A 55,114-nucleotide genomic window follows, 5' to 3' on the forward strand; every position below is an offset into this window, starting at 1 on the left:
CGACAACGTCAAGCCCGCGCTGGAGGTCCGCAGCCGCCGCGTCGGTGGTGCGACCTACCAGGTGCCCGTCGAGGTGCGTCCGGACCGGTCCACCACGCTGGCGCTGCGCTGGCTTGTCAGCTTCTCCCGGCAGCGCCGCGAGAAGACCATGATCGAGCGGCTGGCAAATGAGCTCCTCGATGCCAGCAACGGCCTCGGGGCCTCCGTCAAGCGGCGTGAGGACACCCACAAGATGGCCGAGGCAAACCGCGCCTTCGCGCACTATCGCTGGTGAGCACGCCGGCATCGTCGCCGGCGTAAACACGACAGCAAACCGAGCAATCGAAAGAGTGGGAAGACTTCTGTGGCACAGAAGGACGTGCTGACCGACCTGACCAAGGTCCGCAACATCGGCATCATGGCGCACATCGACGCCGGCAAGACGACGACGACGGAGCGCATCCTCTACTACACCGGCATCAGCTACAAGATCGGTGAGGTCCATGACGGCGCCGCCACCATGGACTGGATGGAGCAGGAACAGGAGCGGGGTATCACCATCACCTCCGCGGCCACCACCTGCTTCTGGAACGACAACCAGATCAACATCATCGACACCCCCGGCCACGTCGACTTCACCGTCGAGGTCGAGCGCAGCCTGCGCGTGCTCGACGGCGCAGTGGCCGTGTTCGACGGCAAGGAGGGCGTCGAGCCGCAGTCCGAGCAGGTCTGGCGGCAGGCCGACAAATACGACGTCCCGCGGATCTGCTTCGTCAACAAGATGGACAAGATCGGTGCCGACTTCTACTTCTCGGTCCGCACCATGGAGGAGCGCCTCGGCGCCAACGTCATCCCGATTCAGTTGCCCGTCGGCTCCGAGGGTGACTTCGAGGGCGTCGTCGACCTGGTCGAGATGAAGGCCAAGGTGTGGAGCGCCGAAGCCAAGCTCGGCGAGAAGTACGACGTGGTCGACATTCCCGCCGACCTGCAGGAGAAGGCCGACGAGTACCGCACCAAGCTGCTCGAGGCCGTCGCCGAGACCGACGAGGCGCTGCTGGACAAGTACCTGGGCGGCGAGGAGCTCACCGTCGCGGAGATCAAGGGCGCCATCCGCAAGCTGACCATCAGCTCGGAGGCCTACCCGGTGCTGTGCGGCAGCGCGTTCAAGAACAAGGGCGTGCAGCCGATGCTGGACGCGGTCATCGACTACCTGCCCTCGCCGCTGGACGTGCCGCCGGCCATCGGCCACGCGCCGGGCAAGGAGGACGTCGAGGTCGTGCGCAAGCCGTCGACCGACGAGCCGTTCGCCGCCCTGGCGTTCAAGGTCGCCACGCACCCGTTCTTCGGCAAGCTGACCTACGTCCGGGTGTACTCGGGCAAGGTCGACTCCGGCAGCCAGGTCATCAACTCCACCAAGGGCAAGAAGGAGCGGCTGGGCAAGCTGTTCCAGATGCACTCCAACAAGGAGAACCCGGTGGACACGGCGTCGGCGGGTCACATCTACGCGGTGATCGGCCTGAAGGACACCACCACCGGCGACACCCTGTGCGACCCGAACGACCAGGTCGTCCTCGAATCGATGACCTTCCCCGACCCGGTCATCGAGGTGGCCATCGAGCCCAAGACCAAGAGCGACCAGGAGAAGCTGAGCCTGTCGATCCAGAAGCTCGCCGAGGAGGACCCGACGTTCAAGGTGCACCTGGACCAGGAGACCGGCCAGACCGTGATCGGCGGGATGGGCGAGCTGCACCTGGACATCCTGGTGGACCGCATGCGTCGCGAGTTCAAGGTCGAGGCCAACGTCGGCAAGCCGCAGGTGGCCTACAAGGAGACCATCAGGCGGATCGCGCAGAACGTGGAGTTCACCCACAAGAAGCAGACGGGTGGCTCGGGTCAGTTCGCGAAGGTGATCATCAACCTCGAGCCGTTCACCGGCGAAGACGGTGCGACCTACGAGTTCGAGAACAAGGTCACCGGTGGCCGCATCCCGCGGGAATACATCCCGTCGGTGGACGCCGGTGCGCAGGACGCGATGCAGTACGGCGTGCTGGCGGGTTACCCGCTGGTGAACCTCAAAGTCACCCTGCTCGACGGCGCCTTCCACGAGGTCGACTCCTCGGAGATGGCGTTCAAGATCGCCGGTTCGCAGGTGCTGAAAAAGGCTGCCGCGCAAGCACAACCGGTGATCCTGGAACCGATCATGGCCGTCGAGGTCACCACGCCCGAGGATTACATGGGCGACGTGATCGGCGACCTGAACTCCCGCCGTGGCCAGATTCAGGCCATGGAGGAGCGGAGCGGTGCACGCGTGGTCAAGGCGCACGTGCCGCTGTCGGAGATGTTCGGCTACGTCGGCGACCTGCGGTCCAAGACTCAAGGCCGGGCGAACTACTCCATGGTGTTCGACTCGTACGCCGAAGTGCCGGCGAACGTGTCGAAGGAGATCATCGCGAAGGCGACGGGCCAGTGAGGATCTGGTCGGAGTAACCTTGCCGGGTCACTAACCGCGGCACAACTAAAAACATCAACACTGCTTAACAAGCACCAACAAGTCGGAGGACACAACAGTGGCGAAGGCGAAGTTCCAGCGGACCAAGCCCCACGTCAACATCGGGACCATCGGTCACGTTGACCACGGCAAGACCACCCTGACCGCGGCTATCACCAAGGTCCTGCATGACAAGTTTCCGGACCTGAACGAGTCCAAGGCGTTCGACCAGATCGACAACGCCCCCGAGGAGCGTCAGCGCGGTATCACCATCAACATCGCGCACGTCGAGTACCAGACCGATAAGCGGCACTACGCCCACGTCGACGCGCCCGGTCACGCGGACTACATCAAGAACATGATCACCGGCGCCGCCCAGATGGACGGCGCGATCCTGGTGGTCGCCGCGACCGACGGCCCGATGCCGCAGACGCGCGAACACGTGCTGCTGGCCCGCCAGGTCGGCGTGCCCTACATCCTGGTCGCCCTGAACAAGGCCGACGCCGTCGACGACGAGGAGCTGCTCGAGCTCGTCGAGATGGAGGTCCGCGAGCTGCTGGCCGCCCAGGAGTTCGACGAGGACGCCCCGGTGGTGCGGGTCTCGGCGCTGAAGGCGCTCGAGGGCGACGCCAAGTGGGTCGAGTCCGTCGAGGAGCTGATGAACGCCGTCGACGAGTCGATCCCGGACCCGGTCCGCGAGACCGACAAGCCGTTCCTGATGCCCGTTGAGGACGTCTTCACGATCACCGGCCGTGGCACCGTGGTCACCGGTCGTGTGGAGCGCGGCGTGATCAACGTCAACGAGGAAGTCGAGATCGTCGGCATCCGCCCGTCCACCACCAAGACCACCGTCACCGGTGTGGAGATGTTCCGCAAGCTGCTCGACCAGGGGCAGGCCGGCGACAACGTCGGGCTGCTGCTGCGCGGCATCAAGCGTGAGGATGTCGAGCGCGGCCAGGTCGTCACCAAGCCGGGCACCACGACGCCGCACACCGAGTTCGAGGGCCAGGTCTACATCCTGTCCAAGGACGAGGGCGGCCGGCACACGCCGTTCTTCAACAACTACCGCCCGCAGTTCTACTTCCGCACCACGGACGTGACCGGTGTGGTGACGCTGCCGGAGGGCACCGAGATGGTGATGCCGGGTGACAACACCAACATCACGGTGAAGCTGATCCAGCCGGTGGCCATGGACGAGGGCCTGCGGTTCGCCATCCGCGAGGGTGGCCGCACCGTCGGCGCCGGCCGGGTCGTCAAGATCATCAAGTAGGTCTGGTTCGATACGAAGCCCGGGCTGCCGATGGGCCGCCCGGGCTTCGTGCATTCCCGGTCCGCGCAATTGGCGAAACCCGGCGGGGACCGTGAAGGTTACGATAGATTTACGGCTATTGCGTCCGTGTCTAATGACCGGACGATCGCTTTGTCACTCGTGGCCCGCCCGGGAGGTTGGGATGTCGTTCGTGTTCGCGACGCCGGAGTACCTGGCCGCGGCGGCGTCCGACCTGGCGAATATCGGCTCGTCGCTCAGCTCGGCCAACGCGGCGGCGTTGGGCCCGACGTCGGGGGTGCTGGCCGCGGGCGCCGATGAGGTGTCGGCCACCATCGCGAGCCTGTTCGGCGCGCACGCCCAGGTCTACCAGGCGCTCAGCGCCCAGGCCGCGTATTTCCATCAGCAGTTTGTCGAGCTCATGAGCGGCGGCGCGGCGCAATACGCCCTCACCGAGGCCGCTAACGCATCCCCACTGCAGACGGTGGAGCAGGCGGCGCTGGGCGCGGTCGGCGCGCCGGGCCAGGCGTCGGCGGCGGCCGTCCCGACCGGCAACGCGGTCAGCCTCGCACCGGCGATGCCGCCGGGCGCGGGGCCGGGCGTGTTCGGCCCCGGCGGCACCGGTGCGACGGCCCGGCTGCTGGGCAGTGTGGGCCCCGCCGCCGCGGCCGCAGGCAGCGGCGAATCGTTCGGCATGGGCGGAGCCGGGTTCACCGGCAGCCTGGTCGCGGGCCAGAACTTCGGCGCCGTCCCCGCTGCCGCCGCCGCAAGCGTCGGCCCGGCCGGGTCCTCCGGCGTCATGGGCGCCTCGGAGGGCGTCGCGGCCGCCGAGGAGACCGGGCTCGGAGGGTACGCCGGGACACCGCTGCCCGCGGCGATGCCGGCCGCGGCGCCCGCCGGCTCGTCGGCGGCGGTGCGTCCCGCGACGCCGGCTTACTCTCCGGCGTCGGCCGCCGCGGCCGAGCCCTCCGAGTCTTCAGGGGAGTGATCGGGCCTTCACGAACGGTTTGCGCGCACAGGTATCGCGACGGCCGGTGGGGCGCTAATCTGACACGGACTTCCCAGCGAGACTAGGAGAGACACGTGTTGGCGCGCTACCTGAAGGCACAGCTGATCGTTTTGCTGTGCGGCGGCCTGGTGGGGCCGATTTTTCTGGTCGTCTACTTCACCCTCGGGTTCGGCAACCTGTTGCAGTGGATGCTCTACGTCGGCCTGCTGATCACGGTGGCCGACGTGGTGATCGCTCTCGCGCTGGCCAACTACGGGGCCAAGTCCTCCGCCAAGAACGCGGAACTCGAGCAGCACGGCGTGCTGGCGCTGGCCCAGATCACCGGGATCAGCGAGACCGGTACGTGGATCAACAACCAGCAGGTGGTCAAGGTGCACCTGCACATCGCCGGGCCCGGGCTTCTGCCGTTCGACAGCGAGGACCGGGTGATCGCCAGCGTGACCCGGCTCGGCAACCTCAACGCCCGCAAGGTTGTGGTGCTGGTCAACCCCACCACCGGCGAATACCGCATCGACTGGGAACGCAGCGCGTTGGTCAACGGGCTGGTGCCGGCGCAGTTCACGGTGGCCGAAGACAACAGGACCTACGATCTCAGCGGGCAGGCCGGCCCGCTGATGGAGATCCTGCAGATCCTCAAGGCCAACCACGTTCCGCTCGATCGGATGGTCGACATCCGGTCCAATCCCGCGCTGCGCCAGCAGGTCCAGGCCGTGGTGCGACGGGCGGCCGAGCAGCAGGCGCCCGCGCCGCAGCCGGCGCCCCAGCCGGCCACGGCCGGCGGCCCGGCACCGGTCGCCACGCCGCCGCAACCGTCGATCGCCCAGCGGCTTCAGGAGCTGGAGACGCTGCGCGCCAGCGGTGCGCTGAGCGACCAGGAGTACAGCAGCCGGCGGGCCCAGATCATCTCCGAAATCTGAACCAGCGGGTTAGTTAGAACACGTTCCAGTTCCGCTGCTAGCCTTGCTGCGTGGCTGGAGCACTGCAGGGACGGGTGGCATTCATCACCGGCGCGGCCCGGGCGCAGGGGCGGTCGCACGCGGTGCGGCTTGCGCGCGAGGGCGCCGACATCATCGCGCTCGACATCTGCGCGCGGGCGTCCGACACCCTGACCTACACGCCGGCCACGCCCGAGGATCTCAACGAGACCGTCCGGCTGGTCGAGGCCGAGGGCCGCAAAGTGCTGGCCCGCGAGGTCGACATCCGCGACGACGCCGCGCTGCGGCAACTGGTGGCCGACGGCGTCGAACAATTCGGCCGGCTCGACATCCTGGTCGCCAACGCCGGGGTGCTGGGCTGGGGCCGGGTCTGGGAGCTCACCGACGAGCAGTGGGACACCGTGATCGGGATCAACCTGACCGGCACCTGGCGCACCCTGCGCGCGGCGATCCCCGCGATGATCGAGGCCGGAAACGGCGGGTCGATCGTCGTCGTCAGCTCGTCGGCGGGCCTGAAGGCGACGCCGGGCAACGGCCACTACGCGGCCAGCAAGTTCGGGCTCACCGCGCTGACCAACACGCTGGCCATCGAACTCGGCGAATACGGCATCCGGGTCAACTCCATCCATCCCTACTCGGTGGACACCCCGATGATCGAGCCGGAGGCGATGATGGAGATCTTTGCCAAGCACCCGCGGTACGTGCACAGCTTCCCGCCAATGCCGATGCAGTACAAGGGTTTTATGGCGGCCGACGAGGTCTCCGACGTCGTCGTGTGGTTGGCCGGCGACGGCTCGGGCACGCTGTCGGGCACCCAGGTCCCGGTGGACAAGGGCGCCTTGAAGTACTGATTCGCGATCGTGTATGAACACCACGTGACCGAAAACGGCTTCGAAAAGGGGGTTGTGATCGTGGGCGGCGGGCTCGCCGGGGCCCGCACCGCCGAGCAACTGCGCCGGTCGGGATACACCGGCCGCATCACGATCGTCAGCGATGAGGTCCACCTGCCCTACGACCGCCCGCCGCTGTCCAAGGAGGTGCTGCGCAAAGAGGTCGACGATGTGGCCCTCAAGCCGCGCGAATGGTACGACGAGCAGGACATCACCCTGCGGCTCGGCGCGGCGGCCACCGGTCTGGACACCGCAGGGCAGACGGTCACGCTGGCCGACGGAACCGCGCTCGGCTACGACGAGCTGGTGGTCGCCACCGGCCTGGTGCCGCGGCGAATTCCGGCGTTCCCCGACCTGGAGGGCATCCGGGTGCTGCGCTCTTTCGACGAGAGCCTGGCGTTGCGCGAGCATGCGTCCGCGGCTCAGCGCGCCGTCGTCGTCGGCGCCGGTTTCATCGGCTGCGAGGTGGCGGCCAGCATGCGCAGCCTCGGGGTGGAGGTGGTGCTGGTCGAGCCGCAGCCGACGCCGCTGGCCGCGGTGCTCGGCGAGCAGATCGGCGGGTTGGTGGCCCGGCTGCATCGCGACGAAGGCGTCGACGTCCGCCTGGGTGTCAGCGTTGCCGAGGTGCGCGGCCGGGGCCACGTCGAGACGGTGGTGCTGACCGACGGCACGGAACTGGCCGCCGACCTCGTCGTGGTCGGCATTGGATCCCGCCCGGCGACCGAGTGGCTGGAGGGCAGCGGTGTCGAGGTGGATAACGGGGTCGTCTGCGACGAGGCCGGCCGCACCAGCGCGCCCAACGTGTGGGCGCTGGGCGACGTGGCCTCGTGGCGCGACGCGACGGGACACCAAGTGCGCGTGGAACATTGGAGCAACGTCGCCGACCAGGCCCGCGTGGTGGTGCCCGCGATGCTCGGGCAGGACGTCCCCGCCAACGTGGTGGTCCCCTATTTCTGGAGCGACCAGTACGACGTCAAGATCCAGTGCCTCGGCGAGCCGGAGGCCACCGACACCGTCCACGTCGTGGAGGACGACGGGCGCAAGTTCCTGGCGTACTACGAGCGCGACGGGGTGCTGGTCGGTGTCGTCGGTGGTGGAATGCCGGGCAAGGTGATGAAGGTCCGCGCCAAGATCGCCGCCGCCACCCCCATATCCGAGGTGCTGGGCTGACGATTCCCAAGGTGGCGGTACTCGATGACTACGCCGGCCTGGCGCTCGACCTCGCCGACTGGTCGCCGGTGCAATCCCGGGCCGAGCTAGCCGTTTTCAACCGTCACCTCTCCGAGCCGGAAGCGGCGCAGGCGCTGCGGCCCTTCGACGTGATCTGCACGATGCGCGAGCGGATGGCCCTGCCGCGCACGCTGATCGAGCGGCTGCCGAACCTCAAATTGATCACGATCGTCGGCCGCAGCCTGCCGAACCTGGACGTGGCCGCGGCCGGCGAGCGCGGCGTGCTGGTCGCCCACTCGGACTTCGCCAATCCGCGCTTCGCCTCGGTCCGCGACGCCACCCCGGAATTGGCCTGGGGGTTGCTGATCGCGACGGTGCGCAACCTGGCCGAAGAGCATAGGAGCATGCGCGCCGGGGGATGGCAGACCACCGCCGGTATGACGTTGTCCGGCAAGACGATCGGGCTGCTCGGCCTGGGCAGGACGGGCAAGCGCATGGCCGAATACGCGAAAGTGTTTGGCATGCAAGTCCTTGCGTGGAGCCAGCACCTCACCGAGGAGGCCGCCGCGGCGGCCGGCGCCCGCCGCGTCGAGAAGGCGGCGCTGTTCGCCGAATCCGATGTGGTCTCGATCCACCTGGTGCTCTCCGAACGGACCCGGGGCCTGGTCGGCGCCTCCGAGCTGGCCCTGATGCGGCCGCACGCGTACCTGATCAACACCTCCCGCGGGCCGATCGTGGACGAGGCGGCGCTGCTCGACGCGCTGCGGACCGGGCGCATCGCCGGGGCGGGGCTCGACGTCTACGACGCCGAACCGCCCCCGCCCGACCACCCGCTGCGCGGCCTGGCGAACGTCACGCTGTCCCCGCATCTGGGCTACGTCACCCGCGAGATGCTCGGCGCCTTCTACGAAGACACCATCGAGGCCGTGGTCGCGTGGCTGGACGGCGCGCCGGTCCGCATTGCCAACGCCTAGAACTCGCCGAGGTAGAAGCGGCCGCCCTGATCGTCGGCGCATTCCGCGGTCACGCCGTACGGCTGCCGGGCCGGCTCGGACAGCACCGTGCCGCCGGCCTCGCGGATGCGGGCGACGGCCGCGCCGATGTCTGCCACGGTCCACATGGGCACCGTCGTCGGGGTGGTGCTGCCGCCGGCGGCGCCGGCCATCGGATGGGTTCCCACCACCTGCCAGCCGTCGGCCACCCGGCCGGGCTCGAAGGTCCAGCCCAGCACCCGGGCGTAGAAATCGCGGAAGGCCGACGAATCCGGCACCTGGTAGGTGACGTAGGACAGCTCGCCGGGCCCGGACCCGTTGAGTTCCGGGCGCTTTCGTCCGGCCCGCGGCTGAAACACCGCGAACGCCACGCCGTGCGGGTCGGTGGCGTCGAGCCGGAGCCCGTACTCGGTGTCGCGCGTTTCACCCGGGACACCGCCCGCCTCGATTATCGCCGTGCGTGCGGCGCCGACATCGTCAACGGCGTAGCAGCAGAACAGCGTGGGCCGCCCCGGGCCGGCCCAAATGCCGGTCGGCAGATCGGTGTTGGTGACCCGGTGCGACGCCGGATCGTAGGCCCAGCCCAGGACGTGGCCGTAGAAGGCGGCCGCGCGATCGGCGTCGGCGGTCCACACCGAGACGTAGCCGATGTCGCCGTGCCGGATGCCGGGCACCGCGGTGGGGCCGGACAGCATCCACCGGTGGCCGAACGGGTCGATGATGGTGGCGTTGCGACTGCCGTAGCTTTCATATGTCTCGCGCTCGACGGCCGCGCCGCGCTCCCGCGCCTTTCGCAGCGCGGCGTCGGCGTCGGCGACATGCAGCATCAAGCTCACCGAAACACGCGCCGGCGCAGGCGCTTTCAAGCCGAGCTCGGGGTGCTCGTCGGCCAGGTACAACACGCCATCGCCGATCGCGATCTCCGCATGCCCGATCCGGCCGTCGTCCATCACGATCGGTTCACCGACGATGGCGGCGCCGAACGCGTCGGCGTACCAGGCGATCGCCGCACGCGCGTCCGCCACGCTGAGGTAGGGCAGCGCGGCCGGGCGCGGGGCGTCGGGGGCTGTGCCCGGTTCGGTCAGTTCGGAAATGGCGGTTGCGGTGCCGCTCATGACAACTCCTTCCGGGAGGGTTAATGCGGATTCCAATCGCCGGCGCAGCCGCGCGGCGAAGTCCGGATCGGGTTCCACCGGAAGGTCTTCCGTGTGCAGCACGCGCAGCGGGTCCGAGCTGTCTCGTCGACTCATCACGCGCCTCCTTCCGGATACTGCTGTTTGAAGGCCCGGCGGGCCCGGACCAGGAGCGCCTCGGTGGCGTGCACCGTCCGGCCGATCAGCTCGGCGCATTCGCCTACCGAGCAGTCGTCCATGTAGCGCAGCACCAGCACGGCGCGGTGCGGTTCGGCCAGCCGGGCCAGCACCGATTCGGCGACCATGCGGTCCAGCTCGGCGTCCCAGACGTCGGCGGCCCCCCTGGCTTCGAACACCGGCTCCGGCGGATCGGCGACCGGCACGGTCAGCCGGTGCTGCCCGCGCCGATAGTGGTCGGCCAGCTTGTGGCGTGCCACGCCGAGCAGCCAGCGGATCGAGATCGGCGGCGGATCGCCCCTGCGCGCGGCGTCCATCGCCGCGAGGAACGTCTCCGACGTCAGGTCCTCGGCCGTGGCGGCCTCCCCGCAGCGGCGGGCGAAATACCCGTACACCACGGGCAACGCCTCGTCGTACAGCGCGAGCAGCGCGCGTCGAGCGTCGGATGGGTGCTCCGCTTCGGCGCTCACACCCCTATCGTCGCCGCGGCGGCCCGAACTCCGACGGCTTGGCGGCAGAAAATTATCGCCAGTTCACCGGCGGGCCGTGCGGATGGCATTCGCCGAGCACCGCGCGCCGGCCACCCGGCCAGCTGCGCGCCCGCACCAAAAACCTGATCGGCCCGCCGGGCGCGTCCCGCGCCGGCTCCAGCGTGAGGTGGGCGAACGGCGACCGGGCGCCGGCCCGCGCGCCCAGCGCCTCGACCCCGTCGCGGACCGAGGCGCGTTCGTCGTCGGACAGGTACTGCCAGGTGATCGAATGCCACAGCACGGTCAGCGTGCCGTCGGCGAGGGTCAGGCCGGCCACCGCATCGGCCGCCGTCCGTCGCTCGAGCCGCGCCGGGACGTCCCGGGCGACCGCGATGGCGCCGCGCAGCCGCTCCAGCCGGTCGTGCTGGTCGGGCCAGACGTAGCTCAGCACGGTCATCTCCCCGTCGGCGCCGGTGACGTCGATGGGTGCGATGTCGTAGCCGCTGCGCTCGACGATCGAGACGTCGCCGTCGGGCGGCAGGGTGCCGCGCCACGCGTCGTCGATGCTCACCGGCGAGCCGGCCGGCCCCCACCGGCCGCCGTCATACCGATAGTGGTAGTGGTCGGCCCGCATGTTCAGTCCCGCGCTCGAGCCGATCTCGAAAAGCCTTATCGGCAAGCCGAATCCGCGGTTGATGCGCAGCAGCCCACCGATCAGCGCGGCGGACCGGCCCACCTCGTTGGTCTGTGGCGGTCGCCCCAGCGCCGCGCGCAGCAGGTCGGCGTGGCGGCCGGCGGTGCTCAGGATCTCGGGCCAGGCTTCCTGCGCGTCCCACGCGCCGCCGGTGCTGGGATACCAGCGCCGCAGGGCCGGTGCCCGGCCGTCGAGCACCAACCGGTGCAGCCCGCCGAGTAGCCGAAGCGGCACCGCGAGGCGCGAGGGGTCGTCCTCGTGGCCGGACAGGATGGCCGCGAAGACGCCGTCCGCCTCGACGTCGGACGCCACCAACTCGAAGAGCTCCCCGTACATCGGGGAGCCGGAGCCCGCGCAGAACCGTCCCTGCGAGCGCAGCATGTGTAGCAGGTGCTCGACGCCGGCGCTCATCGGCCCAGGCTTCCCAGCCCGGCGCCGACGACGTCGAACGCGTCGCCGAGCGCGACGGGCAGCGGGACTGACTCGTCGGACAGCCAGTGCTCGTAGGCGCTCAGCGCCACCCCCAGCATCGTCCACGCGACCGTCCGGGGCAGCGGGTCGGTTGTCTTGAGGCCCAACCGGTGGGCCACGAAGCCGGCCATCACCTCGCGCCAGCCGGCGTACATCGTCATCGAATAGGCCTGCAACTCCGCGGTTTCCAGGATGACCCGCATGCGTTGGCGGTGCCGGACGGTCTCGCACTCGTCAAAGGTGTTGAACGCCAACAGCGCCGCGCGCAGCGCGTCGCCCAGCGGCACCCGCGGGTCGACGGTGTCGAGCAGCTCTTGCAGGTGGGCGAGGTGGGCGTCGAAATCGCCCCACAGGATGGCGTTCTTCGACGCGTAATAGCGGAAGAGGGTGCGCCGGGCGATGCCGGCGGCCTGGGCGACGTCGTCGACGCTCACGTCGGCGAACCCGCGGGCGGCGAACAGTTCGAGGGCGACGTCGGTGATGTGCCCGGGTGTCGTCGAGCGGCGCCGGCCCACCCGCGACTGCGGCATCATCAGACCCGCCCTTCCATTGCGGCACTCGATGCCATATTGTGGCCAGAACGATCCGTCGTTGTCGAGCCCCACCGGGAGGATATCCACATGGACCAGGAAACCGAGACCGCGACCGAACTCGTCACCGAGACCCTGGTGGAAGAGGTGTCGATCGACGGGATGTGCGGGGTCTACTGACCCGCGTGTTCGATCCCGATCGCGGCTGGCGGTTGCACCCGCAGGTGGCGGTTCGCCCCGAGCCGTTCGGCGCGCTGCTCTACCACTTCGGCACCCGCAAGCTGTCCTTCCTGAAGAACCGCACCATCCTGGCGGTGGTGCGGTCGCTGGCCGACCACCCCGACGTCCGGTCGGCCTGCCGCGCCGCGGGCGTGGACGACCCGGGGCAGGGGCCCTACCTGCACGCGCTGGGCGTGCTGGCCGAATCGAAGATGTTGGTACCCCAGGAGGCTCCCACATGACGGTCATGGTTCCGCGGCTCATCGAGCAGTTCGAGCGCGGGCTGGACGCGCCCATCTGCCTGACGTGGGAGCTGACGTACGCCTGCAATCTGGCTTGCGTGCACTGCCTTTCGTCGTCGGGCAAGCGCGACCCGCGGGAATTGTCCACGCGCCAGTGCATGGACATCATCGACGAGCTGGAACGCATGCAGGTGTTCTACGTCAACATCGGCGGCGGTGAGCCCACGGTCCGCCCGGACTTCTGGGAGCTGGTCGACTACGCCACCGCGCACCACGTCGGCGTGAAGTTCTCCACCAACGGCGTCCGGATCACGCCGGAGGTAGCCGCGCGGCTGGCCGCCAGCGACTACGTCGACGTCCAGATCTCCCTCGACGGCGCCACGGCCGAGGTCAACGACGCCGTCCGCGGCGCCGGTTCGTTCGCGATGGCGGTGCGCGCGCTGGAGAACCTGGCCGGTGCGGGCTTCAAGGACGCGAAGATCTCCGTCGTCGTGACCCGGCGCAACGTCGACCAGCTCGACGAGTTCGCAACGCTGGCAAGCCGGTACGGTGCCACGCTGCGAATCACCCGGCTGCGCCCCTCCGGTCGGGGCGCCGACGTGTGGGAAGACCTGCACCCCACCGCCGCCCAGCAGGTTCAGCTCTACGACTGGCTGGTCGCCAAGGGCGAGCGGGTGCTCACCGGCGACTCCTTCTTCCACCTGGCGCCGCTCGGCTCCTCCGGCGCCCTTGCCGGCCTGAACATGTGCGGGGCCGGCCGGGTGGTGTGCCTGATCGACCCGGTGGGCGACGTGTACGCCTGCCCGTTCGCCATCCACGACCGATTCCTGGCCGGAAACATCCTGTCGGACAAGGGATTCGACAACGTCTGGAAGAACGCCCCGCTGTTTCGCGAGCTGCGCGAACCGCAGTCGGCCGGCGCCTGCGGCAGCTGCGGGCACTACGACGCCTGCCGGGGCGGCTGCATGGCGGCCAAATTCTTCACCGGCCTGCCGATGGACGGCCCGGATCCCGAATGCGTCCAGGGGCACGGAGAGCCCGCGCTGGCCTTACAGCGACAGAAGCCGCGGCCGCGCGCCGACCACTCACGCAAGGCCGGGCCGATCCCCCTGACGCTGTCGCGACCGCCGGCGCGCCTCTGCAACGAAAGCCCGGTGTAACCGTGGCCGGCCAATGGTTCGAAACGGTGGCCATCGCCCAGCAGCGCGCGAAGCGGCGGCTCCCGAAATCCGTCTACTCGGCGCTGGTCGCGGGCAGCGAAAAGGGGATCACCGTCGCCAACAACGTCGAGGCGTTCAGCGAACTGGGATTTGCGCCGCACGTCGTCGGCGCGCCGGAGAAGCGGGACCAATCGACCACCGTTATGGGGCAAGACATTTCCATGCCCGTGCTGATCTCGCCGACCGGCGTGCAGGCGGTCGATCCGGACGGTGAGGTGGCGGTAGCGCGGGCCGCGGCGGCGCGGGGAACCGCGATGGGCCTGTCGTCCTTCGCCAGCAAGCCCATCGAGGAGGTCATCGCCGCAAACCCGAAAGTGTTCTTTCAGGTGTACTGGCTGGGTGGGCGCGACGCGATTGCCGAGCGGGTGGAGCGGGCGCGGCAGGCCGGCGCGGTCGGTCTCATCGTCACCACCGACTGGTCGTTCTCCCACGGGCGCGATTGGGGCAGCCCGAAGATCCCCGAGCAGATGAACCTGCGGACCGTTCTGCGGCAGTCCCCGGAGGCGGTCTTCAAGCCCCGCTGGTTGTGGAAGTACGGCAAGACGCTGCGCCCGCCGGACCTGCGGGTGCCCAACCAGGGCCGCCGCGGCGAACCCGGGCCGCCCTTCTTCGCCGCCTACGGCGAGTGGATGGGGACGCCGCCGCCGACCTGGGAGGACATCGCCTGGCTGCGCGAGCTGTGGGGCGGACCCTTCATGCTCAAGGGCGTGATGCGCGTCGATGACGCCAAAAGGGCGGTGGACGCCGGGGTTTCGGCGATCTCGGTATCCAACCACGGTGGCAACAACCTGGACGGCACCCCGGCGTCGATCCGCGCCCTGCCCGCGGTCGCGGCGGCGGTCGGCGATCAGGTCGAGGTGCTGCTCGACGGCGGCATCCGGCGCGGGAGCGACGTCGTCAAGGCCATCGCGCTGGGCGCGCGCGCGGTGATGATCGGCCGGGCATACCTGTGGGGCCTGGCCGCGGCCGGGCAGGCGGGGGTGGAGAACGTCCTCGACATCTTGCGCGGCGGCATCGACTCGGCGCTGATGGGTCTGGGGCGCTCGTCGGTTCACGACCTCGGCCCGGACGACATCCTGGTGCCGGCGGGTTTCACGCGGACGCTCGGCGTGCCGCCCGCCTAAATTCGGGCACGTTGGGCACTTTAGCCGGGATTTGAGCTGAGCCGTTTTCAGTTGGCCTTCGGAAAGCCCTTTTAGCCTCATTCGACAGCGGCAACAATTGTGGTGCTCGCGAGGTAACCGTGACGGACGAGCCGTCGAATTCGACCGCCAGGTGAACAAGCCAGAAAAAAAATATTTTGGAGGGTCAACAATTGGTGCACGCCAGGTGAATTCGTCCTACCATCAGCCAGTGCCCGTACTCGGCGAATTAGCAACGGCGACGTCAAGCCAGCTATTAAGCACCTCGCCGTCGATAATTGTCCCGCTGGGATCGACCGAACAACATGGTCCGCACCTGCCGTTGGACACCGACACCCGTATCGCGGCCGCCGTCGCCCGTGGGGCCCGGGCCCGCCTCGGCGAACCCTGGCTGGTGGCGCCGGCCATCGCCTACGGCGCGAGTGGCGAGCACCAGGACTTCGCCGGCACGATCTCCATCGGCACCGATGCCCTGGCGTCGCTCCTGGTGGAGTACGGCAGGTCAGCCGCCTGCTGGGCCCCGCGGCTGCTCTTCGTCAACGGCCACGGCGGCAACGCCGCCGCGCTGAGCGGTGCGGTCGCGCGGCTGCGCGGCGAAGGCCGGGACGCCGGGTGGTGCCCGTGCGTCGCCGCCGGCGGGGACGCCCACGCCGGCCATACCGAAACATCCGTATTGCTGCATATCTCGCCGACCGAGGTGCTGACCGACCGGTGGCTCGCCGGCAACCGGGCGCCCCTGGCCGACTTGCTGCCCTCGATGCGTCGCGGGGGAGTCGCGGCGGTCAGCCCGGTCGGGGTCTTGGGGGACCCGACGACGGCGACCGCCGCGGAGGGCAAGCGCATCTTCGCCGAGATGGTCGACGACTGCGTCCGCCGGGTCGCCCGGTGGTCGCCCGGGCGCGACGGGATGCTGACATGACCGCGCCGGCGACGCGGCTGCCCGACGGGTTCGCCGTCCAGGTCGATCGCCGCGTGCGGGTGCTCGGCGACGGTTCGGCACTGCTGGGCGGCTCGCCGACGCGTCTGCTGAAGTTGGCCCCGGCCGCCCAGAGCATGCTGTCCGACGGCCGGCTGAAGGTCCGCGACGACGTCAGCGCGCAGCTGGCGCGCACCCTGCTCGACGCCACCGTGGCCCACCCCCGGCCCGCGGGCGGGCCGTCGCACCGCGACGTGACCGTGGTAATCCCGGTGCGCGACAACGTTTCCGGCGTTCGGCGCCTGGTGAGCTCGTTGCGCGGGCTGCGGGTCGTGGTGGTCGACGACGGCTCGTTCCCGCCCATCGAACCCGAAGACTTCCTCGGCGCACACTGCGACGTCGAGGTGCTGCGCCACTCGTACAGCAAGGGCCCGGCCGCGGCGCGCAACACCGGGCTGGCCGCCTGCGCGACCGACTTCGTCGCGTTCCTGGACTCCGACGTGACGCCGCGCCGGGGATGGCTGGAGGCCCTGCTCGGTCACTTCTGTGATCCCACCGTCGCCCTGGTGGCGCCGCGCATCGTCGGTTTGTCGCACAGCGAGAACGTGGTGGCGCGCTACGAGGCGGTGCACTCGTCGCTGGACCTGGGGGAGCGCGAGGCGCCGGTGCTGCCGCACAGCACGGTGTCCTACGTCCCCAGCGCGGCCATCATCTGTCGCCGCTCGGCCATCCGCGACGTGGGCGGGTTCGACGAGACGATGCAGTCCGGGGAGGACGTCGACTTGTGCTGGCGGCTCATCGAGGCGGGCAACCGCCTGCGCTACGAGCCGATCGCGCAGGTCGCGCACGACCACCGCACCGAATTGCGGGACTGGCTTGCGCGCAAGGCATTCTATGGCGGCTCGGCCGCCCCGCTGTCGGTGCGTCACCCGGACAAGACCGCGCCGGTGGTGATCTCCGGCTGGGCGCTGATGGCCTGGACCCTGATGGCGCTGGGCACCAGCCTCAGCCAGCTCGCCTCGATCGTCGTCGCCCTGGTAACGGGCCGGCGGATCGCCAGGGCGATGCGCAGCGCCGAGACCTCGCTGTGGGACGTGGCCGCGATCGCGACCCGCGGCCTGTGGGCGGCGGCGCTGCAGCTGGCGTCGGCCGTCTGCCGGCACTACTGGCCGGTGGCGCTCGTCGCGGCCGTCCTGTCGCGGCACTGCAGACGGGTGGTGCTGGTCGCCGCCGTGATGGACGGCGTGGTGGACTGGCTGCGCCGCCGCGATGCCACCGGCGACGAGGCCGAACCGATCGGGCTGCTGACCTACCTGCTGCTCAAGCGCATCGACGACCTGGCCTACGGCCTCGGGCTGTGGTGGGGCGTCGCGCGCGAACGCAACGCGCGGGCGCTCAAGCCACAGATCCGCACATAACGGTTTTGAAGACGCCTTGACCGCGGCCGTCCCGCGCAGCGACGTGCTGATCGTCGGCGCCGGGAGCGCCGGATCGGTTGTCGCCGAACGGCTTTCCAGCGATCCACGCCGTACCGTGACCGTCCTCGAGGCGGGCCCCGGTCTCGCCGATCCGGACCTGCTGGCGTTGACCGCCAACGGTTCGCAGCTGCCGATCGGGGTCGGCAGCCCGGTGGCCGAGCGGTACCTGACCCACCTCACCGATCGGCATGACCTGAAGCTTCCGATCGTGCGCGGGAAGACGGTGGGTGGGTCGGGCGCCGTCAACGGCGGCTATTTCTGCCGGGCGCTCGCCAGTGACTTCGACCGGGCAGCGCTGCCCGGTTGGGCATGGTCGGACGTGCTCGAGCACTTCCGGGCCATCGAGACCGACCTCGATTTCAACGGCCCCGCCCACGGCAGGACCGGCCCGATCGCGGTGCGCCGGACCCTCGAAATGACCGGTAGCACAGAAACTTTCATCGCGGCCGCCGGGCGGGCCGGATTTCGCTGGATCGAGGACCTCAACGACTCCGGGCCCGAACCGATTTCGGGGCTGGGCGCGGTTCCGCTGAACATCGTCGATGGCGTCCGCACCGGACCCGGCGCCGCCTATCTCCTGCCGGCGCTCGCGCGGCCCAACCTGACCCTGCTGGAGCGCACCCGGGCGGTCCGGCTGCGTTTCTCCGGCACCCGCGCGGTCGGCGTCGACGCGATCGGCCCGCACGGCCCGATGGAGTTGTCCGCGGACCGGATAGTCCTGTCCGCCGGGGCGATTCAGTCCGCGCACCTGCTGATGTTGTCCGGGGTCGGCGACGAGGCCACGCTGCGCGCGGCCGGCGTGCCGGTGCTGGCGCCGCTGCCGGTGGGCACGTCGTGCAGCGACCACCCCGAGTGGGTGTTGCCGACCAATTGGACGGTGGCCCCCGGCCGGCCCGTGCTCGAGGTCGTGCTCGGCACCGCCGACGCCCTCGAGGTCAGGCCGTACACCGGCGGCTTCGTCGCGATGACGGGTGACGGCACCGCCGGACATCCCGACTGGCCGCACATCGGGGTGGCCCTGATGCGCCCGCGGTCGCGCGGACGCGTCACGCTGGTCTCGGCCGATCCCGCCGTGCCGCCACGGATCGAGCACCGCTACGACAGCGAGCCCGACGACGTCGCCGCGCTGCGGGAGGGCAGTGAACTCGCCCGCGAATTAGCCGGTGCCGCAGCGTCCGTCGGGCCGCCCGTGTGGTCGACGTCCCAACACCTGTGCGGCACCGCGCCGATGGGCGCCGTGGTTGACCCGCGCTGTCGGGTCTATGGCCTCGAAAACCTTTGGGTCATAGACGGTTCCATCCTGCCGGCGATCACCAGCCGCGGACCGCACGCGACCATCGTGATGCTTGGGCACAGGGCCGCGGAATTCGTCGACTGAGTGCCGCCGAAGCCCGAATCAGGCTTGGTAAGGCTGCATCTCGATCGGCACGCCCGTCGCCGCCGGTTGCTCCTCGTGGGATCCCGCCGCCGCCGGGGAGTAGGCCGGCGTCGCCGGAGAATAGTTCGGCGTCGCCGCGGGCGCGGTGTTGAGCGGCGTGGTGATCGGCAGCGCCTGCGCCGCGGTGGCGGGGGAGAACACCGGTGCTTCGGCCTCGACGGCCGCCACCGGAGCCGCGGTTGACACCGGCGCCAGGGGAGAAACCTCCGCCACCGGCGAAGCCGCCGACATCGCGGCCGCGGGCGCGGCGGCCGGGGCCAACGGCGTCGATGCCATCGGCGCGGCGAGCGGCGCCGCCGCCAGCGGCGTAGCCGTCGGTGCCAGCGCGACGGGAGTCACCGGAGCCGGCGTGACCGCCGCCGCGGGGACCGCGTGGGCCGGCGCGGCGCCACCGGCCAGGCCGGCCATGGACGCCGGCACCCCCGCGGCCGCCGAACCCGCCGAGGCCGCGGTGCCCATCAGCGGCTGCGCGGTCGACAGCGCCTGGCCGGGGGTATTGCCGGTCACCATGCTCTCGACGGTTTGCAGGGGACTTGCGTTGGCGGCCTCGGTCAGGGCGTACTGCTCGGCGCCCGCGCTCATCAGCTGGACGAATTGCGTGTGGAACGCCTGCGCCGCGGCGCTGAGCGCCTGGTACACCTGGGCGTGCGCGTCGAACAGGCTGGCGATGCTGGCCGACACCTCGTCGGCGCCTGCGGGCAGCACGCTCGACACGGGCCCCAGCGCGGCGGAGTTGGCGTCGCTGACCATGGATGCGATGTTCGCCAGATCGACTGCGGCGGCCGCCACGTACTGCGGCGCTGCGATCACATAGGACATTCCGCTCCCCCGGGTAGCCTCGACGGCGTCCGCACCCCCATAACGGACTCCGCTTCTGCGGATGCTAGCGCCCTTCGCGAGGCGGCCGAGGCGTTTTCAGGTGAACTTTGGGCTCACGCGGCCAATCTGGATTTACTCCGGCTTAGCGGCTCCGCGCGAACCCCCGGCGGTCGCGATCCGGCGCACCAGCCTCAGCTGTCGCCCGTCGGGCCCCGGAGCCCACAATCCGATGAGCACTGCCGCGATGGCGACGATCACGGCCATCGTGATGGTCGAAGCATGGAGGGCCGTCAGGAATGCGGCTTTGCCGAGTTCGGCCAACTGGCGCCCCTGCGGCCCGAGCTTGCCGGCTACCTCGACGGCCTTGGCCAGCGAATCGGTGGCCGGTCCGCGAACCGGGTCCGGAAAGCCGGAGAGCTTCGGCGCGAGCTCGTGTGAGTAGCGCCCGGCCAGGATCGAACCCGCGACGGCGATTCCCAGTGCCCCGCCCATTTCGCGAGATGTGTCGTTCACCGCGGAGGCAACGCCCTGCTTTTCGTCGGGAACCGCGCTCATGATCGCCGAAGTCGTAGGCGCCGTGCACATTCCGATGCCGGTGGCGAGTATCAACGTCGGCCAGGCGAACTGCGAATACGTCGAATGCAGGCCGAGTCCGTACATGCACGCAAAGCCGGCGGCCATGAACAGCGTGCCGACGAACAGCACCAGTCGCAGGCCCAGCTTCGGCACATACCAGAACGACAGCGCCGAGAAAATGCCCAGCGGAACCATGAATGGACCGAAGGCGATCGCCGTCGTCAGCGGCGAGTAACCCATGATCTGCTGGACGTATTGCATGCCGATGTAGAAGAAGCCAAACGTTGCGCCGAACAGCATGACGATCGCCGCCACCCCGGTGGCGAAATTGTGGTCGGCAAACAACCGGACGTCCAGCAGCGGTTGCCGCCGCCGGAACTCCACGACGCCGAACGCGACGGCGATGACAGCACCCGCGACCAGGCCGCCCCAGACCAGCGAGTCGGTCCAACCACGGTCGGGCGCTTCGAGGATGGCGAACACCGCGATCGCGACGGCCCCGGCGATGAGGACCGCACCGAGCCAGTCGATGCGGGGAGCGTCGGCCTCGCGCGACGATGCGATGGTGCACCCCAGGGCGAAGATCACCATCCCGGCTATGCCCAGTGACCAGAAGATCGCGTGCCAGTCCCAAAAGCGAAGCAGCAGGCCGGATCCGAGCATTCCGATGACCCCACCGGAACCGGCCGTGCCGGCCCAGATGCCGACGGCCTTCATCCGATCTTGTTTCGGATAGGCGACGGTCAGCAGCGACAGCGTCGCGGGCATCACAAAGGCGGCGCCGACACCGGCCACCGCCCGTCCCGCGATGATCTCCAGAGGGTTATGGAGGATCGCCGGTGTGGCCGAGCCCAGTGCGAAAACCACCAGACCGGTCAGCAGCGCGCCCCGCCGGCCATAGCGGTCACCGATGGCCCCGGCGGGTAGCAGCAGGCACGCCAGCGCCAAGGTATAACCGTCGACGATCCAGGTCAGCTGCGTCTGCGTCGCGGATGTCGCCACCGCGAGATCCCCCAGCGCGGTGTTCAGCGCCGTCATCGACCCGACGACCAGCGCGACGCCCATGCAGGCGACCGTCAGGGTCCAGTTTCGGGCCCGGGGGCTACCGCCGATGCTTGCCGAATCAGTACGCTTATCAGGCCGTACCAGCGTTTCGACCATACGAAAGCGCCTCCTAACGGGGGGCGGGGAAGTTTTGAGACCGATAGTCTTGTAGGTAGACCGATAGTCTTGTTTCCAAACGGAGAGGTGGCTCACAATTACCGGCGGTAGTACCGATCCCCGGCCGGCGCGGTCCCGGGCCCGCCTGCTCGAAGCCGCTGCCGCGCTTCTGCGTTCCGGTGGTCCCAGCGCGGTGACCGTCGATGCGGTCACCCGTACCGCCAACGTAGCGAGGGCTACCCTGTATCGCCACTTCCCGAGTGGAAATGATTTGCTGGCGGCGGCGTTCAACAGCCTGATACCCCCCTCGCCGACGCCCCCGGCAGAAGGGTCGCTGCGCGATCGGCTCGTCGCGTTGGTGCTGGCCCAGGCCGAAGCCGTGGCGCAGGCCCCGGCGCTGCTGACCGCCATGTCCTGGCTGGCCCTGGGACCGGACCTGGAAGGGTTGCCCGAACCGCGCGACGCGGACGCCGACAGCTGTTCGATCACCTCGTTGCGGGAACGCATCGCCCAGCAGTACGCCGCGCCGTTCGACGCGGTGTTCGACAGCCCCGAGGCGGCCGCCGAGCTGGGCGAGGTCGACCGGTCGCGGGCGATCGCCCTGCTGATCGGCCCGCTGGTGCTGGGGCGCCTGTCCACCCTCCCCGACTTCGACTATCGCGAGTGTGCGCGGGCGGCCGTCGACGGTTTCCTGCACGTTCAGCGCGCACAGCAGCGGGCCGCCGCGGCGAGTATCGAATCGGCAGGTGCTTGAGGCGTCGCCGCCGGCGCCGAAATTTTGTCCGCGCCGCGATCTAGGGCATACTGTTCGGGTTGCCTTTCGCCAGGTTCTGCGCCTGGCCGGGCATACGACCAGCGCCCAAACGGGCGCGTCCGGTCCCATCCTCGGAACGCGACTAATTTTGGCCGCGGAAGAGGCTGCGTAAGGGTGACACACCCGACCGCGGGGGCCGGTGGACCACGACAGGTAAACAGCGGCGCAGTATCCGGCGCGACGCTCGACCGGCCCAGGATTGGGCGGTCGATCGGCGCTCCGGGGGGCACTGAGACATGGACGTAAGCCCGGACGACGGGCTTCAAGTAGGAGTGAGGGTAGGAGAAGCGTGGCGGGACAGAAGATCCGCATCAGGCTTAAGGCCTACGACCATGAGGCTATTGACGCATCGGCGCGCAAGATCGTCGAGACCGTCGTCCGTACGGGTGCCAGCGTCGTAGGTCCGGTGCCGCTGCCGACCGAAAAGCACGTGTATTGCGTCATCCGCTCCCCGCACAAGTACAAGGACTCGCGGGAGCACTTCGAGATGCGCACGCACAAGCGGTTGATTGACATCCTCGATCCGACGCCGAAGACGGTCGACGCGCTGATGCGCATCGACCTTCCGGCCAGTGTCGACGTCAACATCCAGTAGGAGATCCAGACTCATGGCACGCAAAGGCATTCTGGGTACCAAGCTGGGCATGACGCAGGTGTTCGACGAGAACAACAGGGTTGTGCCGGTGACGGTGGTCAAGGCCGGTCCCAACGTGGTGACCCGCATCCGCACGCCGGAGCGCGACGGCTACAGCGCCGTGCAGTTGGCATACGGCGAGATCAGCCCGCGCAAGGTCAACAAGCCGGTGACCGGCCAGTACACCGCGGCGGGGGTCAACCCGCGCCGGTACCTGGCCGAGCTGCGTCTGGACAATCCGGACGCCGCCGCCGAATACGAGGTCGGCCAGGAACTGACGGCCGAGATCTTCGCCGACGGCGCCTATGTCGACGTGACCGGCACCTCCAAGGGCAAGGGCTTCGCCGGAACGATGAAGCGGCATGGCTTCCGCGGTCAGGGCGCCAGCCACGGCGCCCAGGCGGTGCACCGCCGGCCGGGCTCCATCGGCGGCTGCGCCACCCCGGCGCGGGTGTTCAAGGGCACCCGGATGGCCGGCCGGATGGGCAACGACCGGGTGACCGTGCAGAACCTGGTGGTGCACAAGGTCGATACCGAGAACGGCGTGCTGCTCATCAAGGGCGCGGTCCCCGGCCGCACCGGTGGACTCGTGATGGTCCGCAGCGCGATCAAACGAGGTGAGAAGTAATGGCGGCGCAGAAGATTGACGTGAAGACGCCCGACGGCAAGGTCGACGGCTCCGTGGAGCTGCCCGCCGAATTGTTCGACGTCGAGGCCAACATCGCGCTCATGCACCAGGTGGTCACCGCCCAGCGGGCGGCCGCTCGCCAGGGCACGCACTCGACCAAGACCCGCGGCGAGGTCAGCGGCGGTGGGCGCAAGCCGTACCGGCAGAAGGGCACCGGCCGTGCGCGGCAGGGTTCGACGCGGGCCCCGCAGTTCACCGGCGGTGGCGTCGTGCACGGTCCCAAGCCGCGCGACTACAGCCAGCGCACGCCCAAGAAGATGATCGCCGCGGCGTTGCGTGGGGCGCTGTCCGACCGGGCGCGCAACGGCCGCATCCATGCAGTCACCGAGCTGGTCACGGGCCAAACCCCCTCCACCAAGAGCGCCCGGGCATTTCTGAGCACGCTGACCGAGCGCAAGCAGGTGCTGCTCGTCATCGGCCGCACCGACGAGACCGGTGCCAAAAGCGTGCGCAACCTGCCGGGCGTGCACGTCCTGACGCCCGACCAGCTCAACACCTACGACGTGCTGCGCTCCGACGACGTGGTGTTCAGCGTCGAGGCGCTCAGTGCCTACATCGCGGCCAACACGGCCAAAACCAGTTCTGCCGAGGAGGTTTCGGCCTGATGGCGACCATCGCTGACCCCCGGGACATCATCCTGGCGCCGGTCATCTCCGAGAAGTCCTACGGGCTGCTCGATGAGAACGTCTACACGTTCGTGGTGCATCCCGACTCGAACAAGACGCAGATCAAGATCGCTGTCGAGAAGATCTTCTCGGTGAAGGTCGCCTCGGTGAACACCGCGAACCGACAGGGCAAGCGCAAGCGCACCCGGACCGGATACGGCAAGCGCAAGAGCACCAAGCGGGCCATCGTCACGCTGGCGCCGGGCAGCAAGCCGATCGACCTCTTCGGCGCACCGAGCTAGCGCGGCGACGAGAGAAAGACCTGACTAGACATGGCAATTCGTAAGTACAAGCCGACGACCCCGGGTCGCCGCGGTGCCAGCGTGTCCGATTTCGCCGAGATCACCCGCGCGGAGCCGGAGAAGTCGCTGGTGCGTCCGCTGCACGGGCACGGCGGTCGCAACGCGCACGGCCGGATCACCACCCGCCACAAGGGGGGTGGGCACAAGCGCGCCTACCGGGTGATCGACTTCCGCCGCAACGACAAGGACGGCGTCAACGCCAAGGTCGCGCACATCGAGTACGACCCGAACCGCACCGCCAACATCGCGCTGCTGCACTACCTGGACGGCGAGAAGCGCTACATCATTGCCCCGCTTGGCCTCTCGCAGGGCGACGTGGTGGAGTCGGGTGCCAACGCCGACATCAAGCCGGGCAACAACCTGCCGCTGCGCAACATCCCGGCCGGCACCCTGGTGCACGCCGTGGAGCTGCGGCCGGGCGGCGGCGCCAAGCTCGCGCGCTCGGCGGGGTCGAGCATCCAGTTGCTCGGCAAGGAAGGCAGCTACGCGTCGCTGCGCATGCCCAGCGGCGAAATCCGCCGCGTCGACGTGCGTTGCCGCGCCACTGTCGGCGAGGTGGGCAACGCCGAGCAGGCGAACATCAACTGGGGCAAGGCCGGCCGCATGCGGTGGAAGGGCAAGCGCCCGTCGGTCCGCGGTGTCGTCATGAACCCGGTGGACCACCCGCACGGCGGTGGTGAGGGCAAGACCTCCGGCGGTCGCCACCCGGTCAGCCCGTGGGGCAAGCCGGAAGGCCGCACCCGCCACCCGAACAAGCAGAGCAACAAGCTCATCGTCCGACGCCGGCGCACCGGCAAGAAGCATTCGCGGTAGGAGCAGCCAGACATGCCACGCAGCCTGAAGAAGGGCCCGTTCGTCGACGGCCATCTGCTCAAGAAGGTCGACGTCCAGAACGAGAAGAACACCAAGCAGGTCATCAAGACCTGGTCGCGCCGGTCGACGATCATTCCGGACTTCATCGGCCACACCTTTGCCGTGCACGACGGGCGCAAGCACGTCCCCGTGTTCGTCACCGAGGCGATGGTGGGTCACAAGCTCGGCGAGTTCGCCCCGACGCGCACCTTCAAGGGGCACATCAAGGATGATCGGAAGGCCAAGCGGCGATGACCACAACTGAATTCCCGTCGGCGGTCGCGAAGGCCCGGTTCGTCCGGGTGTCGCCGACCAAGGCGCGCCGGGTGATCGACCTGGTCCGCGGCAAGTCGGTGAACGATGCGCTGGACATCCTGCGCTGGGCGCCGCAGGCCGCGAGCGAACCGGTGGCCAAGGTGATCGCGAGCGCGGCGGCCAACGCGCAGAACAACAACGGCCTGGACCCGGCGACCCTCGTGGTCGCCACGGTCTACGCCGACGAGGGCCCCACCGCCAAGCGCATCCGTCCGCGCGCCCAGGGCCGCGCGTTCCGAATCCGCAGGCGCACCAGCCACATCACCGTGGTGGTGGAAAGCCGGCCGGCCAAGGATCAGGGTTCGGCGAAGTCGACGCGGGCCCGTCGCGCCGAGGCAAGCAAGGCCGCGGCGAAGGCTGGTCCTGGTTCGGGCGCCAAGAAGGCACCCGCCAAGAAAGCGCCGGCCGCGAAGAAGGCGCCGGCAAAGAAGGCCCCGGCCAAGGCTTCTGAGGCTTCTGACGCGAAGGGAGGCTCAGACTAGTGGGCCAGAAGATCAATCCGCACGGCTTCCGGCTGGGCATCACGACGGACTGGAAGTCCCGCTGGTACGCCGACAAGCAATACGCCGATTACGTCAAGGAAGACGTCGCGATCCGGCGGCTGCTGTCCACGGGCTTGGAGCGCGCCGGCATCGCCGACGTCGAGATCGAGCGCACCCGCGACCGGGTGCGGGTCGACATCCACACCGCCCGCCCCGGCATCGTCATCGGGCGCCGCGGCACCGAGGCCGACCGGATCCGCGCGGATTTGGAGAAGCTGACCGGCAAGCAGGTTCAGCTCAACATTCTCGAGGTCAAAAACCCCGAGTCCCAGGCGCAACTGGTGGCCCAGGGCGTCGCCGAGCAGTTGAGCAACCGGGTGGCGTTCCGCCGCGCGATGCGCAAGGCCATCCAGTCGGCGATGCGGCAGCCCAACGTCAAGGGCATCCGGGTCCAGTGCTCCGGCCGCCTGGGCGGCGCGGAGATGAGCCGCTCGGAGTTCTACCGCGAGGGCCGGGTGCCGCTGCACACCCTGCGCGCCGACATCGACTACGGCCTGTACGAGGCCAAGACCACCTTCGGCCGGATCGGCGTGAAGGTGTGGATCTACAAGGGCGACATCGTCGGCGGCAAGCGCGAATTGGCCGCCTCGGGAGTGGGGGCGCCGGCCGGCGCCGAGCGTCCGCGCCGCGAGCGGCCGTCGGGCACGCGTCCGCGGCGTAGCGGCGCGTCGGGCACCACCGCGACCAGCACCGAGGCCGGCCGCGCGGCGGGCGCCGAGGACAGCGCCGTGGCGACCCCGACCGAACCCGCGCCTCCCCTCGAACCACAGAGCACGGAGAGCTGAATCATGTTGATTCCCCGCAAGGTCAAGCACCGCAAGCAGCACCACCCCCGTCAGCGCGGCATCGCCAGCGGCGGCACGGCGGTGAACTTCGGCGACTACGGCATCCAGGCCCTCGAGCACGCCTACGTCACCAACCGCCAGATCGAGTCGGCCCGTATCGCGATCAACCGGCACATCAAGCGTGGCGGCAAGGTGTGGATCAACGTCTTCCCCGACCGCCCGCTGACCAAGAAGCCCGCCGAGACCCGGATGGGTTCGGGTAAGGGCTCCCCGGAGTGGTGGGTCGTCAACGTCAAGCCGGGCCGGGTGCTGTTCGAGCTCAGCTACCCCAACGAGCAGGTGGCCCGGGCGGCGCTCACCCGCGCAATCCACAAGCTGCCGATCAAGGCACGCATCGTGACCCGAGAGGATCAGTTCTGATGGCACTGGGAATTTCGCCTGGCGAACTGCGCGAGCTCACCGACGCAGAACTCGCCGAGCGCGTGCGCGAGTCCAAGGAGGAGCTGTTCAACCTGCGCTTCCAGATGGCGACCGGTCAGCTCACCAACAACCGCCGGCTCCGCACCGTGCGTCAGGAAATCGCGCGCGTCTACACGGTGCTGCGTGAACGAGAACTGGGCCTGGCCAGCGGGCCCGATGGTAAGGATTCGTGATGGCAGAAGCTAAGAAGGCGCCCGCGAAGGCCGCCCCGAAGAAGGCCGCGGCAACCGACGCCGAGCCGAAAGACAAGGGCCCCAAGCACACTCCGGCCAACCCGAAAACGCGTGGTCGGCGCAAGGTGCGCATCGGCTATGTGGTCAGCGACAAGATGCAGAAGACCATCGTGGTCGAGCTGGAAGACCGCATGCGGCACCCGCTGTACGGCAAGATCATCCGGACCACCAAGAAGGTCAAGGCGCACGACGAGAACAGCACCGCCGGCATCGGCGACCGCGTCTCGCTGATGGAGACGCGACCCATGTCGGCGACCAAGCGCTGGCGGCTGGTTGAAATCCTCGAGAAGGCCAAGTAGCCCGCAGGCAACGCAGAAACGCCCGAGACCCCCGCGGTCTCGGGCGTTTGTGTTGCCGAGCGTAACCGCACTGCGAAAGAAGGCCGGAATAATCGCGGTGGCGTTACGCTCGGCGCATGTCCACTGACTCGCGCGAGTTTCACGGCAAGATCGAGCTCGACATCCGGGATTCGGAGCCGGACTGGGGTCCGTACGCGGCGCCGACGGCACCGGAGAATTCACCGAACATCCTGTATCTGGTGTGGGACGACACCGGCATCGCGACGTGGGATTGCTTCGGCGGCCTGGTCGAGATGCCGGCGATGACGCGGATCGCCGAGCGCGGCGTGCGGCTGTCGCAGTTCCACACCACCGCGCTGTGCTCGCCGACCCGGGCGTCGCTGCTGACCGGGCGCAACGCGACCACCGTGGGCATGGCCACCATCGAGGAATTCACCGACGGGTTCCCCAACTGCAACGGGCGCATTCCCGCGGACACCGCGCTGCTCTCCGAGATGCTCGCCGAGCGGGGCTACAACACGTACTGCGTCGGCAAGTGGCACCTGACGCCGCTCGAGGAGTCCAATCTGGCGTCGACGAAACGGCACTGGCCCACCTCGCGCGGCTTCGAGCGGTTCTACGGATTCATGGGCGGCGAGACCGACCAGTGGTACCCCGACCTGGTCTACGACAACCATCCGGTCAGCCCGCCGGGGACACCGGAGGACGGCTACCACCTGTCGAAGGACCTCGCGGACAAGACGATCGAGTTCATCCGCGACGCCAAGGTGATCGCGCCGGACAAGCCGTGGTTCAGCTACGTGTGCCCGGGCGCCGGGCACGCGCCGCACCACGTCTTCAAGGAGTGGGCGGACCGCTACGCCGGCCGATTCGACATGGGCTACGAAAAGTACCGCGAGGTCGTGCTGGAAAAGCAGAAGTCGCTCGGGATCGTGCCACCGGACACCGAACTGTCACCGGTCAACCCGTATTCGGACGTCAAGGGCCCGCAGGGCGAGCCCTGGCCGCTGCAGGACACGGTGCGGCCGTGGGACTCGCTGAACGACGAAGAGCGCAAGCTGTTCTGCCGGATGGCCGAGGTGTTCGCCGGCTTCCTCAGCTACACCGACGCCCAGATCGGGCGCATCCTGGACTATCTCGAGGAGTCCGGCCAGCTGGACAACACCATCATCGTGGTGATCTCCGACAACGGCGCCAGCGGCGAGGGCGGCCCCAACGGGTCGGTCAACGAGGGCAAGTTCTTCAACGGGTACATCGACACCGTCGAGGAGAGCATGAAGCTCTTCGACCACCTCGGCGGCCCGGAGACCTACAACCACTACCCGATCGGGTGGGCGATGGCCTTCAACACGCCCTACAAGCTGTACAAGCGCTACGCGTCCCACGAGGGCGGCATCGCCGACACGGCAATCGTCTCCTGGCCCAACGGCATTGCGGCGCACGGCGAGGTGCGCGACACCTATGTCAACGTCTGCGACATCACGCCGACCGTCCTCGACCTGCTGGGCATGGAGCCGCCCGAGACCGTCAAGGGCATCGCACAGAAACCACTGGACGGGGTGAGTTTCAAAGCGGCCCTTGACGCCGGCACCGGGAAGAAGACCCAGTTCTACACCATGCTGGGCACCCGGGGGATCTGGCATGAGGGCTGGTTCGCCAACACCGTCCATGCCGCGACGCCGGCCGGTTGGTCGCATTTCGACGCCGACCGATGGGAGCTGTACCACATCGAGGCCGACCGCAGCCAGTGCCACGACCTGGCCGCCGACCAACCCGAGAAGCTGGAAGAGCTCAAGGCGCTGTGGTTTTCCGAGGCCGCCAAGTACAACGGCCTGCCGCTGTCGGACCTGAACATCGTCGAGACGATGATGCGAACGCGGCCCTACCTGGTCGGCGAACGGGACAGCTACACGTACTACCCGCACTGCGCGGACGTGGGCATCGGCGCGGCCGCCGAGATTCGTGGCCGCTCGTTCGCCGTCCTGGCCGACGTGACCGTGGACACCGCCGGCGCCGAGGGCGTGCTGTTCAAGCAGGGCGGCGCGCACGGCGGGCACGTCCTGTTCATCCAGGACGGGCGGCTGCACTACGTCTACAACTTCCTCGGTGAGCGCCAGCAGCTGGTGTCCTCGTCCGGCCCGGTCCCGCTGGGGCGCCACATGTTCGGTGTCCGCTACGCGCGGACCGGGACGGTTGCGAACAGCCACACCCCGCTGGGCGACCTCGCGCTCTTCGTCGATGACGAGGTGGTCGCAACGCTGCCCGACGTGACGACCCACCCCGGGACGTTCGGCCTGGCGGGGGCCGGGATCACCGTCGGGCACAATGGCGGGTCGGGAGTGTCCAGCCGCTATAAGGCGCCGTTCACGTTCACCGGCGGCACCATCGCTCAGGTCACCGTCGACCTCTCGGGCAGGCCGTATGAGGACGTGGAAAGGGAACTCGCGCTTGCCTTTTCGCGCGACTGAGCTGACGATCGGCGTGGCTGCCCCGCTGTGGGCGGGGGCGGTGGTGGGCTGCGAGAGGACGACCGGGGGCACCGCTGTCCGCAACGGGGGGGCCCCGTCGACGAGCTCCGCCGCGCCCAGGCGGTCGGATCCGGGCCGAGCCGGTGCCGGGCGGCGCGCCCGGCTTCGACGCGGCGAAATTCACGGCCATGCAGCAATTCGCCGTCGTCATCCCCTGAAAAGACCGCATTTCGGCGCAAGCGGGCGGTAGCATCTGGCCCCGTGATGCCGCAATGACAACCGAAGCGCCGCCACCGCAGGCGCCCCCCGCCCGAGGACCTCGCCTTGCGATCGCGTTCGGCGTCGTCGTCGCCATCATCGTCATCTACGTGCTGTCCCTGATTGCCGTGCACCTGCTGGCCAAGTCGGCCCCTCCGCTGCCCGCGGTGGACTTCAGCAAGGTCGAGGCCGATGACAGCGTGGTGCAGGTGCGCCTCGAGAAGCTGGATACCTTAGCGAACCGGTTGACGGTGAATGTGCTTGTCTACCCGAAGGATTCGCTGTACGACAAGAACCTGGGCGTGCTCACGACGGACGCGGCCGTGCGCCTCTACCCGGAGAACGACCTGGGAGACCTGCAATATCCGGTGGGCAAGGCGCCGGCGCAGGTCAGCACCACCATCGAGGCGCAGGGCGACCCGGGTAACTGGCCGTTCGACACCTACAAGACCCAGGTGATCGCGGCGGACGTGTTCACCGGCTCCGGCCAAAACCGCGAAAAGGTGCCCGCCCGCGTCGAAGTGACCGGGAAGCTCGACGGTTGGGACGCCACCGCCACGCGCGTCCACGACCCCGCAGACTCCAACCCGGACATCCAGGACGACGTCACCATCACCCTGCACCGGGCCAAGGGCCCGCTGATCTTCGACATCGGCATCTGCCTGGTGCTGATCGCGCTGCCGGTGTTGGCGCTGTGGGTGGCGATCCCGGTGGCGCTCGGCAAGACGTCATTCCTGCCGCCTATGACGACGTGGTACGGCGCGATGCTGTTCGCCATCGTCCCGCTGCGCAACATCCTGCCGGGCAGCCCGCCCTACGGTTCGTGGATCGACCAGGCCGTTGTGCTCTGGGTGCTGATCGGCCTCGTCACCGCGATGGCCTTGTTCCTGTTCGGCTGGTGGCAGCAACGCGACCGAAGGCAGCCGAAAAAGGCCTGACCTATTCCGCTTCGGCCGCCCCCGCGTAGCTGATGGCGTCGACGGCGCTCGACACCCTTGACTGAAACGCGGGCGACAGCGGGATGTAGCCATTTCTGGCGAGTTCGAGCTGGCCGGGGCCGATCGCGGCCTGGAGGAACGCCTTGACCGCCCGCCCCACATCGGCGCTCGGGTATTTCGAGCAGACGATCTCGTACGTGGCCAGCACGATCGGGTAGACGTCGGGCTGGGCGGGGTTGTAGAACGACGAGATGTCAAGGACGAGATCGTTACCCGCGCCGGTGATCTTGGCGCCGGTGATCGTCTTGCCGACCGTGTCGGTGCCGATCCGTACCGGCCGCAGCGACCTGCGGCTCGCCGGAGTCTTGATCTCGGCGGCGTAAAGCCCTTGCTGGAGCGCGAATGAAAGTTCGTTGTAGCTGATCGCGCCCTCGGTGGCCTTCACCAGCTCCGAGGTGCCCTTGTTCCCCGCGGCGCCGATTCCGACCCCACCGTTGAACATCTTCCCGGTGCCCTTGTTCCACGCTCCGCCGGACGCGGCCTGCAGGTAGGACTGGAAGTTCTCGGTGGTGCCCGACGCGTCGCTGCGGTAGATGACGCGGATGTCCTCGGCCGGCATGGAGGCATTGAGAGCGGTGAGGGCCGGGTCGTCCCAGCGCGTGATGGTGCCGTTGAAGATCTTGGCCATGGTCGGAGCGTCCAGCACCAACGAATCGACGGCGCCGAGGTTGTAGGTGATGGCCAGCGGGCCGAACACGACCGGCAGGTTCCATGCATCGGCCCCGCCGCACCGCTGCTTGGCGGCGGCGTATTGGTCACCCGACAGCGGTATGTCTGATCCACCGAAATCGGTTTTGCCGGAGAGGAATTCGCTGATCCCGGCGCCCGAGCCATTCGCGGTGTAATTGAGGGTCTGTCCGGGGCAGGCCTTGTGGTATGCGTCGATGAACTTGGTCACGGCGTTGGCCTGCGCGGTCGAGCCGCTGGCGATGAGGGTCTGCTTGCCGCCGCAGTCCACCTTCGCCCCGACGGCATAGGCCAGGGTTGCGTGGGCATTGCTGCATGCCGAGAGCACCAGGGCCGCCACGGCCAGAGAGCTGACGGCGGCGGTGGAGCGCTTGTGCTTCATGTTGATGCCTCCAGGCGATGCTGGCGCCCGGCGTCGGCGGCGAGCTGAGTGTAGGGATACACGTCGTTGTTTACAGCCATCGAATTAACAGGCAAACCAACAACGGATGAACTGGCCGCCTCGCCGACGTCGCGCCGCGTTTCGCTGGGTGGCGAACACGTGTTCGGCGGGTTGACGCAAATTGCCTACTGAGGAGAGGAAATTTCGATATAGGCGTGGACGGCGTCGGTTCGCTACGATCTAATCCTCGTGTGCTTGCCCGCTGAGCTTCCGCACACCCAGGAGGTGTTGACCGATGACGCATCAGGCTCCCCCAGCACCACCGCCCCCGACGACCCCGACGAACCCGGAACCGCCGGCCGCAGCGCCGACCAAGCGGGGCCGACGAGGCATGGTGGTCGGCCTCGGCGCCCTCATGGTCTTCCTCATCGTCTACGGGCTGTCGCTGTTCGGCGTCCACCTGCTCTTCAATGCGGCGCAACCGATCAAGCCGCCGGACCTCAGCGCAACCGACGACACCGTCGTGCTGGTGCGCCTCGAAAAGCTGGACACCGCCGCAAACCGCCTGACGGTGAAGGTTCTTGTCATCCCCCAGGACAAGATGTTCGACAAGCGCCTGGACGTCCTCACGACCGACACCGCGGTGCGCATGGATCCGCCGAACGACCTGGGCGACCTGATCTACCCGGCCGGGAAGTCGCCGGCCCAGGTCGCCACCACGATCGAGGCGCACGGTAATCCCAACAACTGGCCGTTCGACTCTTACAGCACTGACACCCTCTCCGCGGAGGTGCTCGTCGGCCAGGGCGATGCGCGCCAATACATCCCCGCCCGGGTGGAGGTGACCGGGCAGCTGGACGGCTGGGATGTCAGCGTCCGGCGCGTGGGCGAAGCCAGTCAGGAATCGGAGCGCCCCGACAACGTGATCATCACGTTGCACAGGTCAAAGGGCACACTGATCTTCGACGCGGGCATCTGCCTGGTCCTGTTCGCCCTACCCGCACTGGCATTGACGATCGCCATCCTGATGGTGACGGGGAAGCGCAAGTTCCTGCCACCGTTCGTCACGTGGTTCGCCGCGGTGCTCTTCGCCGTGATCCCCATCCGCAACTTCTTACCCGGCTCCCCGCCGGCGGGCGCCTGGGTCGACCAGGCCTTGGTGCTCTGGGTGCTGATCGCGTTGGTGGTGGCGATGATCCTTTTCTTCGTCACCTGGTACCGACAAACGGACTAATACGCTGGAGCGGTGCTCACCGAGTTGGTCGACCTGCCGGGCGGATCGTTCCGCATGGGCTCGACGAGCTTTTATCCCGAGGAGGCACCGATCCATACGGTGACGGTCGCGGCCTTCGCGATGGAGCGCCATCCGGTGACCAACGCGCAGTTCGCCGAATTCGTCACCGACACGGGCTATGTGACCGTCGCCGAGCAGCCGATCGACCCGGCACTCTACCCGGGGGCCGATCCCGACGACCTTCGTCCGGGCGCCATGGTCTTCCGTCCGACGCCCGGCCCGGTCGACCTGCGTGACTGGCGGCAATGGTGGGACTGGGTACCGGGCGCCAACTGGCGAAATCCGTTCGGACCCGGCAGCGATCTCGAGGGCAGGGCCGATCACCCGGTGGTGCAGGTGGCGTACCCCGACGCGGCGGCGTACGCGCGCTGGGCCGGTCGGCGGCTCCCGACCGAGGCCGAGTGGGAGTATGCCGCCCGCGCCGGAACCGCGACGACCTACTCGTGGGGGGACGAGCCGAATCCCGATGGCAGGCTGATGGCCAACACGTGGCAGGGACGATTCCCGTATCGCAACGACGGGGCGCTCGGGTGGGTGGGCACCTCGCCTGTGGGGACCTTCCCGCCCAACGGGTTCGGTCTGCTCGACATGATCGGCAACGTCTGGGAATGGACCACCACCGAGTTCTCCGCACACCACCGGCTCGATCAACCCCCGAAAGCCTGTTGCGCGCCAACGGGTCCGGCAGATCCGTCCGTCAGCCAGACGTTGAAGGGCGGTTCGCATCTCTGCGCGCCGGAGTATTGCCACCGCTACCGTCCGGCCGCGCGGTCGCCGCAGTCACAGGACACGGCGACAACCCACATCGGATTTCGCTGCGTGGCAAATTCCGCGTCGGGTTAGATCGTCGCGCGCCGGCTCGGCCGGTGCCCGCCGCCCCGCACGCCCGACAGCAAAAACGACCGGCGGGTTACCGCCGGATGGACGGCGAGTGACAGGGCCTTCGTCGTCGCGCGACGCTCGCGCGAGTTCGCTAGCATCTGATCAGTGTTGCCCCAGACGAGCCGGATTTCGCCAGTGAGTTTCAGCCCGCCGATTTCGACTGTCCGCGCGGGTCAGCAATGACCGCTGAGGCGCAGACGACGCCGGCTCCGCCACCACCCTCGGACACGCCGCCGACGCCACCGCCGCCGTCGGGCAAACAGTACCGGAAACCCCGAATCGCCATCGGGGTGACCATCCTGCTCGCCGTCGTCGCCGCCTACGCCCTGTCCCTGTTCGGCGTGCACCAGCTGCAGGAAGCAGAGGCCCCGCTTCCCCCACTGGACCTCAGCCAGGGCGGGGGCGATGCGACGATCGTGCAGCTGCGCCTCGAGGAGCTGAAGACCGTCGCGAATCGTCTCACGGTGAATGTGCTTGTCTATCCAGGGATTTCGGCCTACGACAATCGCTTCGACGTACTGGGCACCGACGTTGGCGTGCGACTGTACCCGACGAGCGACCTGGGGGACCTGCACTATCCGAAGGGGAAGGCGCCGGCGCAACTCAGCACCACCATCGAGGCGCACGGCGATCCCGGTAACTGGCCCTTCGACTCCTACCGGACCGAACCGATCTCCGCGGACGCGTTCGTCGGGTCCGGCGACAACATCAAGAAGGTGCCCGCTCGCGTCGAGGTCACCGGGGAATTGGACGGTTGGGACGTGAGCGTCCAGCGGCTGCACGATCCCGCCGCGCTCCCGACCCAGCGTGGTAGCGACAACGGGAACGTCGTCATCACCTTCAAGAGGGCCAAGGGCCCGCTGATCTTCGACCTGGGCATCTGCCTGGTCCTCATCAGCCTGCCCACCTTGGCGCTGATGGTCGCCATCCCGATGGCGCTGGGCAGGAGGAAATTCTTGCCGCCCTTTGCGACGTGGTACGCCGCGAACCTCTTCGCGATCGTCCCGTTGCGCAACATCCTTCCGGGTGCCCCACCGCCCGGTTCCTGGATAGACCAGGCCATCGTGCAGTGGGTGCTGATCGCCCTCGTGACGGCCATGAGCCTGTACATCTTCGCCTGGGTCCGGCAAGGGGACTGATCGGGCGTCATTTGCGCCGGCTGTCACGGCCATGAGGCTCCGCCACCGGTCGGGGTGCAGGATTTGCGTATGCCCGCGCCATTGCCGCCGCTTGCCGCCGAGGACCACGTCTGCGAGACCTGCGCGGTCGCTTACCCGGACACGCGGATCGACGATGCCGTCGCCGTCATCGCGGGCCTGCCCAATGCGATGCGCGAGGCGATCGGCGCGATTGCGCCCGACGCGCGCCGGCTGCGGCCGGCTCCCGGCGTGTGGTCGGTTGCGGAGTACCTCTGCCACGTTCGCGACGTCTATGTCAGCTTCACCATCCGGCTGCACCGCACCCGCATCGAGCAGGAACCCGCCTTCGAGCCGATGTTCAACGACCTGCGGGCCCGCCGCTTCCGGTACAACGACTGCGACGTCGACGCCACGCTCTACGAGCTGGCGGCCGGCACCGCCGGGTTCCGCGACGAGGTCGTGCGCACAGACGACTGGGATCGCATCGGCAGCCGGTTGCCGGGCGAGCGGCGCACCGCGCGCTGGCTGGTGCGCCAGGCGATGCACGAAGGCGTCCATCATGTCGCCGACATCCGCAGATTTGGCTCTGAGCTGGTCGTCCCCTAGACTCTAGGGGTTGCCTTGGGCAGACCTCGGCCGGTGCGAATCGGCCCCGCGTGCCTTTCGGTGACAAAAGTGTTTCAAGACCGCGCATGTCAGGGTGGGTTTTGCCTGCCTCCTGCCGTGCACGTGAACCAGGTCAGGAGATCGAGTGATTCAGCAGGAATCGCGGCTGAAGGTCGCCGACAACACCGGCGCCAAGGAGATCTTGTGCATCCGGGTGCTCGGCGGTTCGTCGCGACGATACGCCGGCATCGGTGACGTCATCGTCGCCACCGTCAAGGACGCCATTCCCGGCGGCAACGTCAAGCGCGGCGACGTCGTCAAGGCCGTCGTGGTGCGCACGGTGAAGGAGCGCAGGCGTCCCGACGGCAGCTACATCAAGTTCGACGAGAATGCCGCGGTGATCATCAAGCCCGACAACGACCCGCGCGGCACGCGCATCTTCGGGCCGGTCGGCCGCGAACTGCGCGAGAAGCGATTCATGAAGATCATCTCGCTCGCCCCGGAGGTGTTGTAGATGAAGGTCCACAAAGGCGACACCGTGCTGGTCATCGCGGGCAAGGACAAGGGCGCCAAGGGCAAGGTGCTGCAGGCGTACCCGGAACGCAACCGCGTGCTTGTCGAGGGCGTCAACCGGATCAAGAAGCACACCGCGATTTCCACCAACCAGCGCGGCGCGCGCTCGGGCGGCATCGTCACGCAGGAGGCGCCGATTCACGTCTCCAACGTGATGGTGGTCGACTCCGACGGCCAGCCCACCCGGATCGGTTACCGGGTGGACGAGGAAACCGGCAAGCGCGTCCGCATCTCCAAGCGCAACGGCAAGGACATCTGATGAGCACCGCAGAGAAGACCCAGCCGCGGCTCAAGCAGCGCTACGCCAACGAGATCCGCGATGCGCTGCAGAAGCAGTTCAACTACGGCAACGTCATGCAGATCCCGACCGTGACCAAGGTCGTCGTCAACATGGGCGTCGGCGACGCCGCCCGCGACGCCAAGCTGATCAACGGCGCGGTGAACGACCTGGCGCTGATCACCGGTCAGAAGCCCGAGATCCGCAAGGCGCGCAAGTCCATCGCACAGTTCAAATTGCGCGAGGGCATGCCGATCGGCGCCCGGGTGACGCTGCGCGGGGACCGGATGTGGGAGTTCCTCGACCGGCTCACCTCGATCGCGCTGCCGCGTATCCGGGACTTCCGGGGCCTGTCGCCCAAGCAGTTCGACGGGGTCGGCAACTACACGTTCGGACTGGCCGAGCAGTCGGTGTTCCACGAGATCGACGTGGACAAGATCGACCGGGTCCGCGGCATGGACATCAACGTCGTCACCTCGGCGACGACCGACGACGAAGGGCGAGCGCTACTGCGGGCCCTCGGCTTTCCGTTCAAGGAGAACTGACTAAATGGCGAAGAAGGCACTGGTCAACAAGGCCGCACGCAAACCCAAGTTCGCGGTGCGCGGCTACACCCGCTGCAGCAAGTGCGGCCGTCCGCGCGCGGTGTTCCGCAAGTTCGGGCTCTGCCGGATCTGCCTGCGCGAGATGGCGCATGCGGGCGAGCTGCCCGGCGTGCAGAAGAGCAGTTGGTGACAGGGGACTGACGATATGACGATGACGGACCCGATCGCGGACTTCTTGACGCGTCTGCGCAACGCCAATTCGGCCTACCACGACGAGGTGAGCCTGCCGCACTCCAAGCTCAAGGCGAACATCGCCCAGATCCTCAAGGCCGAGGGCTACATCAACGACTTCCGGACCGAGGACGCTCGGGTCGGCAAGTCGCTGGTGATCCAGCTGAAGTACGGCCCGAGCCGGGAGCGCAGCATCGCCGGCTTGCGCCGGGTGTCGAAGCCCGGTTTGCGGGTGTACGCGAAATCGACCAACCTGCCGCGGGTGCTCGGCGGCCTGGGCGTGGCGATCATCTCCACGTCGTCGGGTCTGCTCACCGACCGTCAGGCGGCCCGACAGGGCGTGGGCGGCGAAGTCCTCGCGTACGTGTGGTGAGGGGCCCGGAGGTAAGGAAAGACAATGTCGCGCATTGGTAAGCAGCCGGTTCCGGTACCCACCGGAGTCGACGTAACGATCGAGGGCCAGAACGTCTCGGTCAAGGGTCCCAAGGGCAGCCTGAATCTGACTGTCGCCGAGCCGATTACGGTGGCCCGCAACGACGACGGCGCCATCGTGGTCACCCGGCCCAACGACGAGCGGCGCAACCGCTCGCTGCACGGCCTGTCGCGGACCCTGGTGTCCAACCTCGTCACCGGTGTGACGGAGGGTTACACCGTCAAGATGGAGATCTTCGGGGTCGGCTACCGCGTGCAGCTCAAGGGCTCCAACCTCGAGTTCGCCCTGGGCTACAGCCACCCCGTGGTGATCGAGGCGCCCGAGGGCATCACGTTCGCGGTCCAGTCGCCGACGAAGTTCACGGTGTCGGGGATCGACAAGCAAAAGGTCGGCCAGATCTCGGCGAACATCCGCCGCCTGCGCCGTCCCGACCCGTACAAGGGCAAGGGCGTGCGCTACGAGGGTGAGCAGATCCGCCGCAAGGTCGGAAAGACGGGTAAGTAGTCATGGCGCAAACGAAGACAGACGCCGCCGCGCGAAAGCCGGTGGGGCAGAACGTATCCGCTACGCGGCGGGTGTCACGGCTGCGCAGGCACGCGCGGCTGCGCAAGAAGATCGCGGGCACCCCGCAGCGTCCGCGGCTGGTGGTGCACCGGTCGGCCCGGCACATTCACGTGCAGGTGGTCAACGACGAGAACGGCACCACGCTGGCGGCCGCTTCGTCGATCGAGGCCGACGTGCGCGGCCTGGAAGGCGACAAGAAAGCCCGCAGCATTCGGGTGGGTCAGCTGATCGCCGAGCGCGCCAAGGCCGCCGGCGTCGACTCCGTGGTCTTCGACCGTGGCGGATACACCTACGGCGGACGGATCGCGGCGCTGGCCGATGCCGCGCGCGAGAACGGATTGCAATTCTGATGACAACTGGAAGGACCGCATAATGGCGGAACAGTCAGCCGGCGGCCCCGAGGCCCGCGGCGACAACCGCGACTCGCGCGGTGACAACCGCGACAGCCGCGGCCGGCGCGACGGCGGCCGCGGAGGCCGCGATCGCGACCGCGACGGCGAGAAGAGCAACTACCTGGAACGGGTCGTCGCCATCAACCGCGTCTCCAAGGTGGTCAAGGGTGGTCGGCGATTCAGCTTCACCGCGCTGGTCATCGTCGGTGACGGCGCCGGCATGGTCGGCGTCGGCTACGGCAAGGCCAAGGAGGTCCCCGCCGCGATCGCCAAGGGCGTCGAGGAGGCCCGCAAGGGCTTCTTCCGCGTCCCGCTGATCGGCGGCACCATCACGCACCCGGTGCAGGGTGAGGCCGCCGCGGGCGTGGTGCTGTTGCGACCCGCCAGCCCGGGTACCGGTGTGATCGCCGGCGGCGCGGCGCGCGCGGTGCTGGAATGCGCCGGGGTGCACGACATCCTGGCCAAGTCGTTGGGCAGCGACAACGCGATCAACGTGGTGCACGCCACCGTGGCCGCGCTCAAGCTGCTGCAGCGTCCCGAGGAGGTGGCCGCGCGTCGCGGGCTGCCCATCGAGGACGTTGCCCCGGCCGGGATGTTGAAGGCGCGACGCGAGAGCGACGCGCTCGCCAGCCTGCCCGCGGGTGCGGCGGTCCGGGAGGGGACGGCGTAGCCATGAGTCAGCTCAAGATCACCCAGGTGCGCAGCACCATCGGTGCGCGCTGGAAGCAGCGCGAGAGCCTGCGCACCCTGGGCCTGCGGCGGATTCGCCACTCGGTGATCCGTGAGGACAACCCACAGACCCGCGGCCTGATCGCGGTGGTGAGCCACCTGGTCGAGGTGGAGTCGGCGCCCGAAGGGAAAACACAGTGACCATCAAGCTGCATGATCTGAAGCCCGCGCCCGGGTCGAAGACGGCGCGCACCCGGGTCGGTCGCGGCGAGGGCTCCAAGGGCAAGTCGGCGGGCCGCGGCACCAAGGGCACCAAGGCCCGCAAGAACGTGCCGGCCACCTTCGAGGGCGGCCAGATGCCGATCCACATGCGCCTGCCCAAGCTGAAGGGATTCCGGAACCGGTTCCGCACCGAATACGAGATCGTCAACGTCGGCGACCTCAACCGGCTGTTCCCGCAGGGCGGTGCCGTCGGCGTGGACGAACTGGTGGCCAAGGGTGCGGTTCGCAAGAACGCTCTGGTCAAGGTCCTCGGCGACGGCAAGCTGACCGCCAAGGTCGAGGTGTCCGCGCACAAGTTCAGCGGCAGCGCGCGCGAGAAGATCACCGCCGCGGGCGGCTCGGTCACCGAGCTGTAGTCAGCTCAGCTGCGGAATCACTTCCGCGGCAAGGCGTTCCATCTGCTCGCGGTTCTCCGGGACATCGACGCCGACGGGGTTGAGCAGCAGATATTCGGCCCCGGCGGCGATCACGTCGCGCAGCCCGCGCGCCACGTCGTCAGGTGTGCCCGACACCGGCACGTCCTCGACGCCGGGCATGTCGCCGTAGATGCGGTGCAGCCCGCCCAGCACCCGCTCGCGCGCCCGCACCGGGTCGTCGTCGACCATCAGGTACACGCGTTTGCCAATGGTGAAGTGCGCCGGGTCTTTCCGCTGCGCCTCGAGTTCGCGGCGCACCACGGTGACGGCGCCGGCGAAGGCTTCGGTGGTCGACGAGCCGGCACCCAGGAACGAGTCCCCGTGCCGCACCGCCCGGGCCAGCGCCTTGGGGGCCAGCCCACCGAACCAGATCGGCGGGTGCGGCCGCTGCACCGGCTTGGGTGCGATAGGCACGTCGTCGACATCGCGGAACCGGCCGTGGAACGTCACCCGGGGCTCGTCCGACCAGGCCGCCTTCATCAGCTCCAGGCCCTCGGTGAAATACGAGATGTACGTTGCCTTGTCGACGCCGAATGCGTCGAATCGGCGAAAGCCGCCGCCGGTTCCCACGCCGAGGTCCAGCCGTCCGTGGCTGAGCCGGTCGACGGCCGTCGCGGCCGAGGCGAGCTGGAGCGGGTCGTGCAGCGAGGTCACCAGGACGGCGACCCCCAGCCGCAGGCGCTCCGTGCAGGCGGCGCAATACGCCAGCAGCTCCAGCGGCGCCAGCAGCGGGGCGGCGCCGACGGTCTGCTCGAGCACCCAGCCGCCCTCGAACCCGAGCTCCTCGGCGCGGGCGAGGTAGGAGCGCATGCCGGATGCGTCGAAGCCGTCGTAGTCGAATTGGGGGATGGCGATGGAAAGCCTCACCCGACCACCGTACGGCGGCCGATCGGTACCCTGCACAGTATGTTTGGTTTTCTGCCCTCCATTCCGGGGATCGACGAGGTCCGTGCGCTGGCGGGCCGCGTCGACACCGCCCGCCACCACGGCGTGCCCAATGGCTGCGTGCTCGAGCTAGACCTGCGCTCGATGCCGCCGGAGACGACGGGCTTCGACCCGGTGGCCATCATCACCGGGGGCGGCCGGCCCATGGCGTTGCGCGACGGCGTCGCGGCGATCCATCGCGCCGCCGAGGATCCCCGGGTCGCCGGGCTGATCGCCCGCGTGCAGCTGGGGGCGTCGGCCCCGGCGGCGGTGCAGGAGTTGCGGGCGGCGATCGCGGCTTTCAGCGCCGTCAAGCCGTCACTGGCGTGGGCCGAGACCTACCCCGGCACGCTGTCCTACTATCTGGCCTCGGCGTTCGGTGAGATCTGGATGCAGCCCGCGGGCAGCGTCGGGCTCGTCGGGTTCGCGAGCAACGCGATGTTCCTGCGTGACGCGTTCGACAAGGCGGGGATCGAAGCCCAGATCATCACGCGCGGCGAATACAAGTCGGCGGCAAACCTTTTCACCGAACACGGCTTCACCGAGGCGCACCGCGAGGCCGTCACCCGGATGCTGGAGAGCCTGCAGGACCAGGTGTGGCGGGCGGTCGGCGAATCACGCAAGGTCGAGCCGGCGGCGCTCGACGCGATCGCCGACCGGGGCCCGCTGTTGCGCGACGACGCGGTCGCCGCCGGCCTGGTCGACCGCATCGGGTTCCGCGACGAAGCATACGCCCGGATCGCGGAACTGGTTGACCCCGAGGATATTTCGGATGACAAGGAGCCGCCCAGGCTCTACCTGGCGCGCTACGCCGGTGCGGCCCGGCCGCGACTGAACCCGCCCGTGCCGTCGGTGCCCGGCCGCCGATCCAAGCCGACGTTCGCCGTGGTCACCGTCGACGGGAACATCGTCGGCGGGCGCGGGGGCCCGCAATTCCTGCCGATCGGCACGCCCACCGCGGGCGCCGACACCATCGCGGCCGCACTGCGCGAGGCCGCCGCCGACGATTCGGTGTCCGCGATCGTGCTGCGGGTGAACAGCCCGGGAGGATCGGTCACCGCGTCCGAAACCATTTGGCGCGAGGTGAAGATGGCACGCGAACGCGGCAAGCCGGTGGTGGCGTCGATGGGTGCGGTCGCCGCGTCCGGCGGCTACTACGTGGCGATGGCCGCCGACGCGATCCTGGCCAATCCGGGCACGATCACCGGCTCGATCGGCGTGATCACCGGGAAGCTGGTGGTTCGTGACCTGAAGGGCCGCCTGGGCGTCGCGTCGGATACGGTGCGCACCAACGCAAATGCCGACGCCTGGTCGGCCGACGCGCCGTTCACGCCGGACCAGCGGGCGCATCGCGAGGCGGAGGCGGACCTGATGTACACCGACTTCGTGGAACGGGTCGCCGAGGGCCGCAAGCTGAGCACCGAGGCCGTGGAAGTCGTTGCCCGGGGACGGGTCTGGACCGGTGCCGACGCCGCCGAGCGTGGACTGGTCGACGAACTCGGCGGCTTCCGGGAGGCCGTGCGGCGCGCCAAGGCCCTCGCGGGCCTGGACGAGGACGCCGAGGTCCGTCTCGTCGGCTATCCGAGCTCGTCGCTGCTCGACCTGGTGCGACCCCGGGCCTCGTCACAGCCGGCCGCGGCGTCGCTCCCGGATGCGCTGGGCGCACTGCTCGGTCGCTCGATCGCCGGAATCTTGGACAGTGCCGAACAGACACTGAGCGGCGCCAGCGCGCTGTGGCCGGGAAATTCAAGGTTTTGAGTCAGGAAGCCTGCCGCTGATGAAGATGATCTCGCCGAGCGGGTCGTCGTGTTCGGGCGCGGGCACCTCGATGTCGTTGCGCCGGAACAGTTCGGTTCGCGTGATGCCGTCGACGTCCCATCCCTTGGACCGCAGATAGTCGACGACATGGCTGCGCTCTCCGGTGTAGACCAGCGACGCCATGTCGATGTCGACGCCGTGCTCCCGGAACACGCCGGACATGTCCTGCACCCGGCTGGCGTCGAAATCGATGATGCCCGGCACGAATTCGGTGGCGATGGTGCTGCCGGGCGCGCTGAGGTCGGTGATGTTGTCGAACAGCCGGTCCTGCGCCTCCGGCGGCAGGTAGATCAGCAGGCCCTCCGCCAGCCACGCGGTCGGCGCGGTCGCGTCCCACCCGGCCGCCTTCAGCGCGGCCGGCCAGTCGCCGCGCAGGTCGATCGCGATGGTGCGCCGGGTGGCGGTCGGTTCGGCGCCGATGCCGGCCAGCGTGGTCGTCTTGAACTCGATCACCCGGGGCTGGTCGAGCTCGTAGACCACCGTGCCGTCCGGCCACGGCAACCGGAAGGCGCGCGAGTCCAGGCCGGCCGCCAGGATCACCGCCTGGCGCACCCCGGTGCCGGTGGCGTCAAGGAAGTAGTCGTCGAAGTACTTGGTGCGCACGGCCATTCCGTCGCTCATCGCCTGCATGCGCGCGGGCGACGCGTTCTCGATGGCGTCGAGGTCGATTTCGCCGTCCATCAGCTTGGTGAAGAGATCGACGCCGACGGCGCGCACCAGCGGCTCGGCGAACGGGTCGTTGATCAGGCCGCGGGGATCCCTGGTCGCCATGGCGCGGGCGGCCGCGACCATGGTCGCGGTCACGCCCACGCTGGACGCCAGATCCCAGTTGTCGTCGTGAGCGCGTGGCATACGCGCAACCCTACTTGAGGGTCGCGGCGACGTAGCTCAGCTCACCGAACGTGGCCGCCATCTCGTCCTCGGGGAAGTCAAACCCGTTGCGCGCGTACAACTCCCTGGCGGGGTGGGGGGTCACTTCCCAGCCGTGCGTGGTCAGGTAGTCGACGACGACGTTGCGCTCGCCGCGGTAGAACAGGTCGGCCGCGTTGAGGTCGAAACCGAAGCGCTGCCAGCGCTCGGAGATGCGCTGCAGGCGTTCGTCGGAGAACGCGTTCGGGTCGGGCACGTGCTCGGTGGCCAGCCGGCTGCCGGGCGCGCTGAGCGCGGTGATGTTGTCGAACAACCGGTCCTGCGCCTCGGGCGGCAGGTAGGGCAGCAGCCCCTCGGCGCTCCATGCGGTCGGCAGCGCGACGTCAAAACCGCCTTCGCGCAACGCCGCCGGCCAGTCGTCACGCAGGTCGATGGCGATCGCGCGGCGCTCCGCGGTCGGTTCGGCGCCGATGTTGGCCAGGGTCTCGGTCTTGAACGCGATGACCTGTGGCTGGTCGATCTCGTAGACCACCGTGCCGGCCGGCCACCGCAACCGGTAGGCCCGGGTGTCCAGGCCGGACGCCAGGATCACCGCCTGCCGCACGCCGCCCGCGGTGGCGCCGAGAAAGAAGTCGTCGAAGAACCGGGTACGCACCGTGATCTGCTGCGCCCGCGCTTTGCGGTTGAACAGCGGGTCGTCCTCGAAATCGAGCTCCCCGTCGATGATCCGGATGAAGGGATCCAACCCGACGGCGCGCACCAACGGATCGGCCAGCGGATCGTCGAGCAGCGGGTCGGGGCCCTGCGACGCCACCGCGCGCGATGCCGCGACCATCGTGGCCGTCGCCCCCACGCTGGACGCCGGGCCCCAGCTGTCCCCGTCGGTGCGCCCCTTACTCATGGCTGCCGCTCACGTAGAGCACATCGCCCATCCGCATGTCGTCGTCGGCCAGCGGCGGAAGGCCGTTGGCGGTGAACAGGTCCCGGATGCTGATGCCGTCCATCGCCCAGCCGCGCTCCCTCAGGTAGGGGGCGGCCTCGTTGCGCTCGCCGAAGTAGACCAGCCCCGCCATGTCCAGGTCGAACCCGTGCGCCCGCCAGCGTTCGGAGATGGTCTGCATGCGCTGTTTCATCTTGTCCTCCTCCCCGGGCTCGGGGTTGGGCGCGCTTTCGGTGGCCAACCGGCTGCCCGGCGCGCTGAGTTGGGTGATGGTGTCCAGCAGGCGGTCCTGCGCCTCCGGGGGCAGGTAGCCGAGCAGACCCTCGGCGCTCCACGCGGTCGGGCGGGCCGGGTCGAATCCCGCGGCGCGCAGGGCGGCGGGCCAGTCGTCGCGCAGGTCGACGGCCACCACCCGCCGTTCGGCGGTGGGTGCCGCGCCCAGCTGGGCCAGCGTGCGGGACTTGAACTCGATGACCTGCGGCTGGTCGACCTCGTAGACCACGGTTCCGGTGGGCCAGGCCAGGCGGTACGCCCGGGAGTCCAGGCCGGACGCCAGGATCACGACCTGCGTGATGCCCGCCTGCGTCGCCCCCAGGAAGAACTCGTCGAAGAACTTGGTCCGCACCGCCATGTTGTCGGCCATCCGGGACATCGCGCCGGTGGACGCCCCGGCGCCGTCGTGCACGTCGTTCAGGTCGTCCGGATTCACCTCGCCGGTGGCCAGCCGGGTGAGCAGGTCCACGCCGACGGCCCGGACCAGCGGCTCGGCGAACGGGTCGTCGATCAGCGGACGGTCGGCGCGGGACGCCACGGCACGGGCCGCCGCGACCATGGTCGCGGTCACCCCGACGCTGGACGCCAGGTCCCAGGTGTCGCCCTCATACCTGGTGGAAGTCATGTTTGCCCCTGTTCGGATCTAGTTAATCTAATATTTAGCCGATATAACAAGCTTCTACCACTGTACGCGTGCCGGGTTTCGCGGCAACCTTGACGGATGACGTACGCCGCCGCCGGCAAACGGGTGCTCATCACGGGCGCCTCGTCGGGGCTGGGGGCGGCCCTGGCCAGGCGATTGGCCGAGCGGGGGGCGGTAGTGGGGCTGGTCGCCCGCCGGCGGGACCGGCTGGCCGGGGTGCTGGGCGATTGCCGGCAGGCCTCGCCCGAATCGGCGATGTGGGTGGCCGACCTCGCGGACACCCCGGCACTGGGCGAGCTGGCGGTGCGCGCATGGGAGGGGCTGGGCGGCGTCGACGTGCTGGTCAACAACGCCGCGGTCCCGAAGCGCCGGCCCGTCACCGCCCTGCAGCCCAGCGAGGTGGAGGACGTCATGCGGCTCAACTTCTTCGCGCCGATGCGCCTGACGCTGGCCCTGTTGCCGCGGATGCTCGAGCGGGGCTCCGGCCTGATCGTCAACGTGTCCAGCGTGGGCGGCCGGCTCGGGATCATTCACGAAAGCGCCTACTGCGCGAGCAAGTTCGCGCTGTGCGGGTGGAGCGAGGCGATGGCTGTGGACCTGCACGGCAGCGGTGTCGCGGTGAAGCTGATCGAACCGGGGCCCGTCGACACCGAGATCTGGGACCACCCGGGCAGCGAGGAGCCGCTCTATCAGGGCCCCAAGGTGCCCGCCGACGAGGTGGCCGAGGGGATCATCGAGGCGCTGGGCACCGAGCGGTTCGAGCACTACGTCCCACGACAGATGCCGTTGAAAAATGTAGTCGACGCCAAGAACGCCGACCTCGACGCGTTCATCGCCGGCGCGGCGACGATGGCGCCGCGATGAAGGCCCTCGTCTACGGCGTCCCGCCTGAGCCGTACGAGGCACCCGGTTTGGACGATGGGACAGCCAACACGCTGACCCAGAACCTCGCCCGCACCCCGACCGCGCTGCGCGAGGTGCCGGATCCGGTGCTGCCGCATGACGATTGGGTGCTCACCCGGCCGCGGCTGACCGGCATCTGCGGGTCGGACTCCAAGCAGATCCTGATGGATTTCGGCGAGGCCGACGCCGACAATGCGATGTCAGCCTTCTGCTCCTTCCCGCAAGTCATGGGACACGAGGTGGTCGCCGACGTGGTCGCGACGGGCCCCAAGGCCCGCGGGATCCAGATCGGCCAGCGGGTCGTGCTGAACCCGTGGCTGTCGTGCGGGCCGCGCGGCATCTCACCGCCCTGTCCCGCCTGCGAAAGCGGCGACTACAGCCTGTGCTGGAGCTTCGCCGACGGCGACATCAAGCCCGGCATCCACACCGGGGTCTCGGCCGACGTGACGGGCGGCTACGCCGAGCTGATGCCGGCCCACGACAGCATGCTGTTCGCCGTCCCGGATTCGGTGCCCGACGAGCTGGCGGTGTTCGCCGACCCGTTTTCGGTGTCCCTGCACGCGATCACGCGTCACCCGCCGCCGCCCTCGGGCCGGGTGCTGGTGTACGGGGCCGGTTCGCTGGGGTTGTGCGCGGTCGCGATCCTGCGGGCGCTGTATCCCGAGGTGGCCGTCGCGGTGGTCGCGCGGTTCGCGGCGCAGCACGAGCTGGCCCGCGGATTCGGGGCCGAATTGGTGCTGGAGCACGAACCGCGGCTGGCCGTCATCGAGCGACTGGCCGCGTGGGGCGGCGGCCGGCTGCGGCAGCCGCTGCTGGGCCTGCCGATGGCCTACCCGGGGGCGGTCGACGTCGTGTACGACACCGTCGGCAAGCCGGAGACCTTCGAGGTCGGCGTCCGGGTCCTGCGCGCCCGCGGGACGCTGGTCAAGGCGGGCGTGCACGCGCCCGGCCGCTGGGAGTGGAGTCCCTTGTATTTCAAGGAGATCGCGCTCGTGGGCTCGAACGCGTTCGGGGTCGAGGACGTCGAGGGCCGGCGCCGGCACGCCATCGCCCACTACCTGGAGCTGGCCGCCGCCGACCGGATTGACCTGCGCCCCATGCTGACCCACACGTTTGCACTCGAGCAGTGGCGCGACGCCTTCCTGGCCATCGCCAACCAGGCCGACAGCGGCGCCGTCAAGGTCGCGTTCGACCAGCGCTAGGCCGATCGATGTCGACTTGCTGGGCGTGGTTCATTCAACATCTCGTCGCTCAGCGGGCTGGTTCCCCAGCCGGGCAATGCCCCCTACTGCACGAGCAAGCATGGCATCGTAGGGCTTTCGCTTTCGCTGCGGGCCGAGGGAGCGGACCTCGGCGTAAAAGTCACCGCGGCCTGCCCCCGGCGACATGAAGACGAAGATCTACGACAACATGGTCGTGGTCAACATGCCGCGCGAGCGGGTGGCGACGTTGAGCCGGCGCACCCACTATCTGATGCCTCAGATGAGCGCAGAGGCCGCGGCCCGCGCGATACTGCGCGGCGTGGACCGGAACCGGCCGCTGATTGTGTTTCCCGCCGCAGTTCAGGTCATTTGGCACTTTTACCGCCGGTTTCCGGGCCTGTTCTACCGGATCAATCTCCATCGCATGCGACTGTTTCGCGGCCTTCGAGCTGCCCCTGATCGATCACGGGCGGGTGGCGCGATAGTAGTTCAATCTCCCGAGAACGCGGTGTCGCGTCGATGCGACCTCGGTGCAGTCGAATCCCGCCGCCGTCAGCAGTCGGGGGATCGCGTCGCCGAGGTTGCCGGCCGCGTGGGGGTTGCGCCGGATCAGCCGCGCCGTCGGGCCGTGGTCGGCGGCCGCCTCGCCGCCGATGTCGACGAGGTGCAGCCGCCCGCCGGGCCGCAGGACCCGGAAGATCTCCGCCGCCGCAGCGGTTTTCGCATCGCCATTGATGTGGTGCAGCATCATCGACGACAGCACCCGGTCGAATTCGCCGTCGGCGTAGGGCAGCCGCTCGGCGTAGCCCTGTTCGAAACGAATGTCGTTCGACTTGCGCCGCGCCCGGTCGAGTGCCCGGGGGTCGGGGTCGGATCCCGTGACGTCGGCGCCGGGGTGGGCGCGCTTGACTCGGGTGGTGAGATTGCCGGTGCCGCAGCCGATTTCCAGGACGCGCTGGCCATCGGCGATCTCGGCCTGCGCGATGAGGGCGGCATAGACCTTCCGCATTCCCAGCAGCCGGGCGAACAGGTCGTAGCAGGGCAGCAGCGCGTCGTGCCCCGCGGCGGGCAGGTAGTCATGTGGATGATGTTTTGTCACGCCTCCATGGTGAACCGCTGGGGCGGCATATAATTAGGTGATTATCGGTAAAAGTAGGACTATCTTTGGTGCAATGAGTGTGGCAACCCGGTTGGCCAGCCATCGCGGCGGTGTGCCCGTCTACCAGTACCGGAGCGACCCGGACACTCCGACGGTGTCGGTGCAGTGGGCGGATCGCCAGGACGTGCTCGCGCATGGCCGCCACATTCACGACTTCCCGGCCTTGTGGTACATCCCCGCCGCCGGTCATGTGTATGTGGTGGCGCCGGGCGAGGTCATCGACCCCGCCGGCGTGAGCGATATCGCCGGCGGGGTGGGGGTCTTCTTCGATCCCGCCGCGCTGGGCGAGGACGGCCGATCGCCGTGGCCGGCGTGGCGGGCGCATCCGCTGCTGTTCCCGTTTTTGCACGGGCGGTCCGGCGGGCTGCTGCGCCTGGAAGTGCCCGCGGAGCGGCGGTCGGCGTGGGAGGGCGCGATCGCGTCGATCGACACCGAACTGACGGGGCGCCAAGACGGCTACCAGCAGGCGGTGCTGGCGCATCTCACGCTGCTGCTGATCGACCTCGCGCGGCTGGCCGTCGACGTGGTCGGCGACCTGCGGCGCAGCGGCGAACCGCTGCTGGCCGAGGTATTCGAGGTGATCGACCGGCGGCACGCCGAACCGTTGTCGCTGCGCGACGTGGCCGGCGAACTCGGCATCACGCCCGGGCACCTGACCACCGTGGTGCGGCGCCGCACCGGGCGCACCGTGCAGGAGTGGATCATCGAACGCCGCATGGCCGAGGCCCGGACGTTGCTGGCCGAGACGGATCTTCCGGTCGCGGAGGTCGCCGGGCGTGTGGGGATCGGCGACCCGGGCTATTTCAGCCGGCTGTTCGGCCGCACGCATGGCACCTCGCCCCGCGCGTGGCGCGGTTCAAACCGCTAGTGCCCCTTGGGATCCGGCGACGGGCAGGTCGATCGGGGTGATGACACCCGGCGGCGCCTCGCACAGGAACGGGATGGCGTTGACCGCCGCGATGGCCGTGCTGTCCATCAACACGGTCATCACGTCCTCTCCGGGGTTGCCGAACCGGATCGTTGCGTCGACGCGTGGGTCGCCCTCGATCACCACGCTGAAACCCTTGGGGTCGGTCCATGTCGGGTCGAGCGCGTCGTCGCTCATGGTCCAGCAGATGGCCAGCTCGATCAACGGCCGCCCGCCGCGATAGCCGCGATAGGTGCGGCGCTGGCCCCCGGCGGTGCCTGCGGCGTAGTGCACCCAGCCCAGATTCAGATCCCGGGTCAACACCGCGGGCTCGACGAATGCCTCCTTGGTGTCGAGCTCGGTGCCCAGCATGGTGGCGATCATGTCCAGCGTCTCGAAGTAGCCGAGGCCGTATCGCTGCGTCGCGGGGTCGAGGTGGGTCACCCGCTCACGGGGCGGCTTCCCGAATCCGAGCACCTTCCACACGTCCTGGACGGGATAGGTGGTGCAGTCCAGCGTTTCGACGAGCTTGACGCTGCGGACTCTTCGGCAGGCGCCGGTGAGGAAGCCGGCGACGACGTTGATGAAGCCCGGTTCGAACCCCGTCCCCAGGAAGGTCGCACCGCCCTGCCGGGCCGCCTCCTGCAGCGCCGGGAGCTCGGCCGGGTGATGGGTACCGGTCACGAAATCTCCGGTGGTGACGACGTTGATGCCGCAGCGCAGCATCCTGATCACCAGGTCGTAGTCGATGGCGCGGGGCATGTAGTTGACACAGTCCGGCTCGAGCGCGATCAACGCGTCGACATCGCCAGTTGCCACAACGCCGACCGGGGCCTGGCCCGCGAGCTCGCCGGCGTCACGGCCCACCTTGTCCGCACCGAAGGCGTGGACGCCCACGACGTCGAAGTCGTCGCGCTCCAGCAGGGCGCCGAGCGCCCGTGTGCCGATGTTGCCGGTCGACCACTGGACCACTCGGTACGTCATGGTCACACCGTATCGATGTCCAGCCAGTCGTCGACCTCGAACCGCTCGTCGACGGCGCGGATCGTCGCGCCGCCCCGGCCGGGGTAGTGGGCGGGGATCACGGCGGCCTTCGCCCGGGCGGCCTCGGTGAAGATCCGGCGGCGGGTCACGGCGGCGGCGGTGGCGTCCACGTCGAACGCGCAGGCGTCGCCGGGCCGGCGCAGCTGCAGGGGGCTGTGGGTGAGGTCGCCGACGAAGACCGCCGGCTGACCGGCGTCCAGCCACAGCACCGAGGAGCCCGGGGTGTGCCCGGGGGCGGCCCGCAGCCGCAGCGACGGACTGATCTGGAAATCCTCGGACCATCCGACGAGCTGGCCGGCCTCATCGATCGGTAGCACGCTGTCGGCGAACACGAGCCGGTCACCGGGCTGCCCGCCGGCGGGCCCGTCGGGTGAGAAGTGGCGGTAGTCGGCGGCCGGCACCAGGTAGCGCGCGTTGGGGAACGTCGGGACCCAGCTGTCCCGGGAGTCCTTGTCCGCCATGGTGTTCCATCCGACGTGGTCGGAGTGGATGTGGGTGTTGACCACGACGTCCACCGCGTGGCGGTCGATGCCCGCCGACCGCAGGGCCGCCAGGAAATCGGTGCTGAGGTGGTCCAGGGGCGGCATGTGCGGGCGCTCGCGGTCGTTGCCCACGCCCGTGTCCACGACGACGGTCAGCCCGTCGACCTCGATGACCCAGCTCTGGATCGCGATGTGCCACTGAGCGGCGCCGGGGTCGAAGAAGTCCGGCACCAGCAGGTCGGCGTTGTCGCGCCACCCCGATGGCGGCGTGTGCGGGAACGAGCTTGTCGGCAGGTCGAACTGGAGCTCCAGCACCCGCGCCACGGTCGCGCGGCCGAACCGGACCCGGCGCATCAGGCGTTGGCGCGCAGATAGGTGTAGACGCCGGCGAAGTTGCGGTTCACGTCCTCGGGAATGGGCACCGGTCCACCGAGAGCCCTTGCTCCCCAGACGATTTGGGCGGTCCGCTCGACCAGTGCGGTGATGTGCAGCACCTTGTCCGGCCGTGGCCCCACCGCCACCAGCCCGTGGTTGGCGATCAGCGCGGCGCCCCGGCCCTCCAGCGCCGTGACCGCGTTGGCGCCGACATCGGGCGTCCCGGAGGCCGCGTACTCGGTGCACCGGACCTCCCCGCCGCAGTAGACGGCGAACTCGTCGATGCAGGCCGGAATGGCTTGGTGCGCAATGGCGAACATGGTGGCCCACACCGGATGGCTGTGGATCACGCTGCCGACGTCGTCGAACGCCCGGTAGCACGCCAGGTGCAGCTGCATCTCCGACGACGGGAACCGGCCGTCGGCGGCGTGCAGCACCGCACCCTGCGGGTCGATCAGCACCAGGTCGTCGAGTTGCATGTCGCGGTAATCGACCGACGACGGCGTGATCACGATGTTGCCGTCGGAGCGGCGTGCCGAGATGTTGCCGGCGGTTCCCTCGACCAGGCCCCGGCGCAGCATGTCCTTGGCCGCGTCCAGCACCGCCGTTTCGGGGTTGTCAACGTGTTTCACGGCGGAGCACCTCCGGGTTGACGATGTGGGCGGGCGAGCCGCCGGCCAGCAGCGCTTCCAGGTCGTCGGCCACCATCTGCGCCTGCCGGGCCTCAGTGTTCCACGTGGCGCCCCCGATGTGGGGCGTGAGCACGACATTGGGCATGCCGACCAGCGGGTGATCGGTCGGCAGCCACTCGCCTACGAAGTGGTCCAGGCCGGCGGCGGCCACCTTGCCGGCCCGCAGCGCGTCGACGAGCGCGTCGGTGTCGTGCAGCTGGGCCCGGGCGGTGTTGAGGAACACCACGCCGTCGCGCATCGCCGCGAACTGCGCCGCGCCGATCATGCCGGCGGTGTCGTCGGTGACCGGCGCGTGCAGGGACACCACGTCGGCCTCGGCCAGGAGTTCGTCGAGGCCGTGGCGGGCCTCGTCGTTGTACGGGTCGTGGGCGATCACCCGCATGCCCAGCCCTTCCAGTCGCCAGCGGGTGGCGCGGCCGACGGCCCCCAGGCCCACCAGCCCGGCGGTGCGCCCGGCGATCTCCCAGCCGCGGAACCGCTGATACGGGATGCTGCCGTCGCGAAAGGTGTTGCCGCTCCGCACATCCGCGTCCGCGGTCAGCAGCTGACGGGTGGCGGCCAGCAGCAGCGCCACTGCCAGCTCGGCGACCGCGTCGGCGTTGCGGCCGGGGGTGTTCAGCACCGGGACGCCCGCGGCGGTGGCCCCGTCGATGTCGACGTTGTTCGGGTCGCCGCGGGTGGACGCCACGGCGATCAGGGCGCGTGGCCCCGGGTCGAACACCGGGCCGCGCACCGAGTCGCTTTCCACCACAACGACATCGGCGCGCTCTGCCGCGATCCGCTCGGCCAGCTGCTCGGCGCTGTAGATCCGCAGCGGGGTCTGCTCGATCCAGGGGTCGTACACCACGTCGGCCAGTTGCCGGAGCTTGTCGAACCCCGGCCCGCGCAGGGGCGCCGTCACCAGGGCGCGCGGTCTTGGCGTCACGAACGTCAATGCTGGCGTACGGTGACGCCCGTGTCACGTGATGACGTCACAATCGGCATCGACGTCGGCAGCACCGCCGTCAAGGCGGTGGCCGCCGACGCCGACGGCCGGGTGACCGCGCGGGCGCGCATCCCCCACCAGCTCAAGGTGCCGGCGCCCGACCTTCTCGAACACGACGCCGACGCGGCGTGGCGGCGGGGGCCGGTGGCCGCCCTCGCGCGGCTGGACCGCCCGGACGCGCGGGCGGTGGCCGTCGCGGCGATGGTGCCGTCGATGACCGCCGTCGACGCAGCGGGCGCCCCGCTGACGCCGGGGCTGTTGTACGGCGACGGGCGGGGACGGGTGCCGGGATCGGACGAGCAGCCACTGCCGGCGCTGGGCGAGGCCGCCGAGTTCCTGCGCTGGACGGCCGCCCGGGCGCCCGGCGCCGCCGGGTACTGGCCCGCGCCCGCGGTGGCCAACCATGCCCTGGCGGGCGAGGCGGTGCTGGACGTCGCCACCGCCGCCACCGCCTTCCCGCTGTTCGACGGGACGGGCTGGAACGCGGCGGCGTGCGCCGAGCGGGGCGCGTCGGTGCAGCAGATGCCGCGGGTGGCGACGATCGGGACGGCGGCGGGGCAGGTCACCGGGACGGGCGCCGTGCTGGGCATCGGCGCCATCGACGCGCTGTGCGAACAGATCGTGGCCGGCGCCGAGCGCGACGGCGACGTGCTGGTGCTGTGCGGCACCACCCTGATCGTGTGGAACACCATCGCCGAGGCCCGGCAGGTGCCCGGCCTGTGGACCATCCCGCACACCACCCCCGGCAAAAACCAGATCGGCGGGGCCAGCAACGC

At 69.1% G+C, this 55,114-nt stretch carries 66 protein-coding genes and 1 pseudogene (2 of these 67 running past the window's edge); 50 read left to right on the forward strand and 17 right to left on the reverse strand.

Translation table 11 applies throughout. From position 1 onward, the window contains the following. From rpsG to A5705_RS11320, 8 genes are all read left to right on the forward strand, one after another. Positions 1-274, forward strand: partial view of a 30S ribosomal protein S7 gene (gene rpsG, locus A5705_RS11285; RefSeq protein WP_067012878.1) — the 3' portion only. Its footprint begins 197 nt before the window's first position; 274 of the gene's 471 nt are visible here — the last part of the coding sequence; its start codon lies beyond the left edge, outside the window; its stop codon occupies positions 272-274. A gap of 69 nt (positions 275-343) precedes the next feature. Next, complete coding sequence (fusA, locus tag A5705_RS11290; RefSeq protein ID WP_067877091.1) at positions 344-2,449, forward strand: elongation factor G; 2,106 nt, start codon at positions 344-346, stop codon at positions 2,447-2,449. Positions 2,450-2,546: 97 nt separating this feature from the next. Further along, the gene (gene tuf / locus A5705_RS11295; RefSeq protein ID WP_067877088.1) at positions 2,547-3,737 is read left to right on the forward strand and encodes an elongation factor Tu; all 1,191 of its coding nucleotides are present in this window, start codon (positions 2,547-2,549) and stop codon (positions 3,735-3,737) included. Positions 3,738-3,918: 181 nt separating this feature from the next. Next, entirely contained in the window at positions 3,919-4,722 is an 804-nt protein-coding gene (locus tag A5705_RS28965) for a PE family protein (RefSeq protein ID WP_068277517.1), read from the forward strand. 95 nt (positions 4,723-4,817) lie between these two features. Then, positions 4,818-5,660: an SHOCT domain-containing protein gene (locus tag A5705_RS11305; RefSeq protein ID WP_068277520.1), complete on the forward strand. Its 843-nt coding sequence runs from the start codon at positions 4,818-4,820 to the stop codon at positions 5,658-5,660. A gap of 50 nt (positions 5,661-5,710) precedes the next feature. After that, positions 5,711-6,529: a mycofactocin-coupled SDR family oxidoreductase gene (locus A5705_RS11310; protein WP_082956419.1), complete on the forward strand. Its 819-nt coding sequence runs from the start codon at positions 5,711-5,713 to the stop codon at positions 6,527-6,529. 9 nt (positions 6,530-6,538) lie between these two features. Further along, entirely contained in the window at positions 6,539-7,738 is a 1,200-nt protein-coding gene (locus A5705_RS11315; protein WP_369829596.1) for an NAD(P)/FAD-dependent oxidoreductase, read from the forward strand. Between the two features lie 2 nt (positions 7,739-7,740). Then, on the forward strand, positions 7,741-8,712 hold the full coding sequence (locus A5705_RS11320; protein ID WP_068277711.1) for a D-2-hydroxyacid dehydrogenase family protein: 972 nt from the start codon (positions 7,741-7,743) through the stop codon (positions 8,710-8,712). Here A5705_RS11320 and A5705_RS11325 read toward each other — a convergent pair. From A5705_RS11325 to mftR, 4 genes are read right to left on the reverse strand one after another with little or no spacing between them, the layout of a single operon-like run. Further along, the gene (locus A5705_RS11325; protein WP_068277525.1) at positions 8,709-9,980 is read right to left on the reverse strand and encodes a VOC family protein; all 1,272 of its coding nucleotides are present in this window, start codon (positions 9,978-9,980) and stop codon (positions 8,709-8,711) included. The two genes, A5705_RS11320 and A5705_RS11325, sit on opposite strands and share 4 nt — an antisense overlap. Continuing rightward, positions 9,980-10,510, reverse strand: coding sequence for an RNA polymerase sigma factor (locus A5705_RS11330; protein ID WP_067874627.1), 531 nt, complete (start codon positions 10,508-10,510; stop codon positions 9,980-9,982). Before A5705_RS11330 ends, A5705_RS11325 begins: the two co-directional genes overlap by 1 nt. 52 nt (positions 10,511-10,562) lie before the next feature. Beyond that, on the reverse strand, positions 10,563-11,615 hold the full coding sequence (locus A5705_RS11335) for a DUF2332 domain-containing protein (RefSeq protein ID WP_068277528.1): 1,053 nt from the start codon (positions 11,613-11,615) through the stop codon (positions 10,563-10,565). Continuing rightward, positions 11,612-12,208, reverse strand: a complete 597-nt coding sequence (mftR, locus tag A5705_RS11340; protein ID WP_197516880.1) for a mycofactocin system transcriptional regulator — start codon at positions 12,206-12,208, stop codon at positions 11,612-11,614. The genes A5705_RS11335 and mftR overlap by 4 nt, the downstream gene beginning before the upstream one ends. An 87-nt stretch (positions 12,209-12,295) precedes the next feature. Between mftR and mftA the strand changes: the two genes are divergently transcribed. The 7 genes from mftA (at position 12,296) to mftG (ending at position 18,800) form a co-directional block, all read left to right on the forward strand. Then, entirely contained in the window at positions 12,296-12,385 is a 90-nt protein-coding gene (gene mftA, locus A5705_RS11345; RefSeq protein WP_067873302.1) for a mycofactocin precursor MftA, read from the forward strand. 5 nt (positions 12,386-12,390) lie between these two features. Then, positions 12,391-12,666, forward strand: a complete 276-nt coding sequence (mftB, locus tag A5705_RS11350) for a mycofactocin biosynthesis chaperone MftB (protein WP_231964213.1) — start codon at positions 12,391-12,393, stop codon at positions 12,664-12,666. Then, the gene (gene mftC, locus A5705_RS11355) at positions 12,663-13,826 is read left to right on the forward strand and encodes a mycofactocin radical SAM maturase (protein WP_068277531.1); all 1,164 of its coding nucleotides are present in this window, start codon (positions 12,663-12,665) and stop codon (positions 13,824-13,826) included. The genes mftB and mftC overlap by 4 nt, the downstream gene beginning before the upstream one ends. Before the next feature lie 2 nt (positions 13,827-13,828). Beyond that, positions 13,829-15,010 (forward strand): pre-mycofactocin synthase MftD, encoded by a 1,182-nt coding sequence (mftD, locus tag A5705_RS11360; protein ID WP_068277534.1) that lies wholly within the window; start codon positions 13,829-13,831, stop codon positions 15,008-15,010. A 205-nt stretch (positions 15,011-15,215) separates the two neighbouring features. After that, positions 15,216-15,947: a mycofactocin biosynthesis peptidyl-dipeptidase MftE gene (mftE, locus tag A5705_RS11365; protein ID WP_067873314.1), complete on the forward strand. Its 732-nt coding sequence runs from the start codon at positions 15,216-15,218 to the stop codon at positions 15,945-15,947. Beyond that, positions 15,944-17,362: a mycofactocin biosynthesis glycosyltransferase MftF gene (gene mftF / locus A5705_RS11370; RefSeq protein WP_067873317.1), complete on the forward strand. Its 1,419-nt coding sequence runs from the start codon at positions 15,944-15,946 to the stop codon at positions 17,360-17,362. The genes mftE and mftF overlap by 4 nt, the downstream gene beginning before the upstream one ends. A gap of 16 nt (positions 17,363-17,378) precedes the next feature. Next, the gene (gene mftG / locus A5705_RS11375; protein ID WP_068277537.1) at positions 17,379-18,800 is read left to right on the forward strand and encodes a mycofactocin system GMC family oxidoreductase MftG; all 1,422 of its coding nucleotides are present in this window, start codon (positions 17,379-17,381) and stop codon (positions 18,798-18,800) included. 18 nt (positions 18,801-18,818) lie between these two features. Here the strand turns inward: mftG and A5705_RS27140 are convergent, their stop codons facing one another. Both A5705_RS27140 and A5705_RS11385 read right to left on the reverse strand, forming a co-directional pair. Beyond that, positions 18,819-19,679, reverse strand: a complete 861-nt coding sequence (locus tag A5705_RS27140; protein WP_082956420.1) for a PE family protein — start codon at positions 19,677-19,679, stop codon at positions 18,819-18,821. Between the two features lie 132 nt (positions 19,680-19,811). Further along, the gene (locus tag A5705_RS11385) at positions 19,812-21,320 is read right to left on the reverse strand and encodes an MFS transporter (RefSeq protein WP_231982407.1); all 1,509 of its coding nucleotides are present in this window, start codon (positions 21,318-21,320) and stop codon (positions 19,812-19,814) included. A 241-nt stretch (positions 21,321-21,561) separates the two neighbouring features. Here A5705_RS11385 and A5705_RS11390 point away from each other — a divergent pair, with 241 nt between their 5' ends. After that, complete coding sequence (locus tag A5705_RS11390) at positions 21,562-22,170, forward strand: TetR/AcrR family transcriptional regulator (RefSeq protein ID WP_255380943.1); 609 nt, start codon at positions 21,562-21,564, stop codon at positions 22,168-22,170. Positions 22,171-22,213: 43 nt separating this feature from the next. Here A5705_RS11390 and A5705_RS29155 read toward each other — a convergent pair. Next, positions 22,214-22,468: pseudogene (locus tag A5705_RS29155) on the reverse strand (hypothetical protein); the annotation flags it as partial. Positions 22,469-22,519: 51 nt separating this feature from the next. On the opposite strand from A5705_RS29155, the gene rpsJ reads away from it, so the two are divergent. The 13 genes from rpsJ (at position 22,520) to A5705_RS11455 (ending at position 31,689) form a co-directional block, all read left to right on the forward strand. Further along, positions 22,520-22,825 (forward strand): 30S ribosomal protein S10, encoded by a 306-nt coding sequence (gene rpsJ, locus A5705_RS11395; protein ID WP_068277543.1) that lies wholly within the window; start codon positions 22,520-22,522, stop codon positions 22,823-22,825. A 13-nt stretch (positions 22,826-22,838) separates the two neighbouring features. After that, complete coding sequence (gene rplC / locus A5705_RS11400) at positions 22,839-23,492, forward strand: 50S ribosomal protein L3 (RefSeq protein WP_066907347.1); 654 nt, start codon at positions 22,839-22,841, stop codon at positions 23,490-23,492. After that, a complete protein-coding gene (rplD, locus tag A5705_RS11405; RefSeq protein WP_068277548.1) occupies positions 23,492-24,157 on the forward strand; it encodes a 50S ribosomal protein L4 in 666 nt (221 codons plus the stop codon). Before rplC ends, rplD begins: the two co-directional genes overlap by 1 nt. Next, on the forward strand, positions 24,157-24,459 hold the full coding sequence (rplW, locus tag A5705_RS11410) for a 50S ribosomal protein L23 (RefSeq protein ID WP_067873335.1): 303 nt from the start codon (positions 24,157-24,159) through the stop codon (positions 24,457-24,459). Before rplD ends, rplW begins: the two co-directional genes overlap by 1 nt. A 30-nt stretch (positions 24,460-24,489) precedes the next feature. Next, the gene (gene rplB / locus A5705_RS11415) at positions 24,490-25,332 is read left to right on the forward strand and encodes a 50S ribosomal protein L2 (RefSeq protein WP_067873338.1); all 843 of its coding nucleotides are present in this window, start codon (positions 24,490-24,492) and stop codon (positions 25,330-25,332) included. 12 nt (positions 25,333-25,344) lie between these two features. Then, entirely contained in the window at positions 25,345-25,626 is a 282-nt protein-coding gene (gene rpsS / locus A5705_RS11420; RefSeq protein WP_066907363.1) for a 30S ribosomal protein S19, read from the forward strand. Continuing rightward, a complete protein-coding gene (rplV, locus tag A5705_RS11425; RefSeq protein ID WP_067873341.1) occupies positions 25,623-26,168 on the forward strand; it encodes a 50S ribosomal protein L22 in 546 nt (181 codons plus the stop codon). Before rpsS ends, rplV begins: the two co-directional genes overlap by 4 nt. Beyond that, positions 26,168-27,013: a 30S ribosomal protein S3 gene (rpsC, locus tag A5705_RS11430; RefSeq protein ID WP_068277555.1), complete on the forward strand. Its 846-nt coding sequence runs from the start codon at positions 26,168-26,170 to the stop codon at positions 27,011-27,013. The genes rplV and rpsC overlap by 1 nt, the downstream gene beginning before the upstream one ends. A 3-nt stretch (positions 27,014-27,016) precedes the next feature. After that, the gene (gene rplP / locus A5705_RS11435) at positions 27,017-27,433 is read left to right on the forward strand and encodes a 50S ribosomal protein L16 (RefSeq protein ID WP_066907369.1); all 417 of its coding nucleotides are present in this window, start codon (positions 27,017-27,019) and stop codon (positions 27,431-27,433) included. Further along, positions 27,433-27,666, forward strand: a complete 234-nt coding sequence (gene rpmC / locus A5705_RS11440) for a 50S ribosomal protein L29 (protein WP_066961040.1) — start codon at positions 27,433-27,435, stop codon at positions 27,664-27,666. Before rplP ends, rpmC begins: the two co-directional genes overlap by 1 nt. Next, positions 27,663-28,025, forward strand: coding sequence for a 30S ribosomal protein S17 (rpsQ, locus tag A5705_RS11445; protein ID WP_369803280.1), 363 nt, complete (start codon positions 27,663-27,665; stop codon positions 28,023-28,025). The genes rpmC and rpsQ overlap by 4 nt, the downstream gene beginning before the upstream one ends. A gap of 116 nt (positions 28,026-28,141) precedes the next feature. Then, on the forward strand, positions 28,142-30,493 hold the full coding sequence (locus A5705_RS11450) for an arylsulfatase (protein WP_068277558.1): 2,352 nt from the start codon (positions 28,142-28,144) through the stop codon (positions 30,491-30,493). Positions 30,494-30,765: 272 nt separating this feature from the next. Next, entirely contained in the window at positions 30,766-31,689 is a 924-nt protein-coding gene (locus A5705_RS11455) for a DUF4436 domain-containing protein (protein ID WP_067873357.1), read from the forward strand. A 1-nt stretch (position 31,690) separates the two neighbouring features. On the opposite strand, the gene pstS is transcribed toward A5705_RS11455, so the two are convergent. Next, the gene (gene pstS / locus A5705_RS11460) at positions 31,691-32,818 is read right to left on the reverse strand and encodes a phosphate ABC transporter substrate-binding protein PstS (RefSeq protein WP_067873360.1); all 1,128 of its coding nucleotides are present in this window, start codon (positions 32,816-32,818) and stop codon (positions 31,691-31,693) included. 66 nt (positions 32,819-32,884) lie between these two features. Between pstS and A5705_RS28860 the strand changes: the two genes are divergently transcribed. The 15 genes from A5705_RS28860 to rplO all read left to right on the forward strand — a co-directional run bounded on the left by A5705_RS28860 (position 32,885) and on the right by rplO (position 41,061). After that, a complete protein-coding gene (locus A5705_RS28860; RefSeq protein ID WP_255400342.1) occupies positions 32,885-33,010 on the forward strand; it encodes a hypothetical protein in 126 nt (41 codons plus the stop codon). A gap of 103 nt (positions 33,011-33,113) precedes the next feature. Beyond that, on the forward strand, positions 33,114-34,052 hold the full coding sequence (locus tag A5705_RS11465) for a DUF4436 domain-containing protein (RefSeq protein WP_067873363.1): 939 nt from the start codon (positions 33,114-33,116) through the stop codon (positions 34,050-34,052). 12 nt (positions 34,053-34,064) lie between these two features. Continuing rightward, positions 34,065-34,955 (forward strand): formylglycine-generating enzyme family protein, encoded by an 891-nt coding sequence (locus tag A5705_RS11470; RefSeq protein WP_068277559.1) that lies wholly within the window; start codon positions 34,065-34,067, stop codon positions 34,953-34,955. Between the two features lie 218 nt (positions 34,956-35,173). After that, positions 35,174-36,133 carry a DUF4436 domain-containing protein gene (locus A5705_RS11475; protein WP_067873369.1) on the forward strand — a complete coding sequence of 320 codons (960 nt, stop codon included), beginning with the start codon at positions 35,174-35,176 and terminating at the stop codon, positions 36,131-36,133. Between the two features lie 69 nt (positions 36,134-36,202). After that, on the forward strand, positions 36,203-36,739 hold the full coding sequence (locus A5705_RS11480) for a DinB family protein (protein ID WP_068277562.1): 537 nt from the start codon (positions 36,203-36,205) through the stop codon (positions 36,737-36,739). A 145-nt stretch (positions 36,740-36,884) separates the two neighbouring features. After that, on the forward strand, positions 36,885-37,253 hold the full coding sequence (gene rplN / locus A5705_RS11485) for a 50S ribosomal protein L14 (protein ID WP_003403649.1): 369 nt from the start codon (positions 36,885-36,887) through the stop codon (positions 37,251-37,253). Further along, a complete protein-coding gene (rplX, locus tag A5705_RS11490; RefSeq protein ID WP_067873374.1) occupies positions 37,254-37,571 on the forward strand; it encodes a 50S ribosomal protein L24 in 318 nt (105 codons plus the stop codon). After that, positions 37,571-38,134, forward strand: coding sequence for a 50S ribosomal protein L5 (rplE, locus tag A5705_RS11495; protein WP_067873377.1), 564 nt, complete (start codon positions 37,571-37,573; stop codon positions 38,132-38,134). The genes rplX and rplE overlap by 1 nt, the downstream gene beginning before the upstream one ends. Positions 38,135-38,138: 4 nt before the next feature. Continuing rightward, a complete protein-coding gene (locus A5705_RS11500; protein ID WP_011739072.1) occupies positions 38,139-38,324 on the forward strand; it encodes a type Z 30S ribosomal protein S14 in 186 nt (61 codons plus the stop codon). A 15-nt stretch (positions 38,325-38,339) separates the two neighbouring features. After that, positions 38,340-38,738: a 30S ribosomal protein S8 gene (rpsH, locus tag A5705_RS11505; RefSeq protein ID WP_066907410.1), complete on the forward strand. Its 399-nt coding sequence runs from the start codon at positions 38,340-38,342 to the stop codon at positions 38,736-38,738. Between the two features lie 24 nt (positions 38,739-38,762). Next, positions 38,763-39,302 carry a 50S ribosomal protein L6 gene (gene rplF / locus A5705_RS11510; protein WP_066907413.1) on the forward strand — a complete coding sequence of 180 codons (540 nt, stop codon included), beginning with the start codon at positions 38,763-38,765 and terminating at the stop codon, positions 39,300-39,302. 41 nt (positions 39,303-39,343) lie between these two features. After that, positions 39,344-39,712, forward strand: coding sequence for a 50S ribosomal protein L18 (gene rplR, locus A5705_RS11515; protein WP_197521260.1), 369 nt, complete (start codon positions 39,344-39,346; stop codon positions 39,710-39,712). Positions 39,713-39,734: 22 nt separating this feature from the next. Further along, positions 39,735-40,424, forward strand: coding sequence for a 30S ribosomal protein S5 (rpsE, locus tag A5705_RS11520; RefSeq protein WP_067873383.1), 690 nt, complete (start codon positions 39,735-39,737; stop codon positions 40,422-40,424). 2 nt (positions 40,425-40,426) lie between these two features. After that, positions 40,427-40,624 (forward strand): 50S ribosomal protein L30, encoded by a 198-nt coding sequence (rpmD, locus tag A5705_RS11525; RefSeq protein WP_067873386.1) that lies wholly within the window; start codon positions 40,427-40,429, stop codon positions 40,622-40,624. Further along, a complete protein-coding gene (gene rplO / locus A5705_RS11530; RefSeq protein ID WP_067873388.1) occupies positions 40,621-41,061 on the forward strand; it encodes a 50S ribosomal protein L15 in 441 nt (146 codons plus the stop codon). The genes rpmD and rplO overlap by 4 nt, the downstream gene beginning before the upstream one ends. On the opposite strand, the gene A5705_RS11535 is transcribed toward rplO, so the two are convergent. After that, positions 41,062-41,988 (reverse strand): LLM class flavin-dependent oxidoreductase, encoded by a 927-nt coding sequence (locus A5705_RS11535; RefSeq protein WP_067873391.1) that lies wholly within the window; start codon positions 41,986-41,988, stop codon positions 41,062-41,064. It abuts the gene before it with no gap. 39 nt (positions 41,989-42,027) lie between these two features. Here A5705_RS11535 and sppA point away from each other — a divergent pair, with 39 nt between their 5' ends. Next, the gene (sppA, locus tag A5705_RS11540; protein ID WP_068277571.1) at positions 42,028-43,803 is read left to right on the forward strand and encodes a signal peptide peptidase SppA; all 1,776 of its coding nucleotides are present in this window, start codon (positions 42,028-42,030) and stop codon (positions 43,801-43,803) included. On the opposite strand, the gene A5705_RS11545 is transcribed toward sppA, so the two are convergent. The 3 genes from A5705_RS11545 to A5705_RS11555 are packed head-to-tail and all read right to left on the reverse strand — an operon-like array spanning position 43,792 to position 46,571. Further along, positions 43,792-44,715 (reverse strand): class I SAM-dependent methyltransferase, encoded by a 924-nt coding sequence (locus tag A5705_RS11545; protein WP_067873397.1) that lies wholly within the window; start codon positions 44,713-44,715, stop codon positions 43,792-43,794. The genes sppA and A5705_RS11545 overlap by 12 nt on opposite strands. A 10-nt stretch (positions 44,716-44,725) precedes the next feature. Beyond that, positions 44,726-45,634: a class I SAM-dependent methyltransferase gene (locus A5705_RS11550; RefSeq protein WP_067873400.1), complete on the reverse strand. Its 909-nt coding sequence runs from the start codon at positions 45,632-45,634 to the stop codon at positions 44,726-44,728. After that, entirely contained in the window at positions 45,627-46,571 is a 945-nt protein-coding gene (locus A5705_RS11555) for a class I SAM-dependent methyltransferase (protein ID WP_067873403.1), read from the reverse strand. The genes A5705_RS11550 and A5705_RS11555 overlap by 8 nt, the downstream gene beginning before the upstream one ends. 96 nt (positions 46,572-46,667) lie before the next feature. Here A5705_RS11555 and A5705_RS11560 point away from each other — a divergent pair, with 96 nt between their 5' ends. Genes A5705_RS11560 through A5705_RS29160 form a run of 3 tightly spaced genes read left to right on the forward strand, consistent with a single transcriptional unit; the run spans position 46,668 to position 49,153 of the window. After that, positions 46,668-47,453, forward strand: coding sequence for an SDR family oxidoreductase (locus A5705_RS11560; RefSeq protein WP_067873406.1), 786 nt, complete (start codon positions 46,668-46,670; stop codon positions 47,451-47,453). Further along, positions 47,450-48,694, forward strand: coding sequence for a zinc-binding dehydrogenase (locus tag A5705_RS11565; RefSeq protein WP_067873410.1), 1,245 nt, complete (start codon positions 47,450-47,452; stop codon positions 48,692-48,694). The genes A5705_RS11560 and A5705_RS11565 overlap by 4 nt, the downstream gene beginning before the upstream one ends. 39 nt (positions 48,695-48,733) lie before the next feature. Beyond that, the gene (locus tag A5705_RS29160) at positions 48,734-49,153 is read left to right on the forward strand and encodes an SDR family NAD(P)-dependent oxidoreductase (protein WP_156738237.1); all 420 of its coding nucleotides are present in this window, start codon (positions 48,734-48,736) and stop codon (positions 49,151-49,153) included. A 4-nt stretch (positions 49,154-49,157) separates the two neighbouring features. On the opposite strand, the gene A5705_RS11570 is transcribed toward A5705_RS29160, so the two are convergent. After that, positions 49,158-49,793 carry a class I SAM-dependent methyltransferase gene (locus A5705_RS11570; protein ID WP_067873413.1) on the reverse strand — a complete coding sequence of 212 codons (636 nt, stop codon included), beginning with the start codon at positions 49,791-49,793 and terminating at the stop codon, positions 49,158-49,160. A gap of 73 nt (positions 49,794-49,866) precedes the next feature. Between A5705_RS11570 and A5705_RS11575 the strand changes: the two genes are divergently transcribed. Continuing rightward, positions 49,867-50,721, forward strand: coding sequence for an AraC family transcriptional regulator (locus tag A5705_RS11575; protein WP_067873417.1), 855 nt, complete (start codon positions 49,867-49,869; stop codon positions 50,719-50,721). Here A5705_RS11575 and A5705_RS11580 read toward each other — a convergent pair. From A5705_RS11580 to A5705_RS11595, 4 genes are read right to left on the reverse strand one after another with little or no spacing between them, the layout of a single operon-like run. Then, positions 50,710-51,744, reverse strand: a complete 1,035-nt coding sequence (locus tag A5705_RS11580) for a dihydrodipicolinate reductase (protein ID WP_067873419.1) — start codon at positions 51,742-51,744, stop codon at positions 50,710-50,712. The genes A5705_RS11575 and A5705_RS11580 overlap by 12 nt on opposite strands. A gap of 2 nt (positions 51,745-51,746) precedes the next feature. After that, positions 51,747-52,640, reverse strand: a complete 894-nt coding sequence (locus A5705_RS11585) for an MBL fold metallo-hydrolase (RefSeq protein ID WP_067873422.1) — start codon at positions 52,638-52,640, stop codon at positions 51,747-51,749. Further along, the gene (locus tag A5705_RS11590; protein WP_067873426.1) at positions 52,640-53,293 is read right to left on the reverse strand and encodes an L-fuculose-phosphate aldolase; all 654 of its coding nucleotides are present in this window, start codon (positions 53,291-53,293) and stop codon (positions 52,640-52,642) included. Before A5705_RS11590 ends, A5705_RS11585 begins: the two co-directional genes overlap by 1 nt. Further along, complete coding sequence (locus A5705_RS11595) at positions 53,280-54,278, reverse strand: NAD(P)-dependent oxidoreductase (protein WP_067873429.1); 999 nt, start codon at positions 54,276-54,278, stop codon at positions 53,280-53,282. The genes A5705_RS11590 and A5705_RS11595 overlap by 14 nt, the downstream gene beginning before the upstream one ends. Positions 54,279-54,308: 30 nt before the next feature. Between A5705_RS11595 and A5705_RS11600 the strand changes: the two genes are divergently transcribed. Continuing rightward, a protein-coding gene (locus A5705_RS11600; protein WP_068277574.1) for an FGGY-family carbohydrate kinase crosses the window boundary here: on the forward strand, positions 54,309-55,114 show its 5' portion. Its footprint extends 553 nt past the window's final position; 806 of the gene's 1,359 nt are visible here — the first part of the coding sequence; the start codon lies at positions 54,309-54,311; its stop codon lies off the right edge, out of view.

This window comes from Mycobacterium sp. E787 (assembly GCF_001668725.1).
Lineage (GTDB): Bacteria > Actinomycetota > Actinomycetes > Mycobacteriales > Mycobacteriaceae > Mycobacterium.

Bases quoted from the DNA above. Each gene is read 5' to 3' on its own strand.
- A5705_RS11555 (WP_067873403.1), bottom strand. From the start codon at position 46,571: ATGACTTCCACCAGGTATGAGGGCGACACCTGGGACCTGGCGTCCAGC.
- A5705_RS11450 (WP_068277558.1), top strand. From the start codon at position 28,142: ATGTCCACTGACTCGCGCGAGTTTCACGGCAAGATCGAGCTCGACATC.
- rplF (WP_066907413.1), top strand. From the start codon at position 38,763: ATGTCGCGCATTGGTAAGCAGCCGGTTCCGGTACCCACCGGAGTCGAC.
- rpmD (WP_067873386.1), top strand. From the start codon at position 40,427: ATGAGTCAGCTCAAGATCACCCAGGTGCGCAGCACCATCGGTGCGCGC.
- rplD (WP_068277548.1), top strand. From the start codon at position 23,492: ATGGCGGCGCAGAAGATTGACGTGAAGACGCCCGACGGCAAGGTCGAC.
- rplW (WP_067873335.1), top strand. From the start codon at position 24,157: ATGGCGACCATCGCTGACCCCCGGGACATCATCCTGGCGCCGGTCATC.
- rplC (WP_066907347.1), top strand. From the start codon at position 22,839: ATGGCACGCAAAGGCATTCTGGGTACCAAGCTGGGCATGACGCAGGTG.
- A5705_RS27140 (WP_082956420.1), bottom strand. From the start codon at position 19,679: ATGTCCTATGTGATCGCAGCGCCGCAGTACGTGGCGGCCGCCGCAGTC.
- rplB (WP_067873338.1), top strand. From the start codon at position 24,490: ATGGCAATTCGTAAGTACAAGCCGACGACCCCGGGTCGCCGCGGTGCC.
- A5705_RS11500 (WP_011739072.1), top strand. From the start codon at position 38,139: ATGGCGAAGAAGGCACTGGTCAACAAGGCCGCACGCAAACCCAAGTTC.
- sppA (WP_068277571.1), top strand. From the start codon at position 42,028: ATGTTTGGTTTTCTGCCCTCCATTCCGGGGATCGACGAGGTCCGTGCG.
- mftC (WP_068277531.1), top strand. From the start codon at position 12,663: ATGACGGTCATGGTTCCGCGGCTCATCGAGCAGTTCGAGCGCGGGCTG.
- A5705_RS11580 (WP_067873419.1), bottom strand. From the start codon at position 51,744: ATGACGTACCGAGTGGTCCAGTGGTCGACCGGCAACATCGGCACACGG.
- A5705_RS11455 (WP_067873357.1), top strand. From the start codon at position 30,766: ATGACAACCGAAGCGCCGCCACCGCAGGCGCCCCCCGCCCGAGGACCT.
- rplX (WP_067873374.1), top strand. From the start codon at position 37,254: ATGAAGGTCCACAAAGGCGACACCGTGCTGGTCATCGCGGGCAAGGAC.
- mftF (WP_067873317.1), top strand. From the start codon at position 15,944: ATGACCGCGCCGGCGACGCGGCTGCCCGACGGGTTCGCCGTCCAGGTC.
- rplP (WP_066907369.1), top strand. From the start codon at position 27,017: ATGTTGATTCCCCGCAAGGTCAAGCACCGCAAGCAGCACCACCCCCGT.
- rplE (WP_067873377.1), top strand. From the start codon at position 37,571: ATGAGCACCGCAGAGAAGACCCAGCCGCGGCTCAAGCAGCGCTACGCC.
- A5705_RS11565 (WP_067873410.1), top strand. From the start codon at position 47,450: ATGAAGGCCCTCGTCTACGGCGTCCCGCCTGAGCCGTACGAGGCACCC.
- rpsS (WP_066907363.1), top strand. From the start codon at position 25,345: ATGCCACGCAGCCTGAAGAAGGGCCCGTTCGTCGACGGCCATCTGCTC.
- A5705_RS11585 (WP_067873422.1), bottom strand. From the start codon at position 52,640: ATGCGCCGGGTCCGGTTCGGCCGCGCGACCGTGGCGCGGGTGCTGGAG.
- rpsH (WP_066907410.1), top strand. From the start codon at position 38,340: ATGACGATGACGGACCCGATCGCGGACTTCTTGACGCGTCTGCGCAAC.
- rplV (WP_067873341.1), top strand. From the start codon at position 25,623: ATGACCACAACTGAATTCCCGTCGGCGGTCGCGAAGGCCCGGTTCGTC.
- mftR (WP_197516880.1), bottom strand. From the start codon at position 12,208: ATGATGCCGCAGTCGCGGGTGGGCCGGCGCCGCTCGACGACACCCGGG.
- A5705_RS11545 (WP_067873397.1), bottom strand. From the start codon at position 44,715: ATGCCACGCGCTCACGACGACAACTGGGATCTGGCGTCCAGCGTGGGC.
- A5705_RS11550 (WP_067873400.1), bottom strand. From the start codon at position 45,634: ATGAGTAAGGGGCGCACCGACGGGGACAGCTGGGGCCCGGCGTCCAGC.
- A5705_RS28965 (WP_068277517.1), top strand. From the start codon at position 3,919: ATGTCGTTCGTGTTCGCGACGCCGGAGTACCTGGCCGCGGCGGCGTCC.
- A5705_RS11480 (WP_068277562.1), top strand. From the start codon at position 36,203: ATGCCCGCGCCATTGCCGCCGCTTGCCGCCGAGGACCACGTCTGCGAG.
- A5705_RS11575 (WP_067873417.1), top strand. From the start codon at position 49,867: ATGAGTGTGGCAACCCGGTTGGCCAGCCATCGCGGCGGTGTGCCCGTC.
- A5705_RS11560 (WP_067873406.1), top strand. From the start codon at position 46,668: ATGACGTACGCCGCCGCCGGCAAACGGGTGCTCATCACGGGCGCCTCG.
- rpmC (WP_066961040.1), top strand. From the start codon at position 27,433: ATGGCACTGGGAATTTCGCCTGGCGAACTGCGCGAGCTCACCGACGCA.
- rpsE (WP_067873383.1), top strand. From the start codon at position 39,735: ATGGCGGAACAGTCAGCCGGCGGCCCCGAGGCCCGCGGCGACAACCGC.
- A5705_RS11475 (WP_067873369.1), top strand. From the start codon at position 35,174: ATGACCGCTGAGGCGCAGACGACGCCGGCTCCGCCACCACCCTCGGAC.
- A5705_RS11385 (WP_231982407.1), bottom strand. From the start codon at position 21,320: ATGGGCGTCGCGCTGGTCGTCGGGTCGATGACGGCGCTGAACACCGCG.
- mftA (WP_067873302.1), top strand. From the start codon at position 12,296: ATGGACCAGGAAACCGAGACCGCGACCGAACTCGTCACCGAGACCCTG.
- A5705_RS11465 (WP_067873363.1), top strand. From the start codon at position 33,114: ATGACGCATCAGGCTCCCCCAGCACCACCGCCCCCGACGACCCCGACG.
- A5705_RS11325 (WP_068277525.1), bottom strand. From the start codon at position 9,980: ATGAGTCGACGAGACAGCTCGGACCCGCTGCGCGTGCTGCACACGGAA.
- pstS (WP_067873360.1), bottom strand. From the start codon at position 32,818: ATGAAGCACAAGCGCTCCACCGCCGCCGTCAGCTCTCTGGCCGTGGCG.
- A5705_RS11335 (WP_068277528.1), bottom strand. From the start codon at position 11,615: ATGAGCGCCGGCGTCGAGCACCTGCTACACATGCTGCGCTCGCAGGGA.